A 55,738-nucleotide genomic window follows, 5' to 3' on the forward strand; every position below is an offset into this window, starting at 1 on the left:
GACAGCGGCGAGGAGTTGCCCGCGGTGACGATGCCCTCCCGGCGGAAGACGGTGCGCAGGCCGCCGAGCCTCTCCAGCGTGGTCGTCGGGCGCGGTCCTTCGTCCTCGGTCACCTCACCGTCCGCCACCGGCACCGGGACGATCTCCGCCGTGAAACGGCCCGCCCTCTGCGCGGCCACCGCCCGCCGGTGGCTGCGCAGCGCGAAGGCGTCCGCGTCCAGGCGGCCGATGCCGTCCAGGGCGGCGACCTCCTCCGCGGTCTCGCCCATCGACAAGGTGGTCGTCGCGGGGAAGCGCGGATTGGTGAACCGCCAGCCGAGGGAGCTGTCGTGGACCTCGCCCGGCCGCGCCCAGGGGGTGCCCGGCTTGGCCGTCACCCACGGCGCACGGGTCATCGACTCGACCCCGCCGGCCACGGCCAGTTCCGCCTCACCGGCCCTGATGGCCTGCGCGGCGGACGCGACCGCCGTGAGCCCGGACGCGCACAGCCGGTTGACGGTGTACCCGGGCACGGTGTGCGGAAGGCCGGCCAGCAGTACGGCCATCCGCGCGACGTCACGGTTGTCCTCGCCGGCCTGGTTCGCGGCGCCGAGGATCACCTCGTCCACGCCGTCGGCCGGGATCCCGGCGCGCCGTACCGCCTCGCCGACGACGAGCGCGGCCAGGTCGTCGGGACGCACGGACGCCAGGGCACCGCCGTAACGGCCCTGCGGGGTACGGGCCCCGTCGATCAGATAGACCTCATCGGACATCGGCGTGCTCCTCGGCGGGCGCGTGGCGGCGGGACTGCAGGACGGCGAACCTGCCGGTGACGAACGCCGGATCGGTCAGGGTGGCGTTCGCGGCCGGGTTGGCCGAGCTGCCGTGGAAGTCGCTGAAGGCGGCGGACTGGTTGGCGAACACGTCGCCGGTCAGGTTCTCCGAGAGGTGCACGCCCGCCTCGAGGGCCGTCTGCCGGGCCGCCGCCGGCACGTCCTCGCCGGTCGCGTACACGCAGGCGGTCAGCGCGCCGTGACGTCGCACGGTGTCGTGCAGGACGCGCAGCGAGTGCGTGGTGTCGTCGGTGGCGATGACGAAGGAGACCGGCCCGAACCACTCGCTCGTGTAGGTCTTCTCGTCGGCCTCCGCGTCCAGCCGGGCCACCAGCGGGGTGCGGACCACGGCGTCCGGGTGGTCGGGATGCGCAACGGCCCGCGAGGGACGGGCAGTACGGCCCAGGCCCGCCGCCTCCTCCAGGCGTGCGAGAACCCCGTCGTTCACGATCGCGCCGAGGGTGGCGGCGGCCCGGGCCGGTTCGGCCAGCAGGTCGTCCAGCGCGGAGCCCAGATCGGCGGCGAACTCGTCGGCCGTACGCGGCCCTTGGTCCGTTTCGAACCCGTCGCGCGGCACCAGGATGTTCTGCGGGGTGGTGCACATCTGCCCGCTGTAGAGCGACAGTGAGAACGCCAGGTTGCGCAGCAGCCCGGTGTAGTCGTCCGTGGAGTCCACGACGACGGTGTTGAGACCCGCCTTCTCCGTGTGCACGACGGCCTGGCGGGCGTTGTCCTCCAGCCAGTCGCCGAACTGGCTCGACCCGGTGAAGTCCACGATCCGCACGTCGGGGTGGGTGGCCAGGGCGGGCGCGGTGCGCTCCTCGGGGCGCGAGGCGGCCAGCAGCACCACGTCGGGGTCGAAGCCGGCCTCCGCCAGCACCTCGCGGGCGATCCGCACGGTGATCGCCAGCGGCAGCACGGCCCGCCGGTGCGGCTTGACGATCACCGGGTTGCCGGTGACCAGGCTCGCGAAGAACCCCGGGTAGCCGTTCCAGGTGGGGAAGGTGTTGCAGGCGATGAGTACGGCTACGCCCCGGCCCACCGGCGTGAAGGTCTTGTCCATGACCAGCGGTCCGCCCCGGCGCCGGGGCTTGCTCCAGCGCGCGGTGGCCGGGTGGCGCCGCTGTGCCTCCCAGGCGTACGCCACCGCCTCCAGGCCGCGGTCCTGGGCGTGCGCGCCGCCCGCCTGGAAGGCCATCACGAAGGGCTGGCCGGTGGTGTGCTGGACGGCGTGCGCGATCTCGAAGCTCGCCGCGTTGAGGCGGGCCAGGATCTCGGCCGCCACACCGGCCCGCACGTCGGGGCTCGCCGAACGCCAGGCCCGGGCAGCCGACTTGGCGGTCGCCACGGCGGCCTCGGGCGCCAGGTGCGGGTAGCTGACGCCGAGCGGGAACCCGTACGGCGACACCTCCGTGGCCGGGACGGTGCCGGTGGTGGGGTGTCCGTCGAGCGGGAAGGGACGGTCGAGGAGGGCACGGAAGGCCGCCTCGCCCGCCTCGGGCGCTCCCGCTCCGTACACGGAGGCGCTCGGGGTCTCCGGATACGGCGTCCAGTAGCCGCGGTCGGTGGTGCGGGCCACGGCCTGTTCGAGCAGGTCGGCGTGGCGGGCGTAGAAGGTGGACATGAAGACTCCAGGCCGAACGTTCGGTCGGTTGGTGGGTGCGATGCGCCCAAGTGCGGGAAGGGAAGGCCGGGTTGGTCAGACGTCGGCGAGCAGGATGGCCGGGCGTTCCACGCAGTCGGCCACGAAGCGCAGGAAGCCGCCGGCGGTGCCGCCGTCGCAGACCCGGTGGTCGAAGCAGAACGACAGCTGCGTGACCTTGCGGACGGTCAACTCACCGTCCACCACCCAGGGTTTGTCGACGATACGTCCGACGCCGAGGAGGGCCGCCTCCGGGTGGTTGATGATGGGCGTGGAGCCGTCGACGCCGAACACGCCGTAGTTGTTGAGGGTGAACGTGCCTCCGGTCAGCCGGTCCGGCGGCAGGTTCCCGGTCCGGGCCAGCTCGGTCAACCGGGCCAGTTCCGCGGCCAGTTGGACCGTGGTCAGCCGGTGGGCGTCGCGCACGACGGGGACGACCAGTCCGCGGTCGGTCTGCGCGGCGAAGCCCAGGTGCACCTCCTCGTAGCGCAGGATCTCCCGGCGCTCGGTGTCGACGGCCGAGTTCAGCTCGGGGTAGCGGCGCAGACCGGCGACACAGATCCGGGCCAGCAGGGCCAACAGGCCGACACGGCGGCCGGGTTCGGCGGCCTCCAGCGCCTTCTTGGCCTGGAGCAGTCCGGTCGCGTCCACGTCGACCCAGGTCGTGGCGTCGGGGATCTCGGTCCGGCTGCGGGAGAGCTTGTCGGCGACGGCCTTGCGGACGCCGCGCAGGGGGATGCGGACCGGGCCGTTGGAGGCGGTGTCCGAAGCGGCTTCCGGCATGCTCTCGGCCATGGCTCGTTCGACGTCCCGCCGCAGGACGACCCCGGCGGGACCGGACGGCGCGAGCACGGCGAGGTCGATCCCGTGATCCCGCGCCAGCCTTCGCACGAGCGGGGAGATGACCCGCGGAGCGTGCGCCTCGGCCACCGGCGCCGCGGCGGCCGGCGGCGCGCTGGTCGCCGTAGCCGGGGCACGTCGGCGGCGACGGCGCGGTGCCGGTTCGTGCCCGGTGCCGTAGCCGATCAGCACGTTGCCTGACCCGGCCTGCTCCTCCTCGCGGTAGCGCTCGGCGGCGGCCTCGGGCGCCGGAGCCGCCGCCCCCACCGTGATGAGCGGTTGCCCCACCCCGAGCGCCGTGCCTGCCTCGGTGTGCAGCCGCAATACCGTGCCCGCGTACGGGACCGGCACCTCGACCGCGGCCTTGGCGGTCTCCACCTCGACCACGATCTGGTCGATCGTCACGGTGTCGCCGACGGCGACCTTCCACTCGACGATCTCCGCGTCGGTCAGCCCCTCGCCCAGGTCGGGGAGCCGGAAGAGCTGCTCCTGCGTCGTTGCCGTGGTCACGCGACCGCTCCCTTCAACAGGTGCCGGGTGTCGGGCTCGTCGGCGAACTGCAGGCGGTCGACGGCGTCAAGGACCCGGTCGACGCCGGGCAGATGCGCGTGCTCGAGCTTCGGCGGCGGGTAGGGGATGTCGAAGCCGGCCACCCGCAGCACGGGCGCGGCGAGCGAGTGGAAGCAGCGCTCCTGCACCCGGGCGGCGATCTCCGCGCCGACCCCGGCGAAGCCCTGCGCCTCCTGCACGACCACACACCGCCCGGTCCTGCGCACCGACTCCGTGACCGTCCCGTCGTCGAAGGGCACCAGCGTCCGCAGGTCCACGACCTCCAGCTCGATGCCGTCCGCGGCGGCGGCCTCGGCCGCGGCCAGGGCCACCGGGACCGAGGGCCCGTAGGCGACGAGGGTGGCGTCCCGCCCGGCCCGGCGGATCGCCGCCTTCCCGAACGGCAGCGCGCCGCGCGTGCGCAGGTCGGTGTCCTCGCGCGACCAGTACAGCTTCTTCGGCTCCAGGAACACCACCGGGTCGGGGTCGGCCACCGCGTCCCGCAGCAGCCAGTACGCGTCCTCGGCCGTGGCCGGGGTGACCACCTTCAGGCCGGGTGTGTGCGCGTAGTAGGCCTCGCTGGAGTCGCAGTGGTGCTCGACTCCGCCGATGCCGCCGGCGTACGGGATGCGGATCACCATCGGCAGGCCGATCCGGCCGCGGGTGCGGTTGCGGGTCTTGGCGACGTGCGAGGCGATCTGCTCGAACGCCGGGTAGGCGAAGGCGTCGAACTGCATCTCCACCACGGGCCGGAACCCGCCCATCGCCATGCCGACCGCAAGACCGACGATGCCGGCCTCCGCGAGCGGGGTGTCGAAGCAGCGCTGCTCACCGAAGTCGCGGGTCAGCCCGTCGGTGATGCGGAAGACGCCGCCGAGCGGGCCGACGTCCTCGCCGAAGACGAGGACCTGTTCGTCCTCGCGCAGCGCGTCGCGCAGGGCGGTGTTGAGCGCCTGCGCCATCGTGACCTTGGCCATGGTCGTCAGTCCTCCTGGGCCTGGGTGGTTTCGGCGAGCTCGGCCGCCAACTGGGCACGCTGCTCACGCAGTTGCGGAGTCGGCTCGGCGTAGACGTGGTCGAACAGCTCGAGCGGGTCCGGCACGGAGTCCGCGTTCAGGCCCGCGCGCACCCGCGCCGCCAGCTCCTCGGCCTCCTCCCGCAACCCCGCCACGTCCTCGTCCGTCAGCACACCGCGCGAGCGCAGATACGCCTCCAGCCGGTCGACCGGATCCGCCGCCCGCCACTGCTCGACCTCGTCGTCCTCCCGGTAGCGGGTGGCATCGTCGGCGTTGGTGTGCGCGTCCATGCGGTAGGTGTGCGCCTCGACCAGAACGGGACCGTGTCCGGCGCGGGCGTGCTCGACGGCCGCGGTCAGCACCGCCAGCACCGCGACCAGGTCGTTGCCGTCGACCTGCTCGCAGCGCACGCCGTAGCCGATGCCCTTGTACGCCAGCGCGGGCGCCGCGGTCTGCCGGGCCAGCGGCACGGAGATCGCGTACTGGTTGTTCTGCACGAAGAAGACCACCGGCGCGCGGAACACGGCCGCGAAGTTCAGCGCCTCGTGGAAGTCGCCCTCGCTGGTCGCGCCGTCGCCGATGAGGGCCATCGCGACGCCGTTCTGGCCCGTGCGGCGCAGGGACTCGGCCATGCCCGTCGCGTGCAGCACCTGGGTGGCCAGCGGGGTGCACTGCGGAGCGGTACGGGTGGCGGCGGGGTCGTAGCCGCAGTGCCAGTCGCCGCGCAGCAGGGTCAGCACCTCGACCGGGTCGATGTCCCGGGTCACCAGGGCCACGGAGTCGCGGTAGGTCGGGAACAGCCAGTCGTCCGGGCGCAGTGCGAGCACGGCACCGATCTGGCAGGCCTCCTGGCCGCGGCTGGACGGATACACCGCGAGGCGGCCCTGCTTGGTGAGGGCGGTCGCCTGGGTGTCGAACCGCCGGCCCAGGACCATCCGCCGCCAGGCCTCGCGCAGGGCCTCGACCGGGGGCTCGGGGTACTCGGCCGCCGGCCTGGCGACCGGGGTGCCGTCCTCGGCCACGAACCGCACCGGCGTCAGCGACGGCAGCAGGCCCTGGACCGTCTGGCGGAGGCTCTTCACGGACATGGACGGCGCTCGCTTTCTCTGGACACTTGACAGGAGAATGGTGGCCATCGCGGAATATGTGTTCAATAGCTCGACCGAACCGGCGATGAACTGCCGGATCCAGGGGTCTGGGAGGACAAAGTGTCCGAGGAACTCTCGCCGCCGGGGGCGGTGGCCGGACGAACTGCCGTCCCGCTCGACGACATCGACCGCCAGATCCTCAGCCGGCTCCTGCAGGACGGCCGGATCTCGGTCCGGGCCCTCGCCGAGCAGGTGCACATCTCCCGGGCCAACGCCTACACGCGCATCGGCCGGCTCGTGGCCGAGGACGTCATCACGGGCTTCACGGCGCAGCTCAACGCCCAGCGGGCGGGCCTGGGCACCAGCGCCTACGTGACGATGGGCATCGAACAGAACGCCTGGCGCGACATCTCCCGCGAGCTGCGCGAGATCCCGTACGTGGAGCATGTCGCCCTCGTCACCGGCGACTTCGACGTCCTGGTCCTCGTGCGCGCCCCGGACAACCTCGCCCTGCGCCAGGTCGTGCTGGAGAAGATCCAGGGCATCCCGGGGGTGCGCTCCACCCGCACCTGGCTCGTCTTCGACGAGGTGCGGGGGCGCGGCGCCACCTGGACGGACTGAGCGGTGGTGGGCTCGGCGGCACTGCCGGGCGTCACTCGGCGTCGGCGAACCGGTCGGTGCCCACCACGGTGAGCAGGGCGAGTTTGTCGTGGCTCTCCGTGCCCGGGGTGGCCGTGAAGACGAGGAGCGACTGGCCCTGGTCCGGCTCGAGCAGGAGCTGGCAGTAGAGCTCCAGCTCGCCGACCTCGGGATGGACGAACCGTTTGGTGTCGCTCCACCGCAGGCCCACCTCGTGCCGCTCCCGGTGCGCAGCGGGACGTCCGCCAGGCCCGCCGCGGGGGAGCCGGGCCCGTCCCGGGTGATCGCCGCGCGCAGCAGCGCGACGTTGGTCCGGCTGTTGTCGTCGTGCTCCGCGGGGTGGTAGCGCTCACGGGCGGCCGGATCGGTGAACCACGCCGGGATCCACGGCGTGCACGGCTGTGCGGTCATACGTCGATCAGCGTCGCGGTCGCCTCGGGCCGGGCCGGTGCCGGAACCGGCGCCGGCGGCGGTGCATGCCGCCGGGAGCGGATCACGCTGAAGCGTCCGGTGATGAAGTGGGCGCCCGCGCCCGGCAGTTCGGCCAGTGCCGAGGACGGGTCGGCGGGCAGGTCGTCGAGGTTCTCCACCAGATGCACCCCGGCGTCCAGCGCCGCCGTCTCGGCCGCCGCAAGGACCAGCGGGTCGGTGGAGTGCACCGCCGCGTACAGCGCGCCGTGCCGCGCCACGGTACGGCGTAGGAGAGCGAGGCTGAGCGAGGTCGAGTCGGTGCCCACCAGGAAGGAGACCGGCCCGGGCCACTCGCGGGTGTAGACCCGCTCGTCCTCGGCGTGCAGCCGCACCAGCAGCGGGCTGCGCAGATCGGCGTACGGGTGGTCGGGGTGGGCCACCGGCCCGGAGGCGTGCAGGACCGGCCCGTACCGGGCGGCCTCCGTGAGCGCGCCGCGGACGTCGTCGGCGGTGACCGCGCCCAACACCCGTGCCGCACGGGCGGGATGGGCCAGCAGCCGGTCCACGGCGTCGGCGAGGTCGGCCCCGAGGTCCCGCAGTGTCCTGTGCCCCTCGTCGGTGGGGAAGCCGCGCTCCGGCACCAGGATGTTCTGCGGGGTGGTGCGGACCGTGCCGTTGCACCGGCACGAGGCGAGGGCGAGGCCGCGCACCAGGCCCCGGTAGTTGTCGGTGGAGTCCACCACTACGGTGTTCAGTCCGGTCCGGTTGGTGAACACGGCGGCCTGGCGGGCGTGTTGCTCCAGCCAGTCGGCGAAACGGGCGGCGCCGGTGTAGTCGACGATGCGCACCGCCGGGTCCGTGGCCAGCCGCCGGTGCACATGCCGCTCCGGTTCCGCCACCGCCAGCGTCACCAGGTCGGGGGAGTGACCGGCCTCCGCCAGCACCTGCCGGGCGACCCGCACCGTGATCGCCAGCGGCAGCACCGAGCGCGGGTGCGGGGCCACGACCACGGGGTTGCCGGTCACCAGGCTGGCGAACAGGCCCGGACACCCGTTCCACAGCGGGAAGTCGGGGCAGCCCACCAGCAGCGACACCCCTCGGGGCACCAGGGTGCAGGTGCCCCGCAGCGCACGCGGCTGCCCTCCCCGTTCGCCGCTCTCCCAGTGCAGGTCGGCCGGGACCCGTTCCGACTCGGCGAAGGCCTGGGCCACCGCCTCCAGGGCACGGTCCTGGGCGGGCGGCCCGGCCGCGCGGAAGGCCGCCCGGAGGGGCTGGCCGGTGGTGTGGTGCACCGCGAGGGCCAGTTCATGGCTGCGCGTGTTGAGCCGGCGCAGGATCTCCACGGCCAGCCCGGCGCGCTGGTAGGGCCCGGCGGCCCGCCAGCCCGCCGCCGCCCGCGCGGCCGCCGCGACCAGCTCCGCGGGATCGCAGCGCGGGTAGTCGATGGCCAGCGCGAGGCCGTACGGCGACGACTCCGTGCGCACACGGCCGAGCTCGCCGGGCTGCCCCAGCTCGAACGGCCGCCCCAGCAGCGAGCGGAACACCTTGCCCGCGGTGCGGGTCGACCGCATGCCCGCGTCGGCCGCGTCCTGGCCGGTCGCCTCGGTGAAGGGGCGGTGGCACGCACCGGCGGCGATCGCGCGAACCACGCTGTGCAGCAATTCGCGGTGCCGTTCGTAGGGACCGGGCCGCATGGCCGTCAGCCTCTCCAGCTCGCCGCGAGCGCGAGGAGGGCGTCGTTCTCCTCCGGCAGCCCGACCGTCACCCGGACGCCCTCGCCGGGGAACGGGCGGACCACGACCTTCCCGTCGGCGCAGTGCCCCGCGAAGCCGGCGCTGTCCGCCCCGAGCGGCAGCCAGACGAAGTTGGACCGGGATTCGGGCACTTCATGGCCCAGCGCCCGCAACTGCTTGGTGACACGCTCGCGTTCGCCGACGGTCAGGGTGGCCCGCCGGGCGACCTCCGCACCCTCGCCGAGGGCGACCACGGCGGCCCGCTGGGCCGGCGCGCTGACGCTGAACGGCACCTGCGTGCGGCGCACGTGCGCGGCGATCCCGGGCGGTGCCACGCAGTAGCCCACGCGCAGCCCCGCCAGCCCGTACGCCTTCGAGAAGGTCCGCAGCACCGCCACGTTCGGCCGGTCGCCGAGCAGGGCGAGTCCGTCGGGGACCCGGTCGGGATCGGCGTACTCCCGGTAGGCCTCGTCGACGACGATCAGCACGTCCCGCGGCACCCGGTCCGCGAAGTCGGTCAAAGCCCGCGCGCCGACCGCCGTGGACGTCGGGTTGTTCGGGTTGCACACGAAGACCAGCCGGGTCCGGGCGGTGATCGCCGCGGCCATGGCGTCGAGGTCGAGGGCGTGGTCGCGCAGCGGCACCTTCACCGCCGTACCGCCCGCCACGGCGGTCAGGATCGGGTACGCCTCGAACGACCGCCAGCCGAAGACCACTTCGTCACCGGGCCCGACCACGGTGTGCAGCAACTGCCCGCACACCTCCGAGGAACCGGCACCCACCGCGATCCGGTCCGGCTCCACCCCGTGGTGCGCCGCCAGGGCCTCGACCAGCGAGGCGGCCTGCAGATCGGGATAGCGCGAGACACCGCCGGCAGCCTCCGCGAGGGCCGCGGCCACCCCCGGCAGCAGGCCGTACGGGGACTCGTTGCTGGCCAGCACGACGGCTCCGGGCAGTTTGCGGCCCGGGACGTAGGCGGGCAGCTGGGACAGGGACGCACGGACACGCACCATGCTGGTCTCGCTTCTGCAGCGCTGGGGCCCGAGGCCTGGCCGTCGGGCACTTGACAGGCAAATCGTGAAGAGCGGACGACAGGCGCTCAACCGTTTGGGAAATTCGGCTACGAATCGCCGAAATCGAAGCGCCCGATCGACAAACCGTCTTCCGGCGACCCCTGCGGGACCTTCGGTACGAGACGGACGGCACGCCCTGTGCCGGGCACCGGACCGCCTCCTTGATCACGGGACGGACACAGCGGCCCACCGAGGCCCCCGCCGCGGACGAGGCGCCAGCAGACTGCTCGCCGCCCGAGCCACGCGATCCCGCGGCCCGCCCCGTTCCGATCGAGGGAGACCATGCACAGCACCAAGACCCGCCCGCGCCGCGCAGCCATGACGGCCTGCGCGGCGGCCCTCGCGCTGCTCGCGGCCGGCTGCTCGAAGGCGTCCGCGGGCGCGCAGACCGGCGGCTGCCGCGACGACGGCCACTGGACGGGGCGGCAGCAGGCGGCGTGGCTGCGGACCGCGGTGACCATCCGCGGGACGGTCGACGGCTCGTCGTACACGGACGCGTCGGTCGTCGTCCGCCCACCCCGCACGGGCGATGTCCGGGTGCTGTGCCAACCGCTGGCCGTGCAGGTCGAGTTCTGGACCGTCACGGCCACGACGACGGGGACGGAGATGTCGTCCGTGATGCGCTACCGGCTGTCCTCGGACGGCAGCAGGACGCGAACCGTCGGCTTCCCCGCCGGCCTTCCCGGCGGGCAGGACGGCACCTGCACCCGGGTCCTTGTGGCGGCGTACGCGGGTGCACCCCTGACTGACCGTCAACTACCCCGACTGGCGGGCGATTTGTCCACTGCCGACGACGCGGCCGTGCGGTTCGCGACGGAGCGGATCGGCGTGCACCGACTGCTCCCGGCGCTGGATTCCGCGCAGTGCGACGCGGACCGGCGGACCCCGAGCCCCGCACGCACGGGGTCGACGGACTGGGACATCTACCATCCGTGACCCGGTCACGGCCGGGTGATCGGCCGCAACCATGGTCACGTGCGCGGCGTGTGATCCCGTGGGACGGCTGTCGCCCGTCTCCGCACGCAAGGCGAGGGGGGATTGATGACGCAGGAGCAGACAGAGGACGCGATCGCGCGGACGAGACCGGGCGCGAGGCGGATCAGGACAGTGGCAGGCCGTGTGACGCGCTGGGTGTTCCGCCTCGTCATGGCTGCTCTGATCCTGCTGCTCGCCCTGCGCACCTACGAGGAGACGGGCATCGCGGACGCACGGTCGAACGGGTCGCTGCACACGGCCGAAGCCACCATCACCAAGCTGACGTCCCACACGACGAGAGGGACAGACGGCGGAGGCCAGGACGGCGGCAGCGGGCAGTGGTTCGTCACCACCGTGTACACGATCGAACTGCGTGTCGGCGACGAGACGAAGGCAGCGAACGGTGTCCCGGACGATTCCGCGAACGACTTCCAGGAGGGGCAGCAGGTCCAGGCGGGCCTGTGGCACGGGCGGGTCGTGGAGATCGACGGGCGTGACGTGTGGCTCGGCTGGCACCCCGGGGGGTGGGACATCACGCTGTTCGTGACGTATCCATTGGCCATGGGGTATGTGATCGCCCTCGTCGTGGCCGCCGCCGCACACCTGGCCGGGCGCGGCGGGCGGGTGCGGTTGGAGCGGCAGGAGCGGTCGGTGCCCTGGGCGATCGGGTTCGCCCTCGGGATGTCGGCGATCTTCGTGCTCCTCGGGTGCGTGGCTTTCGGGAACGGCATCGCGTACTGGCCGGTCGTTCCCGTCGGTGCCGGAACCGCGACCGCGCTGGCGGGGCTGAGGAGAGTGCTCCGGCGGGCCCGGGCCGTCGGCGTCGCGGACGCACCCGGCGGGAGTGCACCGGCCCAGGTCTGAGAGCCGGGGACCGTCGCCCAGGGGGCCACTCTGGAATGATCATGCTAACTCGGTGGGGAATGGAGACATGCTGGTGCCGGCAGGGGACGAGACGGCGACGACGCTGGTCGGCAGAGCCGAGGAGCTGAAGCGGCTCGACTCGGTGATCGCCCGTCTCGGGCAGGACGGCGTTCCCGCGGTCGTCGACATCGCCGCGGACGCCGGCATGGGCAAGAGCCGGCTGCTGGGCGAACTCTGCGCGCGGGCGCGGCAGCATGGGCTGACCGTGCTGCGCGGCAGGGCCACGGAGTACGAACGGCACACTCCGTTCCAGACGTTCACGGACGCGTTCGCCGACGTCGACCACACCTTCCTGGACTCGGATGCCGTGCCCGAAGCGGCGGCACCGGTGCTGCGCGGCGCCGACAGCGCGCAGGGCGCCACCTCGGGCATCGCGAACCGCGATCGATTCGGCCTCTATCGGGTCGTGGCGCACGTACTGACCGGGCTCGGTGAGCGGAGCGGGCTGGTGCTGGCGCTGGACGACCTGCACTGGGCCGATCCCGCCTCCCTGGAGCTGCTGGACCACCTGATCCGGCACCCCGTGCGGGGCCGGGTGCTGCTGCTCGTGGCGCGGCGGGCCCGGCAGACACCGCACTCGCTCGCCGCCGCTCTGACCCGCGGCGTCGACAGCGCGGCCGTACTGCCCATGGCGCTGCGGCCGCTGCCCGAGCAGGACGCCATCGAGGCGCTGGCCCCCGACCTGCCGCCCGGCGACGCGCAGGAGATCCATCGGTCCAGCGAGGGCAACCCGCTGTACTTCCACTGCCTGTTGCACGCCTACCGGCATGGCACGTCATCGCGCGGCACCGCCCTTCGGGCCCACGACGACACGGTGTCCGGTGTGCCCAGCGGACTGGGGTCGCTGCTCCTGGACGAACTGGCCGCGCTGAGTGAGGCGCAGCGCCGCACCGTCGAAGCAGTGGCGGTCCTCGGCGACCACGCCACGCCCGCGATGCTGAGCCGGACGACCGGCCCCCTCACCGCGAAGGAACTCGACGCCTGCATCAGTGCGTTGGCGCGGCGCGATCTGCTGCGCAGACGGTCCGACGGCCGCTGGACCCTGCGCCACCCGCTGCTGCGGGCACTTGGTCTACGAGAACACCGCCGCCGCACGCCGTGCCGAGATCCATCATGGCGCGGCACAGGAACTGGCGCGGGCGGGCGCCTCCGCGGCCGAACGGGCCCACCACGTCGAGCGGTCCCTGGCCGGCTGGGATCCGGCGGCCGCGGCGGTGCTGAGCGAGGCGGCCGCCCAGTTCGCCCACACGGCGCCCGCGACCGCCGCCCATCTGCTGGACGTCGTCCTGCGGCTCATGCCGGACACACCCGTATATGCAAGACAGCGCGGGGAGTTGACGCTGGCACGCGCCAGAGCCCTCGGCGTCGGCGGCAGCCTGCGGGAGAGCCGCGATCTGCTGCACACACTCATCAGCAGCTCCGGGCCGGCCGACGCCTCGCTGCGCGGGGACGCGACAGCGCTGTGCGCCATGATGGAACGCCACCTCGGCCACTCCCCGGAGGCGATCGCCCTCCTGCACCGGGAACTGGTGCGTGATCCCGGCCCCGAGCCCCGCCAGGCGGTCTCCCTGGGACTCGCGCTGGGCATGGCCGCCCTGAACACCGTCTCCTATCCCGACGTACGCGACGACATCGAGCGGACGCTCGCGGTGGCCCGCTCCCACGGCGACGTCATGGGAGAGATGGGAGCCCTGGCCCTGGGGTCGCTGGGCGAGGCCTACGAAGGGGAGACCCTGACGGCCCGCCGGTTCGCCGAGGCCGCCGCCGGGCTCGTGGACGGCCTGACCGACCCCGGCCTCACGGAACTGTGCGAGTCGCTGGTCTGGCTGGCCTGGGCGGAAGCCCTGCTGGAGCGCTACACCGACGCGGAACGCCACGCCGAGCGGGGGCTGGACATCGCCCGCCGCAGCGGCCAGGTCCACGTCCTGCCCCACCTGCTGAGCAGCAGGGCCTTCGTGCACCTCAACACCTGCCGGCTGCCGTCCGCCCTGGAATCGGCCGAGGAAGCGGAATCCGTCGCCCGGGCGATCGGCAGCAGCGATCTGCTGGCCTTCACCCTGACCTTCAAGGCACTGATCCTTCTCCTTTGCCGCCCCCTGGGCGACACCAGCGCCCTGACGACCGCCGAGGAGGCCGTGGCCACGGCCGGCCGCAGCGGCCACTGGTGGGCGTCGCTGGCCCGATGCGTGCTCGGCCACACGGCCCTCGTCAACGGTGACCCGCACCGCGCACAGGACTCCATCCTGCAGGCCGGCGGCCCCGAACTGCTGGGCCTACAGCCCTCCATACGCCCCGGCCAGCTGGACACCCTCGTCGGCACCGCCCTCGCCCTCGGCGACGTCGAGCAGGCCGCGCGCTGGGCCGCACGAGCCGCCGAGGAAGCCGACCGGATGGGACTGCACGGCCAGCGCGGGGCGGCACTGCGCGCCGAGGCGGCGCTCGCCCAGCACCGCGGAGACCCCCGCGCGGCAGCAGACCTCTTCGAGCGCGCCGCGCAGGCGTACGCACCCTCCGGCGCCGCGGTCTGGGAGGCGTACTCCCTGCTGCTGGCGAGTGTCCAGGCGCAGGCCGCGGGCGAGGGGCGGCGCGCAACCGCGATGTGGGAACGGGCCCGCCGTATCGCGGACGAGGGCGGCGCACGCCTGCTGTCCGACCTCGCCGCGCTCGTGCGCCCGCAGGCCGAGGAACCCTCACGCGCACCCACGGAGCTCGACCAACTGACCACCCGTGAACGGGAGATCGCCCAACTCGTCGCCGAAGGACTGAGCAACCAGGCCATCGCGACGAAGCTCTACCTCAGCCGCCGCACGGTCGAGACCCACCTGTCGGCCATCTACCGCAAGACCTCCGTGTCGTCCCGCTCGGCACTGGCGGGCCTCATGACGCGCGCCGCCCTCGACCGGAGCATATGAACAGTGGTGCTCAGGTCGTGGCGTCCCGGTAGTCGCCGAGACAGCGGAAGGCGCCCCCGCTCGCCCGGAACAGGTACATCGCGTCCGTGTAGCGGTAGGTGGACGAGTCGTAGCGCAGCCGTTTGGTGATCCCCCGGTAGTCGGTCTCGCGCAACTGCCCCACGATCGCCCCCCGTTGGGCGCCCGAGCCGCCCAGGACCGTCATGGCGCGGGCGACGAACAGCGTCGCGTCGTACGCCTCGGCGGAGTACCAGGGCGGCGCGGCGCCGAAGCGCGCGCGGTAGGCGGCGGCGAAGGACTTCGCGGCCGTCACCCGGCTCGGATCGAGGAAGGAGGCGGCGAACACCCAGCCCTCGGCGGCGTCCCCCGCCGGGCTGAGGAAACGGGGGTCGAGCGCGCGCTGACCGGCCAGCCGCGCACCCGAGAAGCCGGCGGAGCGCAGCGCGCGGGCCAGCCGCGCGGCCCGGGCGTACCCGCCGCCGAAGACCACCGCGTCCGCCCCCGCCTGCGTCACCGACTCCGCGAGGGCACGGAAGTCCTGAGCCGAGCCGTCCCCGGCGGCCAGGGTGCGCCGGATCGTGGTGCGCTGCGCGGTCCGTACGGCGTCGTCGATGCCGGCGCACAGCCGCCAGCTGAAGTCGCCCTCGGCTGCGTCGTCGATCAGCACCGTCTTTCGGGCCTTGGCGGTGCGGACGAGGTAGGCGACGAGCGGCGCCGCCAGGGTCGCGTCATCGGGGCGGGTGGCCGCGTACACGCGGTACGTGGTGGGGGACACCTCGTCGAGTCCGACCGACACGGTGACCATCGGGAGCCGCGCCTGCTGGTAGAGGCCGAGGACGGCCTTGGCGCAGGCGTCGGTGGTCGGCCCGATCACGGCCCGGACCCGGTCGTCGGCCGCCAGCCGCCGGGCGATCTGCCGTGCCCGGGCCGTGCCGCCCGCGTCGTCGTGCACCTGGAGCGCCAGGTCGAAGGCGCGCCCGGTACGGGAGTTGAGATCGTCGACGGCGAGCCGGACGCCGTTCTCCTGGGCGCGGCCCGTCGTACGACCGCTGCCGCTCAGGTCGGCATGCAGGGCAACCACCAGGCGCGGGCGCCGGGTTCGGCCCGCCTGCGACGCGGTGCTGCCGGGGCGGTTCGCCGTCCACCAGGCCGCCGTGCCGCCGGCCGCCAGGACTCCGGCGGCCGAGCCCAGTATCAGCAAGCGGCGGCGCGTGGTGCCTTCCGGGCCGACGGCTGTCGTGTCACCGGGCGCTGCGTCGGCCACCGTTGCCGCGGTGACTTCGGTCGCCTCGACGGCCGGCAGCGCGAGCACCGCGGCCGAACGGCGCGCGATCAGCCGGGTCAGGGGCTCCGGCAACCAGCCCCCGCCCTCGCCCGCACCGTCCAGGGCTTGCCGCACGTCGGACACCGCCGGCCGGGCGCCGGGCTCCTTGGCCAGGCACCCCCGCAACAGCGGCAGCAACGCCTCCGGCACGCCGCCCAGGACCGGCTCGTCATGGACCGTGCGCACCAGCGACTCGGCCGCGGAGCCCCATCCGAAGGGGCGCTCGCCCGTCACCGCGTAGGCCAGCAGACAGCCGAGCGAGAAGACGTCACTCGCCGGACCGATCTCCCGGCCCCTGCCCTGGGCCTGTTCGGGGGAGAGGAAGCCGGGGGAGCCGACCACCATCCCGCTGGCGGTGAGCGCGGTGTCCTCCGGCATCCGCGCGATACCGAAGTCGATCATCCGGGGTCCGTCGACCGCGAGCAGCACATTGCCGGGCTTGACGTCCCGGTGCACCAGACCCGCCCCGTGCACCGCCTCCAGCGCCTCGGCCAGCCGCACGCCCAGGACGCGGACACTGCCGTACGGCAGCGGCCCGCACTCCTCGACCGCCTCCGCGAGCGAGGGCCCCGGCACGAACGCCGTGGCCAGCCAGGGCGACTCGGCGTCCGGGTCCGCGTCGAGCAGCGGCACCACCCAGGGGTTGGCGACCCGGCCCGCCGTCTCCACCTCACGGCGGAACCGGGCCCGGAATCCCGGGTCGTCGGCGTGCGCCGCGCGGATCACCTTCACCGCGGCGAGCGCGCCTCCGGGGGAGCGGGCCAGATACACCACGCCCATGCCGCCCGCCCCCAGCCGGCGCAGCAGCCGATAGCCCGCGATCCTGGCCGGGTCGGCGCCGCGCAACGGCTCCATCAGTGCCCCAACGGGCGGACGCCGGGGGTGAATTGCCCCATCAGGCCGACACCTGGAAGGGCGCCACGCCCTGGTACGCGAACCGGCCGCCGGCCACCTTCCACCAGTAGACCCCGCTGCCGTCGACGACCAGGGCCCCGGTCGTCTTGTCGAACGCCAGGTTCCGGGAGATCCCCTTGTACGTGGCCGCGCGCAGCGCCGTCGTCAGGTTCTGCCGGGTACGACGCGCGGCGGTCAGCGAGCGCAGAGTGCGTACGGCGAGCTGCGCCACGTCGTACGTCTCGACGGCGTACCGCTCCGGCTCCGCGTCGAAACGCTTGCGGTAGGCGGCCCTGAACGCCTTCGCCTCGGGCGCCACCGTGGCGTCCATGACCGGGGCGACGATCACCCAGCCGTCGGCCGCGTCCCCCGCGGCGGACAGGAACCGGGCGTCGAGCACCCCCTGGGCGGCCGTCCTGGCCCCCGGGAAGTCACGGCCGCTCAGTGCCCTGGCCAGCAGCGCGGCCCGGTCGTGGTAGCCGGCGAACACCACCGAGTCCGCGCCGCCGTCGAGCAGGGCATCCAGCGTCGGCCCGAAATCGGTGCGCAATGCGCTGACCACCTTCAGCACGGCAGGCTGCCGTGCCTTGCGCAGGATGTTGGCGAGGGTGCTGCTGATCTCCCAGGCATAGGCGTCCGCCGCCCGGTCGTCGACGATCCCGACCGCGCGCGACTTCGCCGTGCCGCGCAGATACGCGTCGAGATAGAACGGCAGGATCGTGTCCGTCACCCGGGCGTGCAGGAAGGACCGGCTGCCCATCACGCCCAGCACGGTGGCGCCGGGCGACACCGCGATCAGCGGCAGCGAGGCCGCGTCGTACGTCGCCAGCGAGGCCAGCGCGGTGGCGTCCGTGGTGGGACCGATCACGGCCAGCACGGAACGGTCGGCGACGAGCTTCTTGGCCGCCTCGGCCGCCCGGGCCGGATCTCCGCCGTCGTCCACCGTCTTCACGGCGAGCACGAACGGGCTGCCCGCACGGGCGTTGAACTCGTCGACCGCGAGCCGCAGCCCCCGCTCCTGCGCCCGGCCGACCGCCTTCTGATCGCCGCTCAGGTCGGCGTGCAGCCCGAGGGTGTGCACGGGATAACTGGAGTTCGGGGCGGCGTTGTCGCTCTCACCGTCCCCGGCGAGCGCCCCCCATGCGGCAAGGCCGCCCCCGGCCGCGACGACCGCAGCGCCTGTGCTCATGAGCAGGAAACGTCGTCTGCCGACGGCACGGGACGCCGGCTGCGCGGCGTCCGTCTCCGTCGGAGCGCTGCCGGCGGACGCGGGGTCGACCTCGGTGTCGTCGATGGACGGCAGCGCCAGCCCGGCGGCCGACCGCTCCGCGATCAGCAGGACCAACGGCTCCGGCAGCCAGGCCTCTTCGTCGGGGGCCGGCTCCTCCTCGGATTCTGCAGGACGTACGACTCTCAGCGCCTCCCGGGGGTCGGGAGGCGAAGCAGACGAGGCGGCCGTGAGGGTCTCGGACAGCGTCTCGGCCGTGGGCCGCAGCTCCGGATCCTTCTCCAGACAGCTGCTCACGACCTCGGCGAGCTCCGCCGGAACACCCTCCAGATCCGGCGCGTCGTGCACCGTCCGATACAGCAGTGCGTCGAGCGACCCGGTGCCGAACGGAGGGCGGCCGGTCGCCGCGAAGGCCAGTACACAGCCCAACGAGAAGACGTCTCCGGCCGGCCCCGGATCCCCCGCCCCTCGCGCCTGTTCCGGTGGCAGGAACCCCGGCGTGCCGACCACGACACCGGTCGAAGTGAGCGACGTGTCCTCGGGATCGCGGGCCACACCGAAGTCGATCAGCCGTGGTCCGTCGAGCGCCAGCAGCACATTGCCGGGCTTGACGTCCCGGTGCACGAGCCCGGCCGCGTGCAGCTCACCCAGCGCCTGGGCGAGCTGCGTCCCCAGCACCCGCAGGCTCGGCACCGGCAGCGGCCCGTGCGCGGCGAGTGCCTCGGCGAGCGAGGGACCGGGTACGAACGTGGTCGCGAGCCAGGGCTGCGGCGCCTCGGGATCGGCGTCCACCAGCGACGCCACCCACGGGCTGGTCATCCGGCGGGCCGTGTCCGCCTCGCGCCGGAACCGCTCCCGGAAATCGCTGTCCTCGGCGTACTCGGCCTGAATCACCTTCAGCGCGACCAGACTTCCGCCGGCCGAGCGGGCCAGGTACACCACGCCCATGCCGCCGGCGCCCAGCCGTCCGAGCAGCCGGTAGCCCGCCAGCTTGGCGGGATCTGAGGTACGCAGCGGCTCCATCACTTTCCCTTCAGCCGCTGCTCGATGCGCGTCAGCATCTGAGCCAGGGCCTTGCTGCCCAGTTCGTTGAGTGCCTGCTCGGTGTAGCCGGTGCCGGCCGTCACGGAGACGGCCACGACGACCGTGCCCAGCCGGGCGACCATCCACCGGTACGGCTGTGCGGCACCGCCGCTCTCCGCGTAGGTGCCGGCCTCCAGTACGGAGTCGTCGGCGTACTCCTGCTCGCGGGCGCCGAAGGGCGTGCCGAGCGACATCAGACCCGTGATCCGTTCCTCCGACCGGGGCCGCTGCTGCGGGCAGCGCAGCACCTCCTCGAGGGTGGTGCTCAGCTGTTCGTCGGCGCCGAGGGCGGAGGCGTGCACGGTGGCCACGGCCGTCACCGTGACCGCGCCCCTGCCCTGTCCGGCCGGCTGCCGGCTGTAGCGGGACGTGCTCGCCAGCACCCCGCGCGGCAGCTTCTCCCGCTCCCACCGGCAGTCCTCGTCCAGCACGGCCCAGGTGCCCGGGGTGCTCTCGGCCGGAGTCCGGGCGATGTACCCCCGGCCCCAGTCGTCCGGGGCGAGCACGACGGATTCGACCAGCCGGCGCCCGTCCTTCGCAGTCCGGGGGACGAGGGAGGCATCGGGAGCGAAGACGGAAGCGGCGGCGGACGAACCGCTCGACGGAGTCGCCCCGGCCCTCGGCGAAGCACCGACCGAAACGCTCGGCGAAGCACTGGCCGCGGGCGAACCGCCCGCCCGGGAAGCCCCGTTGTCCGCCCCCTGTGCCGAACACCCGGCCAGCAGACTCCCCGCCACCCACAAGGTCACCCAACTGCCCCGGATTCCACGGGAGTTGCTTGTCACTCAGTCCCCTCAACACCGTTCACGCCGTCCGAGGCCTCGAACGTAAACGGCCGGGAGGAAGGGGACCTCAGTGGAACCACGTATCCGGCTACGTATTTCCCGTCAGCGGTCGGAAGACAGCCGCGGCCAGCACCAACGCGCCCGCGGCCCCGCACAGCAACCGCTCGAAGAAGACCACCGGGATATGTCCGTCGGGCAGCAGCGGGGAGGCGACGGCGCCCGCCGTCACGACGGCCACCGACGCCCAGAACAGCGCGGGCCGCGCCACGACCGGCGGAGGCGGTCCGTGCCAGCGCCTGAGCAGACCGCGACGCCCGATGGGGATGCCGGCGTCTGGTCTGCGCCCCGCCCGGGGCCGGCAGACCCAGGGCCGGTGTCGGCGGATGATGGGCGACACGGACGCCGGGAATCGACGGCGTCACCCAGGGGAGACGTACGCCCATGACCGCCCCGAAGCCCCAGGCTTCCCACCCGGCCCGGCCGACCCGCATGCGGCCCTGGCGGTTCGTGGTGTGGTTCGGCACGGTCAGTCTGCTCGCGGACTTCGTGTACGAGGGCGCCCGCTCGATCACCGGACCGCTGCTGGCCTCGCTGGGTGCGTCGGCGCTGGTGGTGGGTGTGGTGACCGGCGCCGGCGAGGCGGCGGCGCTCGGACTGCGGCTGGTCTCGGGTCCGCTGGCGGACCGCACCCGCCGCTTCTGGGGGCTGGCGATAGCCGGGTACGCGCTCACGGTGATCTGCGTACCCCTGCTGGGCGTGGTCGGAGCGCTCTGGGCGGCCTGCGCGCTGGTGATCGCCGAACGTGTCGGCAAGGCGGTGCGCTCACCCGCCAAGGACACCCTGCTGTCGCACGCCACCGCCGCGACCGGCCGCGGGCGCGGCTTCGCCGTGCACGAGGCGATGGACCAGGTCGGCGCACTGCTCGGCCCGCTCGTCGTGGCCGGCATGCTCGCGCTCACCGGCGGCGACTACGGGCCGGCACTCGGGGTGCTGGCCGTCCCGGGCGTCGCGGTGCTGGGCCTGCTGGTGTGGCTGCGGGCGCGGGTGCCCGACCCGGAGGCCTACGAGCGGGAGACGACCCCGCCCGCGAACGCACCCGCGCCGGACGGCCGCCTGCCGCGCGCGTTTTGGACGTACGCAGCGTTCACCGCGGCCACCACGGCCGGCTTCACCACCTTCGGCGTGCTCTCCTACCACCTCGTCGAACGCCACCTGATGACAGCGGCCTGGGTGCCGGTGCTGTACGCCGCCGCCATGGCCGTCGACGCCCTCGCCGCACTGGCGACCGGCTGGCTGTACGACCGCGTCGGGCCGCGGGTGTTGGTCGCCCTGCCGGTGCTCACCGCTGTCGTCCCGATGCTGGCGTTCACGAACACGGTGACGGTGGCGGTGATCGGCTCCCTGGTGTGGGGCGCGGCCATGGGCATCCAGGAGTCCACCCTGCGGGCGACGGTCGCCGACCTGGTGCCACCGGGCCGGCGAGCGACGGCGTACGGCGTCTTCGCGGGGGTGGTCGGCGGGGCGAGCCTGGTGGGCGGTGCGCTGACCGGTGCCCTGTACGGGGTGTCGATTCCGGCCCTGATCGCGGTGGTCGTGGCCGCCCAGGTGCCGGCCCTTGTCCTGTTGGCGGTCAGTGGCACGGCAGATCGTGGACCCGTTGGCGGGGGTCCCTCCCGCGGAGCGACGGGGCCGTAGTGTGCAGGGCTGCGTGGACCTCGGCCCGAGGTCCTGTGTGCGGCGTGGTGCTGGATGACGCCGGAGATGGCCTCACGCGTCGATCACGAGGTCTTCCAGCGGTTTCGAGCAGCAGAGCAGGATCTTGTTCTGGGTGATCTCGCGTGGCCGGATGCCTCCGTTGTGCTGCATGTCGACGGCGCCGGAGAGCAGGCGCGTCTTGCAGGTGCCGTACATGCCCTGTGCGCACGAGGCCGGCAGGCTGAGGCCGGCTCGGGACGCGGCGGCGAGGAGCGAGGTGTCGGCGTCGCACTCGATCGTGCGCCCGCTGCGGGCGAACTCGACCTTGAAACCGGCACCCGTGTCGACCGGTGCGGCAGGCGCGGTCGGCGTCTCGAGGTGAAGCTCTCCTCGTGGCACGGGCCCAGGGGGGCGTAGGCGGTCCTCCTCGGATGGTGGGCGCGGTCGCGGCGATGAGGTCGAGTTCGTGGCGGAAGACGATGTCCGCCGGGGTGCGTGCGCTGTGCACGAACACCAGGGTTGGCCGGCCATGTGGGCGAGCACGGTCCGCTCGTGCATGCCGTGCGGGAGGGCGACGGCGAGCGCGCTGCGGGCCTGGCCGCCGAGCATGTGAGCCGGTTCGAGACCGCGATCCGTTCCCTGCTGTGACGCCTGAGTCGCCTTCACACTGGTCCTGACGGCAGTGGACAGGACAGGAGTGATGACACGTGACCGACGCCGACGCGTTCACGGACCTGTTGAATCCCGAGATGTGCGTGGTCACGGCCGCAACAGGCGATGAGCGCTCGGGCTGCCTGGTGGGATTCTTCTCCCAGTGCTCCATCCGACCCGTGCGGTTCGCGGTGTGGCTCTCCACGGCCAACCACACCTACCGGGTGGCGTGCGCCGCGGACCGTCTCGCCGTCCATCTGCTGACGCGTGACCAGCACGAACTGGCCGTCCTGTTCGGCGGCGAGTGCGGCGACCGGATCGACAAGTTCGAGGGCGTGCGATGGACGCGGGGACACGGCGGCACGGTCGTCCTCCAGGACGCCGCGGCCTGGTTCGTCGGCACCGTGGAGCGGCGCGTCGACGGCGGCGACCACGTCGGGTTCGTCGTCCAACCCGAGCAGTGGGGCCGGCGGACCGAGGGGCACCTGCTGCGGCTCGGCGACGCCGGCGACATCGAGCCCGGGCATCCGGTGGAGTGACCATGTCCGTCCGGTGGGTCAACGGCCTTGCCGGGGAACGACCAGCCCGCTGTCGTACGCCAGGATGACCGCCTGGACCCGGTCGCGGAGGCCGTACTTCTCCAGGATGTGGGCGATGTGTGTCTTGACCGTGGTCTCGCCCACCCCGAGTTCGAGGGCGATCTCCGCGTTCGACAGGCCGCGGGTGAGCGCGCGCAGTACGTCGAGTTCGCGGCCGGTGAGGGCGTCGAGCCGGGCCGGCACGGGTGCGTCCGCGGGTGCGGCCAGGTGTGCGAAGCGGTCGAGGAGCCGGTGGGTGACGCGCGGGGAGAGCACCGCGTCGCCGTCGGCGACCGTGCGGATCGCGCCGACCAGGGAGTCGGCGGGGCCGTCCTTGACGAGGAAGCCGCTGGCTCCGGCGCGCAGGGCGTCGACCACATGGGCGTCGAGGTCGAAGGTCGTCAGGATGACGATCCTGCTGGGCGAGCCCGACCGCACGATGCGGCGTGTGGCCTCGACGCCGTCCATGCCCGGCATGCGGATGTCCATCAGGACGACGTCGGGGGACAGCGCCTCGGTGCGCTCGACGGCCTCGGCGCCGTCCGCCGCCTCGCCCACGACGGTGATGTCCGGCTCTGCTTCGAGGATGAGCCGGAATCCCGTCCGGATCATGGGCTGGTCATCGACCAGCAGGACGCGGATGACCTGCATACGGGGTGTGCCCTTCGTGCCGGGTTTCGGAGGTGGGGAGCGGGATGACGGCGTGCACGCAGTAGCCGCCGCCGGGCCGGGTGCCGGTGTGCAGGGAGCCGCCGACCGCGCCGACCCGCTCGCGCATGCCGACCAGGCCGTGCCCGGTGCCGTGCGCCGCGACCGGCGGCCGTACCGGCTCGCCTTCGGCCGGCGGGCCGTCGTCGCACAGTCGTACGGTGAGCCGCTCGCGCTCCGGTTCCCAGGCGAGGCTGAGCGCGGTCCGGGTGTGGCCGGCGTGCTTGAGGGTGTTGGTGAGGGCCTCCTGCACGACCCGGTACACGGTCAGGTGTGACCCGGCGGGCAGTTCGGCGGGAGTACCGCTGGTGCTGAAGTCGACCTGGAGCCCGGCCGCGCGCACGGAGTCCACCAGTGCGGGCAGGGCCTCGATGGTGGGCTGCGGCGGTTGCCTGCTGGGGTCGTCCTCGGCCTCCTCGTCGGTGCGCAGTACGTCGAGCAGGCGGCGCAGTTCGGTGACGGTGGCCCGTCCGGTCTCCTCGATGGCGCCGTGCAGTTCGTGGGCCTTGTGCGCGTCGCGGTCCTGGACCCGGTCGGCGGCGATGGTCTGCACGACCATCAGGCTGACGTTGTGCGCGACGATGTCGTGCAACTCGCGGGCGATCCGCGCCCGTTCCTCCATGACCGCCGCCCGCGCGTCGGCGGCCTGCTCCCGCTCCAGGGCCGCGGCCCGCTCCAGCGCCTGGTCCCGGATGGCCGCGCGCGCCCGGGTCAGCCGCCCCAGCGCCCACGCGGCGACCAGCAGCACCGCCTCGGTCAGCAGTGCGGCGATCCGGTGCCCGGCCGGGGCGAGCACCGCCTCGGTCACGGCCGCCACGGGGATGAGCACCGACCCGACCAGGGCCGCGATCCTCGGCGTACTGCGGGTGGCGGTCAGGAAGACGGCCGTGGCGACGGCCATGTAGGTCGGCCCGATGGACGTGCCGTCGGGCCCGGACAGCGCGGGAAAGTAGTGCAGCCCCTGGAGCGCGCCCGCGGCCACCGACACCACCAGCAGGGCGGACAGCGGGAACAGCCGGTGCAGCGCCAGCGGAAGCGTGGTCAGCAGGACGAGTACGACCCACAGGGCGTCCGGCGCGCGCAGTTCGGGACCGTCGGGCGGCATTGCCAGGGGCAGGGCCAGGCACCCGGCGGTGAGCACCAGGGCGAGGGCCGTGTCGGTGACGGCCCGGGGCACAGGGCGTCCCGCCAGCGACTCGATCCGGTCCATGCCGTCACGTTAGCCGGATCGCCAACGCTCGTGATCTCACCTGGGGTTGAAACGTCCCGACCGCTCTCCTCCGTGCAGCCTCCTCCGGAAGGAGGAGACGTCGGGCTGCCTCGCCCGCCCGGCCGAGAAGCCGGTTCGACTGCGTGGCCGAGGCCAAGTCCCCGTTCCACCGGTGCACTTGAGACATCACCCACGGACGGTCGCACGAGGAGTCACGGTGCTCGCAAGCCGGTACGCGGTCCAACTCACGGACCTGACGAAGCAGTACGGGGAGGGACCGGACGCGGTCCTGGCCCTCGACAAGGTCAGTGCGGGCATCGAGTCCGGCACCTTCACGGCCGTGATGGGCCCCTCGGGCTCCGGCAAGAGCACCTTCCTGCACTGCGCGGCCGGCCTGGACCGGCCCACGGCGGGCGAGGTGCGCCTCGGCGAGCAGGACCTCTCGAAACTCCGGGAACAACGGCTGACGGAACTGCGCCGCACGCGGATCGGTTTCGTCTTCCAGGCCTTCAACCTGCTGCCGTCGCTGACCGTCGAGCAGAACATCCTGCTGCCCCTGCGACTGGCCGGACGGCAGCCCGAGGAGACCTGGCTGCGCCACATCGTCACCGCCGTCGACCTCGGCGAGCGGCTGACCCGCTACCCCGCACAGCTCTCCGGCGGCCAGCAGCAGCGCGTGGCGATCGCCCGCGCCCTGGTCACCCGGCCCGAGGTCATCTTCGCCGACGAACCCACCGGCGCACTCGACCCGGAGACGGCCCGGGACATCCTGGTCCTGCTGCGCCAGGCCGTCACCGACCTGCACCAGACGGTGGTGATGGTCACCCATGACCCGGTCGCCGCCGCCCACACCGACCAGGTGCTCTTCCTCAGCGGCGGACGCGTCGTCGACGGCATGGTCGGCCCCAGCGCGGACCGGGTCGCCGAGGTCATGTCCGGCCTGCGGAGGTCGGTGTGATGCTCACCCTCGCCCTGCAGACCCTCAAAGCCCGCAAAGGCGGCTTCGCCGGCACCTTCGTCGCCCTGCTGCTGGGCGCCGCCGTGCTCTGCGCCTCCGGCATCCTCCTGGAGTCGGGCATCCGGGCGGGCTCCTCGGCCGAGCGGTACGCGGCGGCCGACGCGATCGTCACCGGCCGACAGGACGTCACACTGACCCTGAAGGACCTGGACGGCTCGACCCTGAAGGAAACCCAGCCACTGCCCGAACGCGCGCCGCTCAACTCATCGACGGCAGACCGGATCCGGCACGTCGACGGCGTCCGCACGGTGATCGAGGACGACGGCGCCACCGTACGCCTGGCGACGGCCGACGGCCGCCCCGTACCCGGCCGCCACGGCACCGCACCCGAGGCCCACAACTGGTCCGGCCTGAGCCTGGGCGACTTCCGGCTGACCACGGGCCATGCACCGCGCACGGCCGAGGAGATCGTCCTGGACTCCGAACTCGCCGGACGGGCGGGAGTGCGCCCCGGCGACGAGCTCCGGCTGATGACCACGACCGTGCCCGGCACCTACACCGTCGCCGGCCTCGCCGCCCTGAAGGACGGCCGGGCACCCCGCCACTCCGTGCTCTTCCTCTCCGACGCGGGCCTGCGCCAACTCACCCCCACCGCCTACGCGTTCGGCGTCCTCGCCGCCCCGGGCACCTCACCCGGACAGCTCGCCGGCGCCATCCGCTCCGCGCTCGACGACGACCGTCTCGCCGTACACACGGGGCAGGGGCGCGGCCGGGCGGAGTTCCTCGACGTCGTCGTCAGCGGATCCAACCTCGTGGTGCTGGCCGCCGCCGTCGGCGGCAACGTCCTGCTCATCGCCGTCTTCGTCCTGTACGCCACCACCTCGCTGTCCGTGCGGCACCGCCGCCGGGAGATCGCCCTGCTGCGGGCGATCGGCACCACGCCGGGCCAGGTGCGGCGCATGCTGGCGGCGGAGGCAGCCGCGACGGGTGGGGTGGCCGGACTGTTGGGCGGTCCGCTCGGACTGGTCCTGGTGTACTGGCTGCGCGGCCGGTTCGCCGGACACGGCATCGTGCCACCCGACTTCCAACTCGCCCTCAGCCCGCTGCCGTTCCTCGGCGCGGTCCTGGCGACCGTGCTGACCGCACTCGCCGCCGTCCTGACCGCGGCCCTGCGCGCGACCCGGATCCGGCCGACCGAGGCGCTCGGCGAGGCGTCCGTGGAGCCCTCCGGTCTGAGCCGCGGACGCAGGATCACCGGTGGTGTGCTGCTGGCGCTCGCGGCCGGCGTCTTCGTCACCGGCCTCGCCCAGCACGCCGACTTCTTCACCCTGGTCGGCCTCGCCAACTCCCTTGTCCTTCTACTGGTGATCGCCACCGCGGTCCTCGGCCCCCTGCTCGCCCGCACGGCCGTACGCCTGCTCGCCCCGCTGCTCGACCGCACCGGCGTCACCGGCTACCTCGCCGCGGCCAACACCCGTGCCAACGTGGGCCGTCTGGCCGGGGCGATCACCCCGCTCGTGCTCGCCGTGTCCTTCGCGTCGACCGTCGTCTTCACCCAGACCACCGCCCTGCGGGAGTCCTCCGACCAGGTGCGCTCGGGCCTCGTCGCCGACCATGTGCTCACCGCACCGAACGGGGTGTCCCCCGATCTGGCCGCGAAAGTGGGGGAGTTGACGCAGGTCGCGGCAGCCACCGGACTGGTGAAGTCCAAGGTCGTCGCCGCGGGCGAGATGATGGGTGCCCAGGAGGCCGTCTCGCTCGGCGCCCAGGGAGTGGACCCCGACGCACTCGGCACCACCCTCGATCTGCACACCGCCAAGGGCGACTTGAAGAAGCTGTCACCCGGCACAGTGGCCCTCAGCACCACCGCGGCCTCCTGGCTCGACCTCGGCGTCGGCGACACCGCACGGCTCCACCTCGGCGACGGAACCCCCTTCCGCGGCAAGGTGATCGCCGTCTACACACGCGGCCTCGGCTTCGCCGACGTCACCCTGGACCACGACCTCCTGCTCGCCCACACCACCCAGAAGGCCGACGCGTCGGTCCTCGTCCGCGCCGCCCCCTCGGCGCACGGCCTCACCCAGGCCCTGACCCGGGTCGCAGCCCGCTACCCGGGCACGGTGGTCCGGGACGGCCTGGCCGTCGACGACCAGCTGGCGGAACAGCGCGCGAACGCCTGGGTCAACTACCTCGTCGTCGGCGTGATCATCGCCTACACCGCGATCACCGTCGTCAACTCCCTCGCCATGACCACTGCGGCCCGCCGCCGGGAGTTCGCCCTGCTACGACTGTCCGGCACCGCACGGCGCCAGGTCGCCGCCATGATGCGCAGGGAGAGCGCCGTCGTCGTCCTGGCCGGGGTGGGGCTGGGCACACTGCTGGCCGTGTTCCCGCTGGTCCTCGTCGCCCTGGCGCTGGGCGGGGCGCCGTGGCCCGCCGTACCCGCTCTCGGCTACGTGGCGATCGCGGGCGCCCTGGCGGCCCTGGCCACCGCGGGCATGATGGTGCCGGCACGGCTGCTGCTGCGGATCCGTCCGGTCGAGGCGATCGGGGTCAGGGAGTGAACTCGGCGGTGTCCGGGCGGCGTCGCCTTCCTACGGGACGACGCCTCCAGCGGCGCGGCCTGCAAGGGCTACAGGGCCCGGGCGGGGGCGTATCGCTTCAACGCCGGGTAGATACGTCAGGGCAACAGGACGATCTTGCCGTGGGTGTGCCGCTGCTCCAGCTGCGCGAAGGCGTCGGCGACCCGGTCGAGCGGATACGTGGCGGCGATCGGGATCTCGACGGCACCCGAGGCGACCAGTTCGACCAGCTCCACCAGGATCTCGCGGGCGGTCGCGTTGTGGCGGCCGTCGGTCCTGGCGCCGATCTCCGCGGCGCGTTCCATGGCGACGGTCGTCTGGATGCGGTCCGGCTTGATGCCGAGGTCGACCGCGAGGTCGAGGTACTCGGGCCCGTAGAGGTCGATGAACGCGTCGATTCCGCCTGCTCCCGCTGCCCGTTCGAGCCGTTCGCGAAGGCCGTCTCCGTACGGCACCGGGATGACGCCGTGCTTCTCCAGCCACTCGTCGTTGTCCGGCGAGGCGATGCCGAGCACGCGTACGCCCTGGTGGGTGAACAGCTGCACGAGGAAGGAACCGACCCCGCCCGCGGCGGCGGACACCGCGACCGTCTCCCCGGGCCGGGCGGCGACGGCGTGGGCGGCCGCGTAGGCCGTGGCGCCGACCATGTGCAGGGAGCCCGCCGCCTCCCAGCTCACCCGGGGCGGCTTGGCCACCAGCCGCTCCGCCGGGACGGCAAGGTGCGTCGCGTGCGCGCCCGCTGCCGGTGTCCAGCCCAACACCTCGTCACCGACGCCGAGTTGGCCGACCTCGGCACCGACGGCCACGACGACTCCCGCGAGGTCGCTGCCCTGGCCGGAGGGGAAGTCCACGGGGAAGAGGTGCCGGATCACCCCGGAGCGGATCGTTGCGTCGAAGGGATTGATCGCGGCGGCCCGCACCTCGACGACGACTTCCCGCGGCCCCGGCTCGGGCGCCGGGATGTCGGTGACGCGCAGTACGTCACGGCCGCCGTACTGGTCGAAACGGACTGCCTGTGTTGTTCGGTTCATGTCTACTCCGCAATGGGCGTCAGCCAGGTCGTTTGATTCAAATTTGAAACGCACCGCTGACGGTAGACTGCGAGTTCCAATTTGAACAACCGAGAGGGTGGTGGCGTGGGCCACACGCGATGGCTGAACGATGAGGAGAAGCGCGCCTGGACGGCCTTCACCACCGCGCACGCGCTGCTGTTCAGGCAGCTGGAGCAGCGACTCAAGCGCGATGTCGGCCTGTCCGGTCTGCAGTACGAGATCCTCGCTCGGCTCAGTGGCGCCCCGAGCCGGGAGATGCGGATGGCCGAACTGGCCGGCGCCCTGGTCAACTCCAAGAGCGGGCTGACGTATCAGATCGGGCAGCTGGAGAAGTCCGGCCTGGTGCGCCGCCGTTCGTGCCCGAGCGATGAGCGCGCGGTCTACGCCGTACTCACCGACGCAGGCATGGCTCTGCTGCAACAGGCGGCGCCCGGCCATGTGGAGACGGTGCGCGAACTCCTCTTCGACGCGCTCACGCCCGACCAGGTACGCGCCCTCGCCGACGGCCTCGGCGAGGCGAGCCGCCGTATGACCGAAGGGGCTGCCGAAGCCGGGTGATCTCCGATGACCACGGAGGTCGCCGCGCACGGAGCGGCGTGAGGGATTTCAGGTCACCGCCGGACGGAGCCAGCCCCACAGCGCAAGGACCGACTGGCGATGCCCAGTGGTCGGCCGCCTGCCATACCGCAGAAGGGAACCGCTACTCCGAATCCGGTGGCCGGCTTCCCGCGGAGCATGAATCCATCTCGGGCGGGAGTGGTCAACCGATCAGGGCAGCCCTGGCCTCAGGAATCTGTCGGGTTTCAGGACCGCATGGCCCTGACCTTCGTCAACAGAAAGGCGCGTCTGGGGAGTTGGCCCAGAAGGAGAGGAAGGACCAGGTCTGGGCTCCGATCAGCCCGTCGACGACGATGCCGGCACATTGCTGGAAGTCCACTGTTGCGGACTTCGTGAGCCGGCCAAAGTCTCCGTCCTCGTCCAGGCCGGCGCCGATGGCCTCGTTCAGGTAGCACTGGGCTTGCTGGACGGCCCGCCCGGAGGATCCCTGGTGAAGGCTTGGGCGGCTCTTGGTGTAGTTGCAGATGTCGTCCGGCCCCTGGGCCACGAGGGTTGTTGGATGCTTCAACTTGTGTGCGGTCTGAGCGCCGGCCACGACGGCGGTTGCAGAAGTGCTGTGGGATGCCGCGACAGCCGGAGCTCCTGCAAGGGCAATTGGAAGGGCCAGGGCCGCTGCGGCGGTGAAAGCACGTCGCATCCTCATCACCTCCAACGAGGGAGCACTGTCCTCATCATGCGCTTCGCGCACCCCGGTTGCATCTCGAGGACGACTGTCTGAGGATGCCGAGCGATCCCTGAAAAGTACCCGTGTGCCGCCGCGGAGTGACGGCGCGGTGGCGGGACGTGAATCTCTGGGCGTGCAGGATGCCGCAGCTTGGTGGGCTGGCTGCCGAAGCTTTATGAAGGCCCGTCAGAAAGCGGTGCGCCGTCGGCGAGCATGCATCGGCGGGCCCCGGTACTCCGGGGCCCGCCGACCACTCATCCGGTCATCCGCGGATCAGCTGCAGGAGGCCCGCCAGCGGTGGGAGCGGAGCTTGACGTCGAGGTTCGCCCAGGTGCCGCCGTGCTGCTCGATGCAGTAGCCGGGATAGCCGTAGTTGGCACCTTCGTAGAGGATGACGTAGTTGTACGAGGACGACGTGCCGCTGTTCTTGGCCGATCCGACGACCTGGTTGTCGGCCCACGAGCACTGGACGGAACCGCTGTACCAGTCCGAGTCGGCGTTGCTCCACGTGCACCGGCTGCCCGTGCCGTTGTCGCCGGTCCAGATGCACAGATTGCCGCTGGGACAGTCCCACGCCGCCTGCGCCGAGGCGCTCGCGGCGTTCGGTGCGATCAGGCCCAGGGCGGCCGTGGCGAAGGTGAGCGACGCGGCGACGAGGGCCCTGCGGCCCCGACGGGGTGTGCGGCTGGACTTCCGGTCGTGCTCCTGCTGGTACGAGGACATCCCGTGCCCTTTCTCGTGGAGGGTGTGCCAACTGGCTTGGGGCTGGCGGGAATTCATGTTTCCGGCCCGGTGATGCCACTGTCATGCTCATGCGAGTGCACTGACACTTCGCAGGTCGACAACGGTGGCCCACGGAGAAACGGATGCTCCGCTTTCATTTCACTCCCGAGGACCTCACCAAGGTCAGAGTGGCGACCGAGCCGCATGCGCTCTGGGAGATCGCGGCCAGTCTGCACCGGCTCCAGACCCGTGAAGGCCGCTGGGCCTACGCGCCCTGGTTGCGTACCGCGCGTGACTCGTTGCGCGAGGCCGGGCTCGAACGGACGGTGAAGACCTTCCTGCTGCCGCTCTTCCCGCGCGCCAGCTACTTCCCCGACTTCCTGACGCCACTGGAGGGCACTCAAGGACTGGACGCCGGTCTGGAGGCCGTTGTGGCGACGCCGTACGGGCGGGTCGTGCGGGAGGTCGACACGCTCACCCGGGCCGTCGGTGCCCCGGCCTGGGCACACCGGCTCACCGAGCGGGACATGCGCGAACAACTCGTGGGCGCCCTGCGCGCCTACTACGGTGCCGTGATCGCCCCTCACGAGGAGCGTATCCAGGAACGTCTGCACGCCGAGCGGGCCCGGCACGCGCACACCCTGTTCCACTCCGGGACGGAGGGCATGCTCACCGGACTGGGTCCCACGGTCCGCTGGCGGCCACCGGTTCTGGAGATCGAGCCGTATCCGGACCACCGCGACGTCCGCCTGGACGGGCGGGGGCTGCTCCTGATCCCGTCCCATTTCTGCTGGCACGTGCCCATCGCCCTGGCCGATTCCGGGCTTCCGCCCGTGCTGCTGTGCCCCCTCCACCATCTGCCGGCGACGACCTCGCACGCCGACGCCCCACCGCTGAACGTGCTGCTCGGCCCGACCCGCGCCGCCATCCTGAGAGCCAGCGCGACCGGTTCCACCACCACCGAGGCCGCCCGCCGGGCCGGTGTGACCCCTACGACGGCGAGCCATCACACCGCCGTACTGCGCGACGCCGGCCTGATCACCAGCCACCGTCACGCCAACACGGTCCTGCACACCCTGACCCCGCTCGGAGCCGCCCTGCTGCGAACGGGGCCGGGTGGCCGCTGAGCCCGGTGCAGCGGCGCAATTCGGTGGCAGCCGGAGCCGTGCCTGGGGCAGGCTCACGCACATGGTCTCAGTGGTGCAGAACGTGGCGATCGACTGTGCGGATGCCTATGAACTGGCCCGGTTCTGGAGCGAGGTGCTCGGTTGTCCGCTGCATCCGGAGGACAGGCCGGGTGCCCCGGAGACCGAGGTGATGCTGCCGGAGGGTCCGCTGCTGCACTTCAACCAGGTGCCGGAACCGAAGACGGTCAAGAACAGGATCCACCTGTGCCTGCGCCCGGAGACCTCGCGCGAGGAGGAGGTCGAGAGGCTGCTCGGCCTCGGCGCCACCCTGGTCACCGATCGCCGCCGAAGCGACGGTGCGGGCTGGGCCGTCCTGGCGGATCCTGAGGGCAACGAATTCTGTGTCCTCCGCAGCGCGGCCGAGCGGGCTGCGATGTCGTCCTGAGCCCTGGGCGTCGTAGGCGCCCCTGCTTCTGTCGCCCTCCGTCAAGAGTCTGTCGCCTGCTGCCCGACCGCCGGCGGTGCCGTCCCCGACGATCGAGCCAGGCACGATCCGAGGGGAAGGCAGATGAGCGCAACAGCGGCGACCGGTACGACCCAGGTGCGGGGTGCGTGTCCGCACGACTGCCCCGACACCTGCGCGATGAGGATCACCGTCACCGACGGCAGGGCCGTGAACCTGACCGGTGACCGCGAACACCCGTACACCCGCGGTGGTTTGTGCGTGAAGGTCGACAACTACCTGGACCGGGTGTACAGCCCGGACCGCGTGCTGTACCCGATGCGGCGCACGGGTCCGAAGGGCAGCGGCCGCTTCGAGCGGATCAGCTGGGACCGGGCGCTGGACGAGATCGCGACCCGGTTCCGGGGGATCGCGGCCGAGTTCGGGCCCGAGGCGATCATGCCGTGCAGCTACCTCGGCACGCAGGGGATCCTCAACGGCCTCAACGTCGGCGACCCCTTCTTCGCCAAACTGGGCGCCACCATCGCGGAGCGCACGTACTGCGACTCCGGCTCGTGCACGGCGTACACCATGACGATCGGCGACTGCGCGGGCGTGGACCCGGAGAGCCTGGTCCACTCGAAGTTCATCCTCATCTGGGCCTGCAATGTGATGAGTACGAACCTGCATCTGTGGCCGTTCATCGCCGAGGCCCGCAAGCGTGGCGCGACCGTCGTCGTGGTGGACCCGGTCAAGACCCGTACCGCCCGGGCGGCCGACTGGCACATTCCGATCCGGCCCGGCACGGATGGCGCTCTCGCGCTGGCGATGATGAACGTGATCATCGGGGAGGGGCTGACCGACGGCGAGTACATCGCCAACTACACCGTCGGATATGAGGAGTTGGCCGAGCGGGTGCGGCCCTGCACGCCCGAGTGGGCCGCCGAGGAGACCGGCGTTCCGGCCGACGACATCCGTCGGCTGGCCCGCGAGTACGCCGCCGCGCAGCCCTCCGTCATCCGGATCGGCGTGGCCGTCGAGCGGCACGCGGGTGGCGGTCAGACCGTGCGGGCGCTGGCCTGTCTGCCCGCGCTGGTGGGTGCCTGGCGCAAGCCCGGCGGCGGGATCCTGCAGCTGCCGCTGTGGGCGTTCCCCGTCAACTGGGGCGCGATGATGCACCCGGAGATGCTCGAACCCGGCAAGCGGGTCGTCAACCAGTACCTGCTGGGGCAGGCGCTGACCGGCGGCCTCGACCTGGACCCGCCCATCAAGGCCCTGATGGTCTACAACTCCAACCCGGTGGTCGTGTGCCCGGACCAGGACAGGCTGATCGAGGGCCTGCGGCGGGAGGACCTGTTCACCGTGGTCAGCGAGCAGTTCATGACCGACACCGCTCAGTTCGGCGACATCGTGCTGCCCGCCACCACCCAGCTGGAACAGGACGACATCATGTTCTCCTGGGGGCACCTCTACGTCACCTACAACCACCGCGCGATCGCACCGCTCGGCGAGGCGGTGCCCAACACCGAGCTGTTCCGGCGGCTGGCTGCCCGCATGGGCTTCAGTGAGCCGGTGTTCCGCCGCACCGACGAGGAGATGATCGCCGAGGCGTTCGACTGGTCGGCGCCCGCCATGCAGGGCCTCACCCTCGACTCGCTGAGGGAGAAGGGCTGGCAGCGGCTCAACGTGCCGCCCGCGGACCAGTACGCCCCGTACGCGTCAGGCAACTTCCCCACACCGTCGGGCAAGGTCGAGTTCAAGTCCTCCATCGCGGAGACCGCCGGCAACTTCGTGGTCCCGCTGTTCCGGCAGGGATCGAACGACCACCAACCCGGCACGCCCGTCGACCCGTTGCCGCACTACATCCCGCCCCGCGAGTCGGCCCGCGCGAACCCCGCCCTGGCCGCACGCCACCCGCTCAACCTGATCACCCCCAAGCCGCACGCCTACCTCAACTCCAGCAGCGCCAACCTGCCCTTCCACCAGCGCGTGCAGGGCGAGCCCACCGTCCTCATCCACCCCGACGACGCCGCCGAACGCTCCATCGCCAACGGCGACGACGTACGGATCTTCAACGACCGCGGCTCCTTCGTGGTCAAGGCGAAGGTGGACAAGTCCGTCCTGGCGGGCGTGGCCGTGTCGGCGTACGGCGGCTGGCGCATGCACACCAAGTCGCTGTCCACGATGGCCTCTTTGAACCCCACCGTCTTCGCCGACCTGGGCAACGCGCCCACGTTCTCCGACACCCTCGTCCAGATCGAAAGGGCCTGACCCATGGCGTACGTCATCACCGACGCCTGCGCCGACATCCTCGACCAGGCCTGCGTCGAGGAGTGTCCGGTGGACTGCATCTACCAGGGGGACCGGATGATGTACATCCACCCCGACGAATGCGTCGACTGCGGCAAGTGCATGACCGCCTGCCCCAGCGAGGCGATCCACTGGGAGCACCGGATCCCCGTGGAACTGGCCCAGTTCACCGCGGCCGCCGTCGAGTTCTTCGAGGAGCACGAGGACGCGGCCGGTGGTGCCTCGGCGCGCGGACCGATCGGCGTCGACCACGCCCTGCTGCGGAACAGGCGTGGCGGCGATGGGAGTTGAGCACGGCTGCGACAGCGACCTGCTGATCGTCGGCGCCGGACCGGTCGGCCTCTACGCCGCCTACTACGCCGGGTTCCGCGGCCTGTCCGTCACGGTCGTCGACGCGCTCGAACACCCCGGCGGCCAGATGGCGGCCTTGTATCCGGAGAAGCAGGTCTACGACGTCGCCGGATTCCCCGCGGTGAAGGCCCAGGACCTCGTCGACGCCCTGGTCGAGCAGGCCTCGCAGGCCAAGCCCCGCTACCTGCTCGGCCACAGTGCGCAGACCCTCGAGGACACGGCGGACGGCGTCACGGTCACCACCCATCGCGGCACCCTGGTGACGGCGAAGGCCGTCCTGGTCACCGGCGGGATCGGCAGCTTCACGCCCCGCCCGCTGCCCGCGGGCTCCGAGTACGAGAACCGCGGCCTGCGCTACTTCGTGCCGAAGCCCGCCGAACTGACCGGCGCCGACGTGGTGGTGGTCGGCGGCGGGGACTCCGCGGTGGACTGGGCGCTGGCGCTCGAACCGCTCGCCCGCTCGGTCGCGCTGGTCCACCGCCGGCCGCAGTTCCGGGCCCACGAGCACAGCGTCCGGATGCTGCGCACGTCGTCGGTGCGGCTGTACACCCCGCACGAGATACGGCACATCCATGGCGAACTCCAAGTCGAGCACGTCGAGTTGAGCAACCTCGACACCGGTGCGAGCGAGCGGCTGCGGGCGGACGCGGTGGTGGCCGCGCTCGGCTTCGTGGCCACCCTCGGCCCGCTCACCAAGTGGGGGCTCGAGATGCGGGGCCGGCACATCGCCGTCGACCGGACCATGCGCACCAGCCGCCCGCGGGTGTACGCCGCGGGCGACATCGCCGACTACGACGGCAAGGTCGCGCTGATCTCGGTCGGCCTGGGCGAGGCCGCACTCGCGGTCAACCACCTCGCCCCCGTGGTCGATCCGACGCTGGCCACCGTGCCGGGCCACTCCAGCGACGGCGTGTGACGGGCGCCCCTACGCCCGGGCCCGGGCCCGGTAGGCGGTCGGCGAGGCGCCGTAGACCTCCCGGAACGCCCGGCTGAACACGGCGAGATCGGTGAACCCCCAGCGGACACAGATCTCGGTGAGAGTCGCCTCGCCGCCGCGGCGGGTCAGCAGGTCGCGTCGGCAGCGCTCCAGCCGCTGCCGGCGGATCACCTGGGACACCGTCTGTCCCCGGCCGGCGAACATCCGCTGGAGCTGGCGCGTGGACACGAAGTGCGCCTGCGCGACGCGTTCCGGGGACAGGTCCGGATCACCGAGGTTGTCGGCGATGTAGGTGTCGATCTGCCGCAGCAGATCGGCGTGCCGGTCGGTGCCGGCGCCGGAGCCGTGCACCTCCGTCGCGATGGTCGCCACCAGGTCGCCGATCTCGTCGGCGATCCGGATCGCGCCCCCGTCGCTGACGGTCGGCTTCTCGACGAGCAGGTCGGCCAGCATCCTGCTCAGCACTCCGGTGATGCCGCTGCCGCCCTCCAGCGTGCGGCAGGTCAGCAGGGCCGACTCGCTGTCGCTGAGCCGGATCGTGTCGCGGGGCCAGGTGAAGACGGCGAGCTCCCAGTAGGGGGTGTCGGCGGCCGAGCGCAGCCACCACTGAAACGGCCGCTCCGTCTCGTACACCACGAAGTCGCCGGGGCGGAGCAGCGCCTCGTGCCCGTCCTGCGCGGCACGCGCCGCACCGCGGCGGACCAGGCAGACCTGGAGGTAGCGGTCGCCGTCGCGGCGCAGCAGTTCCTGCGTACGCAGGATGTCCTGGTCCACCGAGCGCACCCCCGACACCCGGAGATGGCCGAGGAAGTCGCTGCGCACGGCACCGTCGAAGATGCCGCCGTCCCGTTCGACGTCCACGTCCAGGCTGACGAAATGGTCCCGGAGCAGGTCACGCCAGGCCTCTCGCCGGTCGGTGTTCGCCTCGCTCGGCCTCGTCGTCATGGCCCACCTCGCTCGTATGCCGTGCCCACTCGGTCCGGCGCTGTACGAGTACTCGTCGTTGCGCGAGTACGGGTTGGTGCATGAGTACTCGTCCTCCCGAGTGTTGGCCATCTCTGGAGGCGGATCGTTTTTACCGTGTAAACGGCCGGAAAACCCGGATGCCGGGGGGTACTCCCTCGTCGCCGCTGGTCAAATGCCTGCCGCGGGAAATGCCGGATCCAGCTGCCGGCCGTCTCCGGCTTGACGCATGCCGATATGGGCATACGATGGCGGCCATGGCACGAGCAGCGACGACGTCGGACGTCTTCAACGCGATCGCCGAGCCGCAGCGCCGGGAGATCCTGGTACTGCTGCGGGCGGGCGAGCGGCCGGTCACCGACCTGGCCCAGGAGCTGGGGATGAGCCAGCCGCAGGCGTCCAAACACCTGCGGGTGCTCCGGGAGGTCGGGCTGGTGCGGGACCGCAAGGCGGGCAAGCAGCGCCTCTACGGCCTCGACGCCCGCGGGCTGCGGCCGGTCCACGAGTGGACCGGCGGATTCGAGCGGTTCTGGAACGAGAGCTTCGACCGGCTCGACGCCTACGTGCAGGACCTGAAGCAGGCAAGGCAGGAGGAGTAGCTGATGAGCGCGACGGGACGAGGAGCGCCGGCGCAGTCCGCGACGGCCGACCGCGAGATCGTCATCTCCCGGGTCATCGACGCCCCACGAGAGCTGGTGTTCGAGGCGTTCACCGAGGTCCGCCACCTGTCGCGGTGGTGGGGACCGGAGGGGTTCACCACGACCACGCAGTCGTTCGAGTTCCACGTCGGCGGGGAGTGGGTCTTCGTGATGCACGGACCGGACGGGACGGACTACCAGGAGTGGATCTCCTGGACCGAGATCGCCCCGCCGCAGCGGATCGCACTGCTGCACGGCGAGTCCCGCGGCGACCCGAACGCCTTCGAGTCGGTCCTGACGTTCGAGACCGACGGTGCCGCGACCCGCATCGAGCTGCGCACGGTGTTCCCCACCAGGGAACTGCGCGACGAGGCGGTCGAGAAGTACCACGCGATCGAGGGCGGCCGGCAGACCCTGGGCAACCTGGCTGCCTACGTCACCGAGTTGGTTCGGAAGGGAGCGGAGGGCTGATGGCCGGGAAGGTGTTCTTCAGCGTGTCGATGTCGCTGGACGGCTTCGTCGCGCCCGAGTCCGTGCCCGTCGAAGACGAGCTCTTCGCGCCCGACAAGCAGGACGACCCGGATGTGCAGCGCTGGATGGCGCAGTGGATGGAGCTGCATCAGTGGATCTTCCCGCAGCGGTTCTTCCGGGAGAACCTGAAGTTCGGCGAGGGCGGCGAGGAGGGGCGCGACAACGACGTCGCGCGGGAGACGTTCGAGCGCACGGGCGCGAGCGTGATGGGCAAGCGCATGTTCGACCTCGGCGAGCAGTCCTGGCCGCAGGAGGCGCCGTTCCACACGCCGGTCTTCGTCGTGACGCACGAGAAGCGTGACCCCTGGGAGCGGCCGGGCGGGACCACCTTCCACTTCGTCAACGACGGCATCGAGACCGCGCTCGACCAGGCCCGCGAGGCCGCCGGCGACCGCGACGTCCGCATCGCGGGCGGCGGCACGACCATCCTGGAGTACGTGAACGCCGGCCTGATCGACGAGTTCACGATCGCGCTCGCACCCGTGCTGTTCGGCTCCGGAATCCGCCTGTTCGAAGGCGTGGACGCGAGCCGCGTGGCCCTGGAGCCGGTCCGCGCGGAGCCGACGCAGCGGGTGACCCACCTGACCTACGCAGTCCGGGAGCGGTGACCGTCTCGACCTCGCGGCGTCGTCGTGGAACCTCCACAGACGCGCCGGCGGGTGCTCCTTGTTCCAGTTCACCGCCGCCTGGATCCGGCCGAAGTCCCGCGGTCGGGTGCAGGTGTCCGCGTTGCCGGCCAGCGTCATCGTTGTCCGGCTGCCGTACGACGAGAGGACTGCTGGTGCCCGAGCTGGAGACGGGAGTTCGCCCGTGATCCGGGAAGGCGGCGTTCGTGAGGATCGGGTCCGTGAAGCGGCCTGAACGGGTTGCCGTCATCGGAGTGGGCGTCCTGGGAGCCAGCGTGGGCTGGAACCTGTCCCGGCACGGCGCCGAGGTGGTCTTCATCGACGCGGGCCGGCCGGGCGAAGGCGTCAGCAACTGGTCCTTCTCATGGGTCAACGCCAGCAACAAGACCGTGCGCAAGTCCTACTTCGACCTGAACGTCGCGGGCATGGCGGCGCACCGTGAGCTTGCCGGGATTATCGGGCCGGACTCGTGGTGGTACCCCAGCGGCCACCTGCGCTGGGCAGACGATCCCGCAGCGCAGGCGAAGAACCTGGAAACAGCCGGACTGCTGGCCGACTGGGGCTACCGGGTCGAGGAGTACACGGGCGCCGAGGTGCGCCGCCGCCTCGAACCTGCTCTCACGATGCCTGGTGAGCTTCCCGTCCTGTTCTACCCCGACGAAGCCTGGGTGCACGGACACCATCTCGTCGGCCGCCTGGTCGGCCAGGCCGTTGCATCCGGCGCCGAGCTCCGGTCCGGCACCGCGGTCCGTGACATCGGCACCGGTGCCGACGAGAGCATCCGCACCGTTGCCCTGTCCGACGGGAGCTCTCTCGACGTCGACATCGTCGTCAACGCGGCAGGCCCCAGCGCCGCCCACATCGCCGGGCTCGTCGCACGCCCATTGCCGATGCGCCGGGAACCCGGCGTCGTCACCCGGATCGACTGTGATCAGGTCCCGATTCACCGGGCCATGCACGCACCCCACATCGAGATCCGTCCCGACGGAGACGCTTCGGTCGTCCTCCACAGCCGCGAGATCGACGCACTCATCGACACAGGCGAAGAACCGGCGCACCTCGCACGGCTGCTGCACGCATCGGTGCAGCACGTCGTTCCCGCACTCGCCGACTCCCGCATCGCACAGACACGGGTGGCCAACCGGCCCATCCCGGCCGACGGATTCCCCTCGGTGGGAGCGGTGCCGACGGTGCCGGGCTACTACGAGGCCGTCTCCCACAGCGGCATCACGCTCGGGCCGGTCATCGGCCGGCTGCTCGCCTCGGAGATCGTCAGCGGGAAGCAAGACGAGATGCTCGCGGACTTCCGCCCGGAGCGCTTCCTCCCGTGACAGCGCGATCTTGAGAACTTCACGGCGTCGAATCGTCAGCGGCAATGGGCGCGTGGCTACTCGCCCAGGGCGCCGACGCGGTCCCCGTACGCGCGGCGGGCCTTGGACGCGCGTCACCGCCGTCCGCGCCCAGGCCCGCGAGCAGGCGCAGCCCGTCCTCGGTGGGGCTGCCGGGGGCCGCGGACAGCACCAGCAGCTCCATGCCTGATTCACCCGGCAGCGCGAAGTTCTCCTGGTGCAGTTCCAGCAGCCCGACCAGCGGGTGCCGGTACGGCTTGCGCCCATGGGTGCGGGCGCGCACGTCCGCGCGGGCCCAGAGGCGGCGGAAGCGCTCGCTGCCCATCGCCAACTCGCCGATGAGCGAGGCCAGTCGGGGGTCCTCGGGGTATTTGCCCGCGGCCAGGCGCAGGTGCCCGACCACGTCGAGGGTGCACTTCTCCCAGTCCGCGTACAGGCCGCGCTCGGCCTCCTCGAGGAAGATGTGCCGGGCGGGGTTCAGACCCGGTATCGGACGGCCGTAGAGGAGCCCGGCGAGGCGGTTCCCGGCGAGCACGTCCATGCGGTGGTTCATGATCAGCGCGGGCGCGTCGGCGACCAGGTCGAGGACGCGCAGCAGCTCCGGCCGGACCCGCCCGCCCGTCACCTTCGCGCGGCGGCGGCGCTGCCGGGCGAGCCGGTAGAGGTGCCCGCGTTCGGTGTCGTCGAGGCCCAGGACGCGGGCGAGCGCGTCGAGGACCTGCTCGGAGGGCTGGGTCGCGCGGCCCTGCTCCAGACGTACGTAGTAGTCGACGCTGACTCCGGACAGGTGGGCGACCTCCTCGCGACGCAGCCCTGCGACCCGGCGGCGGCTGTCGGTGGGGATGCCGGCGGCCACCGGGTCGACCCGGGAACGCCGGGTCCGCAGGAAACCCGCAAGATCGTCCATGCCCTCCAGTATGGCCTCGGTGGTGCCCATGAAGGTGGCCCTGCCGTTACCAGGAAGTCCCGTCCGACGGAAAAGGAGCCCCTGAACGCCGGGCGCCGCAGCGCCCAGGATCGAAGGCACCCGACGACGACGACGATCCGAAGGAGTTCCCTTGACTTCTCCCCTTCCTGAAGGAGGGGGATTCTCGCGGCTCGCGCTGTGAGGGTTTCTGCTTCGTCGCCGACCGCCCGCCCGGAGTGTTCCGTTGAGGTCTTACACCAGCTCCACAGACTGTCACCGCCAGTCCGGCGGCCAGAAGATTGCGTGCGGCATTCACGTCCCGGTCGTGGGTCGTGCCGCAGTCGCATGTCCAGGTGCGGACCTGCAGCGGCATCCTCTCCTGCACGGTGCCGCAGGCGGAGCACAGCCTGGAGGAGGGGAAGAAGCGGTCCACCACGACCACTTCCCGCCCGTACCAGCAGACTTTGTATTCCAGCATGCTCCGGAAGTGCGACCAGGCGGCATCGCTGATGGCGCGGGCCAGACTCCGGTTTTTGACCATGTTCCGTACGGTCAGGTCCTCGATCACGAGCGTTTGGTTGTCACGCACGAGTCGAGTGGTCAGCTGGTGCAGGTGGTCACGGCGGCGATCAGCGATCCGGGCGTGGATCCTGGCGACCTTCCGCCGTGCCTTTTGACGGTTGGCTCCATCCCCCTTCGCCTTCTTCGCCAGGCGGCGCTGGGCCAGGGCGAGCCGGGAGCGGTCCGTGCGTTCGTGCCTCGGGTTGGCGATCTTCTCGCCGGTCGACAGGGTCAGCAGATGCTCCAGGCCCAGGTCGATACCCACCGCCGCGTCCGTGGGCACAAGCGGCCGGATGCCCGCATCGTCGCACAGCAGCGAGACGAACCAGCGTCCGGCCGCGTCCTGGGACACGGTTACCGTGGACGGCATCGCCCCCTCGGGAAGGGGCCGGGACCACACGATGTCCAGCGGCTTGGTCATCTTCGCCAGGATCAGCTTCCCGTCGCGGAAGCGGAAACCGCTGGTGGTGTACTCGGCGGACCTCCTCGACTTCTTCCGGGACTTGAAGCGCGGATACTTCGCCCGCCGGCCGAAGAAGTGGGTGAACGCCGTCTGGAGGTGGCGCAGGCACTGCTGCAAGGGCACCGACGACACGTCGTTGAGGAACGCCAGCTCCTCGGTCTTCTTCCAGGCCGTCAGCATCGCCGAGGTGGCTTGGTAGTTGACGCGCTCCTGCCGCGCCCACGCCTGCGTACGGGCCGCGAGGGCCAGGTTGTAGACCTTGCGGACGCAGCCGAACGTGCGGGACAGCTCGGCTGCCTGCACCTCGGTCGGATAGAAGCGGTACTTGAACGCCCGCTTCACGCACGTCCCGGTCACGCTCACAACCTAGCGGGTCTGCGACTTGGTGCTCACATCTGTGGGTCAGAGCACGGTCTTTCGCCCCGGCGGCGAAACCCCGCTTGCTGCCCTGCTCCGCAGGGGTTTCGTTTCCTCCCCCGGCTGAAGCCGGGGGTATTCACGAAAGGACTCAGATGAAGACGCTGATCGTCTACGCCCACCCGGAGCCGAAGTCGCTCAACAGCTCGCTGAAGGACCTCGCGGTGTCCACCTTGGAGACCGCCGGGCACGAGGTACGGGTGAGCGATCTGTACGGGATGAACTGGAAGGCGGTCGTGGACGCCGCGGACTACGGCCCGAACGCCTCGAGTCCGCTGAAGGTCGCCCTGGACTCGGGCCGGGCCTTCGACGCCGGGACGCTCACCCCGGACGTCCGCGCCGAGCAGGAGAAGCTGCTGTGGGCCGACACGATCATCTTCCAGTTCCCGCTGTGGTGGTACACGATGCCCGCGATCCTCAAGGGCTGGGTGGACCGGGTGTTCACCTACCACTTCGCGTACGGCGTCGGCGAGCACAGCGCCACCAGCTACGGCGAGCGCTTCGGCGAAGGCACCCTCGAGGGCAGGAAGGCCCTGCTGTCGGTGACCGCCGGCGGCCCGGAGTCGCATTACGCCGCCCGCGGGATCAACGGCCCCATCGACGATCTGCTGTTCCCGATCCACCACGGCATCCTCTACTACCCGGGCATCGAGGTGCTCCCACCGTTCGTGCTGTACGGCGCCGACCGGATGACCGGCGCGGACTACCCGGACATCGCCAAGGCCTGGGAGCAGCGCCTGCTCACCCTGGAGTCGACCGAGCCGATCGCGTTCCGGCGGCAGAATTTCGGCGACTACGAGATCCCCTCGCTGCACCTCAGGGAGGGGCTGGAGCCCGCGGGCCGCACGGGTTTCGGGCTGCACGTGCGCGGCTGACCGCCCGCGATGGCGCGAGGGACAGGGGATGGCGCCGGGATGCCCTGAGTGCGCCGTAGGGCCACGCCCTGGTCGAGCGCGGCCCACCCGCCGGTTCAGGCGTGCAGGGTGGGCCGGTAGATGAGCTCCTGGATGTGCCCGTCGAGGGTCCGGTGCTCGATCAGTTCGAGGTCGAAGTCGGCCGCGCCCTGGAAGATCGGGTCCAGCCCGGTCCGACCGGTGATCACAGGGAAGAGCGTCACCTGGACGCGGTCGACGAGCCCTGCGGCCATCAGCGCCCGGTTCATCGACAGGCTGCCGTGCGAACGCAACGGCACCTCGGACTCCTCCTTGAGCCGGGCGACGACGTCGACGGCGTCGCCGCTCGCGACGGTCGCGTCCGGCCAGTCGAGAGGTCCTTCCAGCGTGGTCGACACCACCGTGGCCGGCAGGTTCCTCATCCGGGTGACCCATGGGTCACGCACGTCGGAGTCCGCGGTGCTCGCGGCCAGCATCTGGGCGAACGCCCGATAGGTGTTGGCCCCGAAGACCATCCGCTGCTCCTCGCGGTACAGGGCGAGGCGGTGGTTCAGAAGCTCGGGGCCCTGCTTGCCCCAGTAGCCGGTCCAGTCGCCGCCGGCGGCCCCGAAGCCGTCGAGGCTGGAAAAGACGTCGAAGGTGTAGGTGGCGGTCATGATGCTCTCCTCGCGTGCGGTTGATCGCGTGTCGGGGGTACTGACCGGCAGCCACGGCGAGACTCATCGGTCCCGGCTGTGAGGTCTGCGATGGCTCGTTGATATCCCGTGGTGGGTCATGGTGGAACGCTCATAGGCTTCGCAGGTGTCCGAAGCCCTGACCACGGAACGCGTCGGTGAGTTGTTCGACGAGCTGCTGCCCGGGCACGGCCCGGTGCGTGGCGTCTCGCGGTTCGCCGAGGGCTCGGTCACCGGCGCGTACCGCATCGAGTTCGCCCGCGCCGACTCGGGACCGGCCGTTCTGAAGATCTACGGGGCCGACGGCCTGCCGTACGCGGCCAAGGAAGCGCGGGCCCTGCGATTCCTGACCGACCACGGCATCGACGTCTCGCCGCGCGTACTGGCGTTCAGCAGGTCCGCCCCGGCGCTCGACGGCCGCCCGTGCGTCGTCTCCTCGCTGCGCCCGGGCCGCACACTCACGGCACTCGGCGAGGAGCTCACCCCTGCGCAGCGCCACGAGGTCTACCGGCAGCTGGGCCAGGTGCTCGGGCGCCTGCACGCCGTGCCCGCCCACGGTTGTGGCTACGTCAACGGCGAGATCCGCGACCCACTGCCGGACAACCGCGCGCACATGGCCCGCACCTTCGAACGCGAGCTGCGCCGGTTCCGTCACCACGGCGGCGACCCGGCCCTGGCCGACCGGCTCGCCGCGCATGTCGCCGAGCTCGCCTCGGCGTTCGCCGCATGCCCCCGGCCCGCCTACTGCCACGGCGACGTGCACGAGCCCAACCTCCTGGTACAGCTCGCCCACGACGGCACCTGCTCGCTGACCGGCCTGCTCGACCCGGCCAACCTGCACGCGGCAGACCCGCTGATGGACTTCGTGCGCCTGGACGCGTTCTCCATGCACGGGGACGCGACGAAAATCGCCGGGCTGTTGTCCGGGTACGGCGTGTCCGCAGCCGGACTACAGCCCGGCCAGTGGCCAAAGGCCTGGCGCTCACGCCTGCCGCTCTACCGCATCGCGCTCGCCCTCGAGCTGTACAACTGGTTCACGATCACCGGTCGGACACCCCACCTGCCCGCCCTCGACCGTGACTTGCGCCGCCTCCTGGGCGAGCCTGACCCATGACCGACGAGCCCGCCGGGCACCCTTGGTTCACGACCGGTGAGGGGAGAGAGCGACGTGGCCGACTACGCACTGACCCTCAACGACTCGGAAGTCGAGCGCTACCGGATCATGGCGGATGCCGCGGAGCGGCGGGAGCGTGAGCTGTGGGCCGCCGCCGGGGCGGTCCCCGGTGCGCGGATCGCCGACGTGGGCTGCGGGCCCGGTGCGATCGCGGTTCGGCCGGCGGGCATCGCCGCTCCGGACGGCGCCGTATGGGCCGTCGACCGGGACGGCGACGCGCTGGCCGTGGCCTCGGCGCTCGCCGCACGCTCCGGCGTACCGGTGCACACCTGCGTCGGTCCGGCCGACGCCACCGGGCTGGACCCCGGCACCTTCGACCTGGTGATGCTCCGGCACGTCCTGGCCCACAACGGCGGCCGTGAACAGGCGATCGTCGACCACCTCGGCGCCCTGGCCAGGCCTGACGGCGGCGCGGTGTACCTCGTCGACATCGACGCGAGCTCCTCCCGGCTGCGTGGCGCCGGTCCCGTGTTCGACGAGATGGACGAGCGCTACCGCGAACTGCACCGCCGCCGCGGCAACGACCTGACCGTCGGCACCCGGCTCGACGAACTGCTCACGGCGGCCGGCCTGGAGATCGTCGCCTTCGAGGGCCACATCACCGTCCTCACACCGCCGCCGGGCATGCGCGGCCCCGTCTGGGCCGCCCGCGACGCGCTGATCGCCGAGGGCCTCGCGACCCCCGACGACATCGCCCGCTGGGACGGCGCCTTCCAGCGCGCCGAGCACGCCCGCAGCGGAGTCCGCTTCTTCGCCGCCAACTTCGTCGCCGTCGGCCGACGCACCTGACACCGGTACTGCCCGGCGTGAACTTCTGCGCCCTGGTGCTGCGGTTCATGTCGCAGCCGCCGCTCGCGGAGTCGTTGGCGTGGTAGACCATCCAGTTCTCGGTCCAGTCGGGCGACGTGAAGAAGCCGTTGTGGCCGGGCCGTACACGCCGTTGGCGTCGGACTGCTGGGAGACCGGGTTCGGCGACTTCACCCAGGACGAGGAGCTGAGCGGGTCACCGCCGTTGTAGGTGAGCATCCCCAACCTGTAGTCGGGCGTGGAGCAGTGGCCGGCGGAGTAGACGATGAACGTCCTGCCGCCGTGCTGGAGCACCTCGGGGCCCTCGTTCCCTGTGCCGCCCACCGTCTCCCAGCCGTACGTCGCACTGGGCCGCGTTCTCCTCCCGGCGGTGCGACCGGGCCTGATCACGGTGGGGCTGTTCGCGTTCCTCGCGGCCTGGAACGACTTCATCGCGCCGCTGATCCTCATCTCGGACAGTGAGAAGGCGCCCCTGCCGCTGGCCGTCGCCAACCTGCCGCAACTCATTTGCCCGCCGCACCGGCTGACCCGCGCGACGCCGCCCGGCCGTACCAACCGGTCGACCGAGCCGAGGCTCCCGCCGTCGAAAGCACGGGGATCGCCCTGATCCCGTACCACTCATGGGCGAACCGCGGGCCCTCGACGATGGCGCGTATGGCTGCCGACCACCTGACGTGGGCGGGCCTCATACGCCGACGGGTGAGAGGAGCGCCGTGACCAAGGCAGCGGCATCCGCGCCCTGGTGCAGGAGGGTGTCGGCGGCGATGACCCGCAGACCCTGCTTCGCCACGGCAGGCAGCCGCTCCACGTCCGCCCGGTCGAGGACGAAGGACGAGGCCACGTCCGCATAGAAGGCCGCGACGCCGACGGGGTTCGGGGCGAACCCGGCGGCGGCCAGCAGGCGGGCGCGGCTGCGCGCCCGGGTGCTCTCGCCGGAGTCCGTGATCGGTACCGACTCGACGATCGGGGTGACCACGACCGTCCTGTCGCGAGCGGCCGTCAGCGCCTCACGCACCCCGGTGAGGTGAAGGATCGGCCCCAGGCTCGCGACCGGGTTGCTCGGACCGATGACGACGAGATCGGCCGCGGCGAGGTGTGCGAGGAGTCCGGTGGTCGGTTGGGCGAGGGCCGGGCCCTGGAGGTACGGGCGCGCGACCCGGGGAACTGCCTGCTCGCGTACGAGGAATTCCTGGTAGTGCAGGTCCCTTCCGTCGGCCGTCACCACGCGGGTCGTGATCTCGGCGTCGGTCGCCGGAAGGATCCGGCAGCCGATCCCGAAGCCGCGCGCGAGGTCCGTGGTGATCTCGCTGAGGAGGTGGCCCTCGCGGAGCCGCCCGGTGCGGTGCAGGTGCACGGCCAGGTCGCGGTCGCCGAGGTTGAACCACTGGGGGCCTGCGATGCCGCCCAGCGTTTCCATGCAGCGCCAGGTCTCGTCCCGTACGCCCCAGCCGCGTTCGGCGTCCTGCCGTCCGGACAGGGCGTAGAGCACGGTGTCGAGGTCGGGGCAGACCCGCAGGCCATGGAGCCATAGGTCCTCGCCGGTGTTCACGGCGAGGGTCAGGTCGAGGTCGCCGCCCAGGGCGAGAAGCGCCTTCCAGAGCCTGGAGGCACCGATGCCGCCGCCCAGGCCGACGACCTTCAGGGGGCTCATGCCGGCACGTCCAGGCTGTAGCCCACGCCGCGGATCGTACGGATCATGCGTGGTCCGCCCGCGGCTTCCAACTTGCCGCGCACCCGGTGGACGTGCTCGGTGACGGTCGCTTCGCCCAGCCATTCGGCCGACTTCCAGATGTGGTGCAGCAGTTGGTGCCGGGTGAACACCTGGCGCGGGTGTGTCGCGAAGAACGCGAGCAGGTCGAACTCCTTGGCCGTGAGCTCGACCCCGGCGCCTCCCACCCGTACCTCGTGCGTGGCGGGCTCGATCCGTAGCGGCCCGACGACGATGAGGCCGACGGGGTCCGGCGCCGTCCGGCGCAGCACGGAGCGGACCCGTGCGGCCAGTTCGGCCGGGGAGAACGGTTTGACGAGGTAGTCGTCGGCGCCCAGATCGAGGCCGATGATCCGGTCGGTCTCGCCGTTGCGGCCCGACAGGATGATGACGGGCAGGTCCTCGGCGGCCCCCGCCCGTCCGGTGCGCACCGCCCGCAGCACGTCCAGACCTCCCACCTCGGGCAACGACAGATCGAGGACGACGAGCGCCGGCGCCTCGCCCGCTATCCGCTCCAACGCGGCACGCCCGTCGGTCACCTCGACCACCTCGTACCCGGCGTCGTTCAACTGCCGGCGCACCAGGGACCGTATGCGCGGATCGTCATCGACGACGAGGATGCGGGTCACGGGAAACAGCTAGCACAGGGCGCTACCCGGGGCAATATCCCTGAATTGCAAAAGCGTGCGGAGCGGCGGCCATTGAGGAAGCGTTGAGAAAGGGTTGAACCCGCCGTGATGTACGGGTCGCAGCATTGCATCCGTGGTATTCATCGCTCCGGCCCGTGGCGCCGACACCGTCTCCGGTGTCCTCTCCTCCCAGGCGTCCATCCGTGGGGACGCTCCCTTTCTCGTCTTCGAACGCGAACCCGGGCTCGTCGACACGACGAGTTGGGCCGAACAGGACGCGCGCGCCCGGCAGACCGCCACCGCCTTGGCGGAGCTGGGAATTTCGGCCGGCACCCGATTTGGCGTGCACCTCGGCAACTGCCCGGAGTTCTACGACATCTGGTTCGCCGCCGCCTACCTCGGCGCGGTGATCGTGCCGACCAACCCGCTCTCCACGGCGGCGGAACTGCGTTACCTGCTGCGCCATTCCGGCTGCCGGACCGTGCTGACCCAACCGGGCCTCGTGGCCACCGTGCGGGAGGCGGGCGCAGCGCAGGTCGTCGACGTCACCACCGACTGGACCAGCGGTGTGCGCCGCTTTTCGGGCCCGCCGAACCCCGCTCCTGGCGATGTGCTCGGCGTGCTCTACACGTCGGGCACCACCAGCCGGCCCAAGGGCGTGCAGATCACCCACGCCGCCTACCTCGCCGTCGGTGACGCGGTCGCGGGTCACGTACGGCTGCGCCCCGACGACCGCTTCCTCGTGGTGCTGCCGCTCTTCCACGGGAATGCGCAGTACTACTGCTCGATGTCGGTGCTCGTCACGGGCGCGTCCATCGCGCTCACCCCTCGATTCAGCGCCGGCCGGTGGTCGGAACAGGCCGCGCAGCTCGAGGCGACACTCGCCAGCCTCTTCGCCGCGCCGATCCGGATGATCCTGGCAAAGGCGGGAAATTCCGGGGGAGATGCTCCTGGGCCCGGCGCCGGTCATTCCCTGCGGGCGACATTGTTCGCGCAGAATGTGTCACCGGACCAGGCCGCCGAATTCGAGCGCCGTTACCGGACGCCGCTCGTGCAGCTCTACGGAATGACGGAAACCGTGATTCCGCCGACCGTCAACCCGCTGTACGGGCCGCGGAATCCGCTCAGCATCGGCCGGCCTCTTCCCGGTGCGCGACTGCGGATCGTGGATTCCGACGGAGCCGACGTCACCCCCGGGCAGCCCGGCCGGCTCCTGGTCGGCGGGGTGCCCGGGCTGACGCTGATGAGTGGCTACCTCGACGATCCGGAGGCGACCGCCGCCGCGCTCGTCGACGGCTGGCTGGACACCGGTGATGTCGTGCGCGCCGATGCCGACGGGTTCCTCTACTTCGTCGACCGGGCCAAGGACATGATCAAGCGCTCCGGCGAGAACGTCGCCTGCGGTGAGATCGAGCGCGTCGTCGACCGGTTCGAGGGCGTGCTGGAGTCGGCCGCGGTCGGGGTTCCCGACGCGATGCTCGACGAGGCCATCCATGTCTACGTCGTTCCTCGGCCGGACGCGCACGTCGACCCCGCCGAGGTGATCGCCCACTGCCGGGGCGAGTTGGCGAAGTTCAAGGTCCCCGATGCCGTGCACATCGTCTCGGAGCTCCCCCGCACCTCCGTGGGGAAGATCCAGAAGCACCTCCTGCGCCGCCCCGCGTCGCAGGCCCGATGAGATGGAGGCACCATGACAGCAGTGCAGCCCGAAAAGGCGGCGGGGTTGCCGTCGTCCCTGGGCCTGACGTTCAAGGAGGCCGTCGGCCGGCGCCGCTCGATCCGCTACTACAAGCCCTGGCAGCCGGTCGAACGCGAGAAGATCCAGAAGATCCTGGAGGCGGCCCGGCTCCAGTCCTGCCACGGCAACGCGGGCCAGATCCGCAAGGCGGTCGTCGTGCACCGCGACGAGACCGACGAGGACGTCTTCGCCGGACTCGTCGACGCGCTCTACAACCAGCCCCAGGCCTCGCAGGCACCGGTCCACATCTACTGGACGATCGACATGACCGGCTGGGAGCACCTGCGCGACAACCTGATGGGCCTGATCGACGCCGGTGCGCTGACGTCGAGTTACGGCTGGAGCGAGCAGTTCATCGACGAAATCGTCCTGAAGACACCGGACTTCAACGTCATGGCCGGCGAACGGCGCTTCGCCGAGTGGCTGTCCGCCATCGAGACGGGCATGGCCATCGGGGCCGCCCTGCTCGCCGCCCAGGACGAGGGCCTGGGCACCCAGCTGCTGACCGGGAAGCGGCAGCAGATGGCCGAACTGCTCGGCATCCCCGACACGGCCACGGTCGCCCAGATCCAGATACTCGGCTACGCGGCCGAGGGCACCGAGGCGGGCGGGCAGCGGCCCCGACCCGACTTCGAGGAGCTCTACTTCGACGGCCGCTGGGGCAACTCCCTGCAGCGCGACCCGGAAGTCGTCGCCGAGCTGATCGAGGACGGAATGATCCAGGAGCAGGCCCCCCTCCCGTACCGGCGCAGGGAAGTCCGGGCGCTCGCGGCGATGTTCGGTCTCCCGGACTGATCGAAGGGGTCGCATGGTGCCCAGTCCCGACTTCGTCGCGCACCGATCGGTCCGGCGGTACGCCGCCACACTCGCCGACCTCACCCCCCGGGAGCGCGACGAACGGCTGGACCTGCTGCAGTCGTTCGCCGCGTACGTGGACCGTGACCCGGACACGATGATCGAGGAGATCTTCGACGAGGAGACCCGCAAGTACCGCAAACGCGGCTTCTACACCGACGAGGCCAAGGCCTTCGCCGCGAGCTTCGGCGATTCCCCCAACGCCCGGTTGCGGCGCAGCAATGTCATCCGGGCGTTCTTCATCGCCAACGGGCGCCGTCTGCTGACCGAGCGACCGGCCTGGATGAGCTGATCACGACACGAGGGAGCGGGAAGGACACCATGGACGACCTCGCGCAACGCGATACGGCCGAACTCGTGGCCGCGGCAGGGCGCCTGCGCGACGACGCCTTCGGCAGCCGTATCACGTACTCGCCCAAGGTGTTCGTCCCGCTGACCCGGCTCTGCCGCGACCGCTGCGGCTACTGCACCTACGCGACCGCACCACGAGCCCTGACCACCGCCTACCTGTCGCCGCAGGAGGTGCTGCAGATCGCGTCCCGGGGAGCCGAAGCCGGCTGCCACGAGGCGCTGTTCACGCTCGGGGAGAACCCGGAGGCTCGCTACCCGCAGGCGCGGGAGTGGCTGGCGGAGCACGGCTACGCCTCGACCGTGGACTACCTCGCGGCGATGTGCGAGCTGGTCCTCACACACACGGGGCTGCTGCCGCACACCAATGCCGGAGCGCTTGCGGCAGCCGAACTCGCGGCTCTGCGACGGGTGTCGGTCTCCCAGGGGATGATGATCGAGTCGTTGCGTTCCGACCTGCCGGCCCATCGCGGCGCACCGGACAAGGCGCCGGCCCGCCGGCTGGAGACCCTCGAAGAAGCCGGCCGGCAGCGCATCCCGTTCACGACCGGCATCCTCGTCGGCATCGGGGAGAGCGAGCCGGACCGGATCGCCGCACTGCGCGCCATCGCCGCCGCGCACGCCCGGCACGGCCATGTGCAGGAGGTCATCGTCCAGAACTTCCTGCCCAAGCCGCACACCGCGATGCGCGACGCCCCGGCCTGCCCGCACGAAGATCACGTCCGGGCGATCGCGCTGGCGCGGCTCGTCCTCCCGGCGGACGTCCACGTCCAGGCACCGCCGAACCTTTCCGACCCCGAGCGGCTCGGCGCGCTGATCGCCGCGGGCATCGACGACTGGGGCGGGGTGTCGCCGGTGACGGCCGACCACGTGAATCCGGAACGCCCCTGGCCGGCGCTGCGAATACTCCGGGCGGCCACGGAGCTGACGGGCCACGTCCTGGCCCCGCGGCTGCCGGTCCATCCCGAGTTCGCCCGCACCGCCGACCGCTGGCTCGACGAACGGCTGCGCTTCCCGGTGCTCGACCGCTGCGATGCCGAATCACTGGGCCGCGACGATCCCGGCGCGCACTGGCCCGAACGGTACGAGGCCGCCGGGAACGTCGGCACCGGTGCGGAGGTCGTCCAGATCGGCCGCCGCTCCACGGCCTGGTACTCCGGCGCGGGCGCCGACCCGGTGGTCCTGCTGCCGGGGCGGGCAGCCGCCTCGGGAGCGGTCCGTGAGGTGCTGGACGGGGTGTCGGCGGGCCAGGAGACCGGATACGACGAGCTGTTGACGTTGTTCGCGGCTCGCGGCCCGGAGGTCGCCGCGGTGGCGGAGGCCGCCGACCGGATCCGCCGCGAACAGGTCGGCGAGGACGTCACCTTCGTGGCCAACCGCAACATCAACTACACGAACGTGTGCACCTTCAGGTGCAGCTTCTGCGGCTTCTCCAAGGGCCCGCTGTCGCTGAACCTGCGCGGCACGCCGTACCTCCTGACGATCGACGAGGTGGTCGCCCGAGCGGGGGAGGCCTGGGAGCTCGGCGCCACCGAGGTGTGCCTGCAGGGCGGGATCCATCCGAAGTTCGACGGCGACTTCTACGTCACTGTCGCCGGGGCGATCCACGAAGCGCTGCCGGACCTGCACATCCATGGGTTCACCGCGCTCGAGGTGCGGGAGGGCGCCCGGCGGCTGGGCGAGTCTCTGGAGGACTATCTGCGCAGGCTCCGGGCGGTCGGGCTGAGGTCCCTGCCGGGAACCGCCGCGGAGATCCTCGACGACGACATCCGTGCCGTGCTGTGCCCCGACAAGCTGACCACCGAGGAGTGGCTGGAGGTGCATCGCACCGCGCACCGGACCGGCCTGCGCAGCAACGTCACCATCATGTTCGGGTCGGTCGAGCGCCCCGAGCACTGGGTACGCCACCTGCTGCGCACGCGCGCGTTGCAGCGCGAGACCGACGGGTTCACCGAGTTCGTGGCACTGCCGTTCGTGCACATGGCCGCACCCGTCTATCTCAAGCGGGCGGCACGCAGGGGCCCCACCTGGCGCGAGGCGTTGCTGATGCACGCCGTTGCCCGCATCGCCTACCGCGACGACATTCCCAACATCCAGGCGTCCTGGGTGAAGTTGGGGCCGGTCGGCGTCCGCCAGTTGCTCGCCGCCGGTGTCAACGACCTCGGCGGGACCCTGATGGACGAGAACATCAGCCGTGCGGCGGGCGCCACCCACGGCCAGGGGCTCAGGCCCGCCGACTTCGCGGCCATCGCCGCGGCCGTCGGCCGACCGGTGCGGCAGCGCACCACCTTGTACGGCCAGGTGTCGCGGACACAGGTGTCGGCGCTCGGAGAGGCCCGGTGACGGGCATCCGTACTACGGATGCTGACCGACGAACTCGATCCCGAATGCGCTCATCCGCCGATACAGCGTGGCGCGGCTGATCCCGAGCGCGGCAGCGGCCCTGACCCGGTTGCCCTTGGTCTCCCACAGGGTTTTGACGATCAGGTCGCGTTCGGCGGCCTCCAGCCGGGACAGCCGTCGCCTGCTGGTGCCCGACACGAAGCTCATCGGCAGGTCCCCGGCGTCGATGTCGCCGACCGGGCGCCGTCTGAGCGCGGCGCGCAGCACGGACCGGAGTTCGGTGACGTTGCCGGGCCAGTGCCCGCCGGCGAGCAGCCGGGCCGTCTCGGTCGAGCAGCGCACACGGCGGCCCGGTGCGAGCGTGCGCAGCAAGGCCTCGGCCAGCGTGCCCAGGTCTCCGGGGCGGTGGCGCAGCGGCGGCACGGTGATCGACGCGTCGAACACGTCGAGTACGTCGTACACGGGAGCGGAGTCCTCCACCGTCGTGGCGGTGACCATGCCGACGAGCCAGAGGTCCGCGGAGGCCTCCGCAAGCCCGGCCCGGATCGCGGCCACGGTGGCCGGGTCGGCGCATTCCAGGTGACGCAGGACGACCGTGCCGCCCGAGTCGGACAGCGCCGTCCGAAGCGCTTCCCGCGAGGTCGCCGGATCCTCCGCGCAGTCCAGCAGCATGAACCGCCGCAGCGGGCGCTGCTCGAGATGGGCGGCGCGCACGACGGCGTACTTGCCGACCCCGGGCTCGCCCAGGACCAGCGTGGACGTCCCCTGGGCTGCTGCCCGGCGCAACGTGCCGCAGACGCCGAGCCAGATCGGGTCGGTGCCGGCCAGGCCGGCGAAGGGGCGCTCCGTGGCGACCGCCGTGCCCTCGCCCTTCCGCGCCGGCCGGGGGAAGCTCACCTCCAGCACCACGCCGAGCGCTCGTCTTCCGGCCCGTACGGGAACGGAGTTGAGCCTGGTCTCGCCGATGCTGAGCAGCAGTCGTCCCTCGCCGCGCGCGCCGCGGGCGAGGTCCGCGGCGATGTGCTCGATGTGCTCCCGGTCCGCGGCGGGCAGCCGGATCGCCGCGGAGTTCGCCATCACGAACTCGCCGGAGACGGCCAGCACCGGGTTGGCCGAGCGTGCGCAGGTGGCCTGGAACTCCGCCAGGAGAGCCCTGGGGCCGGCACACACCCGCTCGAGGAGCAGCCGCTCGACGTCGTGGGCGGCCTGCCCCGCCAGCACCCGCATGAGCTCGGTGGCGTCCGCGGCACGGCAGGTGATGTCGATGATCCCCTCGAGCCTGCCCGTCAGCGGGTGGTGGATCGGAGCGCCCGCGCAGGCGAACGGCCGCAGGGGATCGGTGAAGTGCTCGGCGCCGACCACGAGGGTGGCCGAACGGCTCTCCAGCGTCGTCCCGACCCCGTTGGTCCCCGCGTGCTGCTCGGCGTAACTGAAGCCCGGCGCGAACGAGATCCGGTCGAGCCGGCACCGCAGATCGCTCTCCCCGACCCTGCGGTCCAGCAGCCGGCCGTGCGCGTCGGTGAGCACGACGCCCACCGCCATCCCCGACAGCTGCTCCTGCAGCCGTTCCAGCACGGGCG

The 55,738-nt window shown here is 71.8% G+C and carries 52 protein-coding genes and 1 pseudogene (2 of these 53 running past the window's edge); 27 read left to right on the forward strand and 26 right to left on the reverse strand.

Going from position 1 to position 55,738, the window contains the following annotated elements; all coding sequences use genetic code 11:
- The 5 genes from ABZ880_RS29455 to pdhA all read right to left on the reverse strand — a co-directional run.
- On the reverse strand, window positions 1-752 hold the 5' portion of the coding sequence (locus tag ABZ880_RS29455; protein WP_361268556.1) for a thiolase family protein. It extends 430 nt beyond the left edge of the window; the window shows 752 of its 1,182 coding nt (coding positions 1-752); its start codon is at window positions 750-752; its stop codon lies beyond the left edge, outside the window.
- The gene (gene paaN, locus ABZ880_RS29460; protein ID WP_361268559.1) at window positions 742-2,436 is read right to left on the reverse strand and encodes a phenylacetic acid degradation protein PaaN; all 1,695 of its coding nucleotides are present in this window, start codon (window positions 2,434-2,436) and stop codon (window positions 742-744) included. The genes ABZ880_RS29455 and paaN overlap by 11 nt, the downstream gene beginning before the upstream one ends.
- A gap of 75 nt (window positions 2,437-2,511) precedes the next feature.
- Window positions 2,512-3,804 (reverse strand): dihydrolipoamide acetyltransferase family protein, encoded by a 1,293-nt coding sequence (locus ABZ880_RS29465; RefSeq protein WP_361268562.1) that lies wholly within the window; start codon window positions 3,802-3,804, stop codon window positions 2,512-2,514.
- Entirely contained in the window at window positions 3,801-4,820 is a 1,020-nt protein-coding gene (locus ABZ880_RS29470) for an alpha-ketoacid dehydrogenase subunit beta (protein ID WP_361268564.1), read from the reverse strand. Before ABZ880_RS29470 ends, ABZ880_RS29465 begins: the two co-directional genes overlap by 4 nt.
- A gap of 5 nt (window positions 4,821-4,825) precedes the next feature.
- A complete protein-coding gene (pdhA, locus tag ABZ880_RS29475) occupies window positions 4,826-5,947 on the reverse strand; it encodes a pyruvate dehydrogenase (acetyl-transferring) E1 component subunit alpha (protein WP_361268567.1) in 1,122 nt (373 codons plus the stop codon).
- 120 nt (window positions 5,948-6,067) lie between these two features.
- Here pdhA and ABZ880_RS29480 point away from each other — a divergent pair, with 120 nt between their 5' ends.
- Window positions 6,068-6,568 carry an Lrp/AsnC family transcriptional regulator gene (locus tag ABZ880_RS29480; RefSeq protein WP_361268570.1) on the forward strand — a complete coding sequence of 167 codons (501 nt, stop codon included), beginning with the start codon at window positions 6,068-6,070 and terminating at the stop codon, window positions 6,566-6,568.
- Window positions 6,569-6,599: 31 nt separating this feature from the next.
- Here the strand turns inward: ABZ880_RS29480 and ABZ880_RS29485 are convergent, their stop codons facing one another.
- The 3 genes from ABZ880_RS29485 to hisC all read right to left on the reverse strand — a co-directional run bounded on the left by ABZ880_RS29485 (window position 6,600) and on the right by hisC (window position 9,743).
- Complete coding sequence (locus ABZ880_RS29485) at window positions 6,600-6,797, reverse strand: hypothetical protein (protein WP_361268571.1); 198 nt, start codon at window positions 6,795-6,797, stop codon at window positions 6,600-6,602.
- A gap of 196 nt (window positions 6,798-6,993) precedes the next feature.
- The gene (locus tag ABZ880_RS29490; RefSeq protein WP_361268573.1) at window positions 6,994-8,691 is read right to left on the reverse strand and encodes an aldehyde dehydrogenase family protein; all 1,698 of its coding nucleotides are present in this window, start codon (window positions 8,689-8,691) and stop codon (window positions 6,994-6,996) included.
- Window positions 8,692-8,696: 5 nt separating this feature from the next.
- Complete coding sequence (gene hisC / locus ABZ880_RS29495; protein WP_361268576.1) at window positions 8,697-9,743, reverse strand: histidinol-phosphate transaminase; 1,047 nt, start codon at window positions 9,741-9,743, stop codon at window positions 8,697-8,699.
- 342 nt (window positions 9,744-10,085) lie between these two features.
- Here hisC and ABZ880_RS29500 point away from each other — a divergent pair, with 342 nt between their 5' ends.
- The 4 genes from ABZ880_RS29500 (at window position 10,086) to ABZ880_RS29515 (ending at window position 14,614) form a co-directional block, all read left to right on the forward strand.
- Window positions 10,086-10,739, forward strand: coding sequence for a hypothetical protein (locus tag ABZ880_RS29500; protein WP_361268579.1), 654 nt, complete (start codon window positions 10,086-10,088; stop codon window positions 10,737-10,739).
- A gap of 210 nt (window positions 10,740-10,949) precedes the next feature.
- Window positions 10,950-11,642, forward strand: coding sequence for a hypothetical protein (locus ABZ880_RS29505; protein WP_361268581.1), 693 nt, complete (start codon window positions 10,950-10,952; stop codon window positions 11,640-11,642).
- Between the two features lie 67 nt (window positions 11,643-11,709).
- Entirely contained in the window at window positions 11,710-13,239 is a 1,530-nt protein-coding gene (locus ABZ880_RS29510) for an AAA family ATPase (RefSeq protein ID WP_361268583.1), read from the forward strand.
- A 1,060-nt stretch (window positions 13,240-14,299) separates the two neighbouring features.
- Window positions 14,300-14,614 (forward strand): response regulator transcription factor, encoded by a 315-nt coding sequence (locus ABZ880_RS29515; protein ID WP_361268974.1) that lies wholly within the window; start codon window positions 14,300-14,302, stop codon window positions 14,612-14,614.
- Window positions 14,615-14,624: 10 nt separating this feature from the next.
- Here ABZ880_RS29515 and ABZ880_RS29520 read toward each other — a convergent pair whose 3' ends face one another.
- From ABZ880_RS29520 to ABZ880_RS29535, 4 genes are all read right to left on the reverse strand, one after another.
- Window positions 14,625-16,793, reverse strand: a complete 2,169-nt coding sequence (locus ABZ880_RS29520; protein ID WP_361268586.1) for a bifunctional serine/threonine-protein kinase/ABC transporter substrate-binding protein — start codon at window positions 16,791-16,793, stop codon at window positions 14,625-14,627.
- A gap of 40 nt (window positions 16,794-16,833) precedes the next feature.
- Window positions 16,834-19,083: a bifunctional serine/threonine-protein kinase/ABC transporter substrate-binding protein gene (locus ABZ880_RS29525; protein ID WP_361268589.1), complete on the reverse strand. Its 2,250-nt coding sequence runs from the start codon at window positions 19,081-19,083 to the stop codon at window positions 16,834-16,836.
- Complete coding sequence (locus tag ABZ880_RS29530) at window positions 19,083-19,649, reverse strand: hypothetical protein (RefSeq protein ID WP_361268592.1); 567 nt, start codon at window positions 19,647-19,649, stop codon at window positions 19,083-19,085. The genes ABZ880_RS29525 and ABZ880_RS29530 overlap by 1 nt, the downstream gene beginning before the upstream one ends.
- A gap of 367 nt (window positions 19,650-20,016) precedes the next feature.
- Complete coding sequence (locus tag ABZ880_RS29535; protein WP_361268595.1) at window positions 20,017-20,196, reverse strand: hypothetical protein; 180 nt, start codon at window positions 20,194-20,196, stop codon at window positions 20,017-20,019.
- Window positions 20,197-20,369: 173 nt separating this feature from the next.
- Between ABZ880_RS29535 and ABZ880_RS29540 the strand changes: the two genes are divergently transcribed.
- On the forward strand, window positions 20,370-21,623 hold the full coding sequence (locus tag ABZ880_RS29540; protein WP_361268597.1) for an MFS transporter: 1,254 nt from the start codon (window positions 20,370-20,372) through the stop codon (window positions 21,621-21,623).
- A 72-nt stretch (window positions 21,624-21,695) separates the two neighbouring features.
- Here ABZ880_RS29540 and ABZ880_RS29545 read toward each other — a convergent pair whose 3' ends face one another.
- The gene (locus tag ABZ880_RS29545; protein WP_361268600.1) at window positions 21,696-22,022 is read right to left on the reverse strand and encodes a 2Fe-2S iron-sulfur cluster-binding protein; all 327 of its coding nucleotides are present in this window, start codon (window positions 22,020-22,022) and stop codon (window positions 21,696-21,698) included.
- Window positions 22,023-22,330: 308 nt separating this feature from the next.
- On the opposite strand from ABZ880_RS29545, the gene ABZ880_RS29550 reads away from it, so the two are divergent.
- Window positions 22,331-22,813, forward strand: coding sequence for a flavin reductase family protein (locus ABZ880_RS29550; RefSeq protein ID WP_361268603.1), 483 nt, complete (start codon window positions 22,331-22,333; stop codon window positions 22,811-22,813).
- An 18-nt stretch (window positions 22,814-22,831) separates the two neighbouring features.
- On the opposite strand, the gene ABZ880_RS29555 is transcribed toward ABZ880_RS29550, so the two are convergent.
- Both ABZ880_RS29555 and ABZ880_RS29560 read right to left on the reverse strand, forming a co-directional pair.
- The gene (locus ABZ880_RS29555) at window positions 22,832-23,503 is read right to left on the reverse strand and encodes a response regulator transcription factor (protein ID WP_361268606.1); all 672 of its coding nucleotides are present in this window, start codon (window positions 23,501-23,503) and stop codon (window positions 22,832-22,834) included.
- Entirely contained in the window at window positions 23,472-24,770 is a 1,299-nt protein-coding gene (locus ABZ880_RS29560; protein WP_361268608.1) for a sensor histidine kinase, read from the reverse strand. Before ABZ880_RS29560 ends, ABZ880_RS29555 begins: the two co-directional genes overlap by 32 nt.
- 217 nt (window positions 24,771-24,987) lie before the next feature.
- On the opposite strand from ABZ880_RS29560, the gene ABZ880_RS29565 reads away from it, so the two are divergent.
- Window positions 24,988-25,728, forward strand: coding sequence for an ABC transporter ATP-binding protein (locus ABZ880_RS29565; RefSeq protein WP_361268611.1), 741 nt, complete (start codon window positions 24,988-24,990; stop codon window positions 25,726-25,728).
- Complete coding sequence (locus tag ABZ880_RS29570; protein ID WP_361268613.1) at window positions 25,728-28,292, forward strand: FtsX-like permease family protein; 2,565 nt, start codon at window positions 25,728-25,730, stop codon at window positions 28,290-28,292. Before ABZ880_RS29565 ends, ABZ880_RS29570 begins: the two co-directional genes overlap by 1 nt.
- A gap of 116 nt (window positions 28,293-28,408) precedes the next feature.
- Here ABZ880_RS29570 and ABZ880_RS29575 read toward each other — a convergent pair whose 3' ends face one another.
- Window positions 28,409-29,341: an NADP-dependent oxidoreductase gene (locus ABZ880_RS29575; RefSeq protein WP_361268615.1), complete on the reverse strand. Its 933-nt coding sequence runs from the start codon at window positions 29,339-29,341 to the stop codon at window positions 28,409-28,411.
- 105 nt (window positions 29,342-29,446) lie between these two features.
- Here ABZ880_RS29575 and ABZ880_RS29580 point away from each other — a divergent pair, with 105 nt between their 5' ends.
- Window positions 29,447-29,920: a MarR family transcriptional regulator gene (locus ABZ880_RS29580; RefSeq protein WP_361268618.1), complete on the forward strand. Its 474-nt coding sequence runs from the start codon at window positions 29,447-29,449 to the stop codon at window positions 29,918-29,920.
- A gap of 271 nt (window positions 29,921-30,191) precedes the next feature.
- Here the strand turns inward: ABZ880_RS29580 and ABZ880_RS29585 are convergent, their stop codons facing one another.
- On the reverse strand, window positions 30,192-30,617 hold the full coding sequence (locus ABZ880_RS29585) for a peptidoglycan-binding domain-containing protein (RefSeq protein WP_361268621.1): 426 nt from the start codon (window positions 30,615-30,617) through the stop codon (window positions 30,192-30,194).
- A gap of 300 nt (window positions 30,618-30,917) precedes the next feature.
- Window positions 30,918-31,367, reverse strand: coding sequence for a peptidase inhibitor family I36 protein (locus ABZ880_RS29590; protein WP_361268624.1), 450 nt, complete (start codon window positions 31,365-31,367; stop codon window positions 30,918-30,920).
- A gap of 143 nt (window positions 31,368-31,510) precedes the next feature.
- Here ABZ880_RS29590 and ABZ880_RS29595 point away from each other — a divergent pair, with 143 nt between their 5' ends.
- The 5 genes from ABZ880_RS29595 (at window position 31,511) to ABZ880_RS29615 (ending at window position 36,513) form a co-directional block, all read left to right on the forward strand.
- Window positions 31,511-32,494, forward strand: a complete 984-nt coding sequence (locus tag ABZ880_RS29595) for a winged helix-turn-helix domain-containing protein (RefSeq protein ID WP_361268626.1) — start codon at window positions 31,511-31,513, stop codon at window positions 32,492-32,494.
- Window positions 32,495-32,555: 61 nt separating this feature from the next.
- Window positions 32,556-32,939: a VOC family protein gene (locus ABZ880_RS29600; protein ID WP_361268629.1), complete on the forward strand. Its 384-nt coding sequence runs from the start codon at window positions 32,556-32,558 to the stop codon at window positions 32,937-32,939.
- A gap of 123 nt (window positions 32,940-33,062) precedes the next feature.
- Entirely contained in the window at window positions 33,063-35,207 is a 2,145-nt protein-coding gene (locus ABZ880_RS29605; RefSeq protein WP_361268632.1) for a molybdopterin-dependent oxidoreductase, read from the forward strand.
- Between the two features lie 3 nt (window positions 35,208-35,210).
- Window positions 35,211-35,537, forward strand: coding sequence for a ferredoxin (gene fdxA, locus ABZ880_RS29610; protein ID WP_361268635.1), 327 nt, complete (start codon window positions 35,211-35,213; stop codon window positions 35,535-35,537).
- Window positions 35,527-36,513: an NAD(P)/FAD-dependent oxidoreductase gene (locus ABZ880_RS29615; RefSeq protein WP_361268637.1), complete on the forward strand. Its 987-nt coding sequence runs from the start codon at window positions 35,527-35,529 to the stop codon at window positions 36,511-36,513. The genes fdxA and ABZ880_RS29615 overlap by 11 nt, the downstream gene beginning before the upstream one ends.
- 9 nt (window positions 36,514-36,522) lie before the next feature.
- Here the strand turns inward: ABZ880_RS29615 and ABZ880_RS29620 are convergent, their stop codons facing one another.
- Window positions 36,523-37,479, reverse strand: coding sequence for a helix-turn-helix domain-containing protein (locus ABZ880_RS29620; RefSeq protein WP_361268640.1), 957 nt, complete (start codon window positions 37,477-37,479; stop codon window positions 36,523-36,525).
- A gap of 275 nt (window positions 37,480-37,754) precedes the next feature.
- Here ABZ880_RS29620 and ABZ880_RS29625 point away from each other — a divergent pair, with 275 nt between their 5' ends.
- The 4 genes from ABZ880_RS29625 to ABZ880_RS29640 all read left to right on the forward strand — a co-directional run bounded on the left by ABZ880_RS29625 (window position 37,755) and on the right by ABZ880_RS29640 (window position 40,623).
- Window positions 37,755-38,096, forward strand: coding sequence for a metalloregulator ArsR/SmtB family transcription factor (locus ABZ880_RS29625; RefSeq protein WP_361268642.1), 342 nt, complete (start codon window positions 37,755-37,757; stop codon window positions 38,094-38,096).
- A 3-nt stretch (window positions 38,097-38,099) separates the two neighbouring features.
- Window positions 38,100-38,606 (forward strand): SRPBCC family protein, encoded by a 507-nt coding sequence (locus ABZ880_RS29630; RefSeq protein ID WP_361268644.1) that lies wholly within the window; start codon window positions 38,100-38,102, stop codon window positions 38,604-38,606.
- Window positions 38,606-39,274, forward strand: coding sequence for a dihydrofolate reductase family protein (locus ABZ880_RS29635; RefSeq protein WP_361268646.1), 669 nt, complete (start codon window positions 38,606-38,608; stop codon window positions 39,272-39,274). Before ABZ880_RS29630 ends, ABZ880_RS29635 begins: the two co-directional genes overlap by 1 nt.
- Window positions 39,275-39,513: 239 nt before the next feature.
- Window positions 39,514-40,623 carry an FAD-dependent oxidoreductase gene (locus tag ABZ880_RS29640; RefSeq protein WP_361268649.1) on the forward strand — a complete coding sequence of 370 codons (1,110 nt, stop codon included), beginning with the start codon at window positions 39,514-39,516 and terminating at the stop codon, window positions 40,621-40,623.
- A 19-nt stretch (window positions 40,624-40,642) separates the two neighbouring features.
- On the opposite strand, the gene ABZ880_RS29645 is transcribed toward ABZ880_RS29640, so the two are convergent.
- Both ABZ880_RS29645 and ABZ880_RS29650 read right to left on the reverse strand, forming a co-directional pair.
- Window positions 40,643-41,548 carry a helix-turn-helix transcriptional regulator gene (locus tag ABZ880_RS29645; RefSeq protein WP_361268977.1) on the reverse strand — a complete coding sequence of 302 codons (906 nt, stop codon included), beginning with the start codon at window positions 41,546-41,548 and terminating at the stop codon, window positions 40,643-40,645.
- A 46-nt stretch (window positions 41,549-41,594) separates the two neighbouring features.
- Window positions 41,595-42,929 carry an RNA-guided endonuclease TnpB family protein gene (locus tag ABZ880_RS29650; protein ID WP_361268651.1) on the reverse strand — a complete coding sequence of 445 codons (1,335 nt, stop codon included), beginning with the start codon at window positions 42,927-42,929 and terminating at the stop codon, window positions 41,595-41,597.
- Between the two features lie 155 nt (window positions 42,930-43,084).
- On the opposite strand from ABZ880_RS29650, the gene ABZ880_RS29655 reads away from it, so the two are divergent.
- Window positions 43,085-43,864 carry an NAD(P)H-dependent oxidoreductase gene (locus ABZ880_RS29655; protein ID WP_361268654.1) on the forward strand — a complete coding sequence of 260 codons (780 nt, stop codon included), beginning with the start codon at window positions 43,085-43,087 and terminating at the stop codon, window positions 43,862-43,864.
- Between the two features lie 95 nt (window positions 43,865-43,959).
- On the opposite strand, the gene ABZ880_RS29660 is transcribed toward ABZ880_RS29655, so the two are convergent.
- Window positions 43,960-44,538, reverse strand: a complete 579-nt coding sequence (locus ABZ880_RS29660; RefSeq protein ID WP_361268656.1) for a dihydrofolate reductase family protein — start codon at window positions 44,536-44,538, stop codon at window positions 43,960-43,962.
- Window positions 44,539-44,683: 145 nt separating this feature from the next.
- Between ABZ880_RS29660 and ABZ880_RS29665 the strand changes: the two genes are divergently transcribed.
- Together ABZ880_RS29665 and ABZ880_RS29670 are read left to right on the forward strand one after the other, a co-directional pair.
- A complete protein-coding gene (locus ABZ880_RS29665) occupies window positions 44,684-45,670 on the forward strand; it encodes an aminoglycoside phosphotransferase family protein (protein WP_361268659.1) in 987 nt (328 codons plus the stop codon).
- A gap of 54 nt (window positions 45,671-45,724) precedes the next feature.
- A complete protein-coding gene (locus ABZ880_RS29670; RefSeq protein ID WP_361268661.1) occupies window positions 45,725-46,519 on the forward strand; it encodes a methyltransferase domain-containing protein in 795 nt (264 codons plus the stop codon).
- A gap of 16 nt (window positions 46,520-46,535) precedes the next feature.
- Here the strand turns inward: ABZ880_RS29670 and ABZ880_RS29675 are convergent.
- Window positions 46,536-46,885, reverse strand: a pseudogene (locus tag ABZ880_RS29675) (family 43 glycosylhydrolase); the annotation flags it as partial.
- Here ABZ880_RS29675 and ABZ880_RS29680 point away from each other — a divergent pair.
- A complete protein-coding gene (locus ABZ880_RS29680; protein ID WP_361268987.1) occupies window positions 46,803-47,144 on the forward strand; it encodes a hypothetical protein in 342 nt (113 codons plus the stop codon). The pseudogene ABZ880_RS29675 and the gene ABZ880_RS29680 overlap by 83 nt on opposite strands.
- Window positions 47,145-47,222: 78 nt before the next feature.
- Here the strand turns inward: ABZ880_RS29680 and ABZ880_RS29685 are convergent, their stop codons facing one another.
- Both ABZ880_RS29685 and ABZ880_RS29690 read right to left on the reverse strand, forming a co-directional pair.
- Window positions 47,223-48,188 carry a 2-phospho-L-lactate transferase CofD family protein gene (locus ABZ880_RS29685; protein ID WP_361268664.1) on the reverse strand — a complete coding sequence of 322 codons (966 nt, stop codon included), beginning with the start codon at window positions 48,186-48,188 and terminating at the stop codon, window positions 47,223-47,225.
- Window positions 48,185-48,874 carry a response regulator transcription factor gene (locus tag ABZ880_RS29690; protein WP_361268667.1) on the reverse strand — a complete coding sequence of 230 codons (690 nt, stop codon included), beginning with the start codon at window positions 48,872-48,874 and terminating at the stop codon, window positions 48,185-48,187. Before ABZ880_RS29690 ends, ABZ880_RS29685 begins: the two co-directional genes overlap by 4 nt.
- Before the next feature lie 133 nt (window positions 48,875-49,007).
- Here ABZ880_RS29690 and ABZ880_RS29695 point away from each other — a divergent pair, with 133 nt between their 5' ends.
- From ABZ880_RS29695 to ABZ880_RS29710, 4 genes are read left to right on the forward strand one after another with little or no spacing between them, the layout of a single operon-like run.
- On the forward strand, window positions 49,008-50,552 hold the full coding sequence (locus ABZ880_RS29695; RefSeq protein ID WP_361268670.1) for an AMP-binding protein: 1,545 nt from the start codon (window positions 49,008-49,010) through the stop codon (window positions 50,550-50,552).
- Window positions 50,553-50,564: 12 nt separating this feature from the next.
- Complete coding sequence (locus tag ABZ880_RS29700; protein WP_361268673.1) at window positions 50,565-51,407, forward strand: nitroreductase family protein; 843 nt, start codon at window positions 50,565-50,567, stop codon at window positions 51,405-51,407.
- Window positions 51,408-51,420: 13 nt separating this feature from the next.
- Window positions 51,421-51,759 carry a hypothetical protein gene (locus tag ABZ880_RS29705; protein WP_361268675.1) on the forward strand — a complete coding sequence of 113 codons (339 nt, stop codon included), beginning with the start codon at window positions 51,421-51,423 and terminating at the stop codon, window positions 51,757-51,759.
- Window positions 51,760-51,788: 29 nt separating this feature from the next.
- Entirely contained in the window at window positions 51,789-54,158 is a 2,370-nt protein-coding gene (locus ABZ880_RS29710) for a bifunctional FO biosynthesis protein CofGH (RefSeq protein ID WP_361268678.1), read from the forward strand.
- Between the two features lie 12 nt (window positions 54,159-54,170).
- On the opposite strand, the gene ABZ880_RS29715 is transcribed toward ABZ880_RS29710, so the two are convergent.
- A protein-coding gene (locus ABZ880_RS29715) for a helix-turn-helix domain-containing protein (protein WP_361268681.1) crosses the window boundary here: on the reverse strand, window positions 54,171-55,738 show its 3' portion. The gene runs 187 nt beyond the window's last position; 1,568 of the gene's 1,755 nt are visible here — the last part of the coding sequence; its start codon lies off the right edge, out of view; it ends in the stop codon at window positions 54,171-54,173.

Origin of the sequence: Streptomyces sp. NPDC047043, from assembly GCF_040644055.1 — a bacterium.
GTDB lineage: Bacteria > Actinomycetota > Actinomycetes > Streptomycetales > Streptomycetaceae > Streptomyces.

Bases quoted from the DNA above. Each gene is read 5' to 3' on its own strand.
- ABZ880_RS29655 (WP_361268654.1), top strand. From the start codon at position 43,085: ATGAAGACGCTGATCGTCTACGCCCACCCGGAGCCGAAGTCGCTCAAC.
- ABZ880_RS29660 (WP_361268656.1), bottom strand. From the start codon at position 44,538: ATGACCGCCACCTACACCTTCGACGTCTTTTCCAGCCTCGACGGCTTC.
- ABZ880_RS29685 (WP_361268664.1), bottom strand. From the start codon at position 48,188: ATGAGCCCCCTGAAGGTCGTCGGCCTGGGCGGCGGCATCGGTGCCTCC.
- paaN (WP_361268559.1), bottom strand. From the start codon at position 2,436: ATGTCCACCTTCTACGCCCGCCACGCCGACCTGCTCGAACAGGCCGTG.
- ABZ880_RS29490 (WP_361268573.1), bottom strand. From the start codon at position 8,691: ATGCGGCCCGGTCCCTACGAACGGCACCGCGAATTGCTGCACAGCGTG.
- ABZ880_RS29600 (WP_361268629.1), top strand. From the start codon at position 32,556: ATGGTCTCAGTGGTGCAGAACGTGGCGATCGACTGTGCGGATGCCTAT.
- ABZ880_RS29605 (WP_361268632.1), top strand. From the start codon at position 33,063: ATGAGCGCAACAGCGGCGACCGGTACGACCCAGGTGCGGGGTGCGTGT.
- ABZ880_RS29500 (WP_361268579.1), top strand. From the start codon at position 10,086: ATGCACAGCACCAAGACCCGCCCGCGCCGCGCAGCCATGACGGCCTGC.
- hisC (WP_361268576.1), bottom strand. From the start codon at position 9,743: ATGGTGCGTGTCCGTGCGTCCCTGTCCCAGCTGCCCGCCTACGTCCCG.
- ABZ880_RS29470 (WP_361268564.1), bottom strand. From the start codon at position 4,820: ATGGCCAAGGTCACGATGGCGCAGGCGCTCAACACCGCCCTGCGCGAC.
- ABZ880_RS29700 (WP_361268673.1), top strand. From the start codon at position 50,565: ATGACAGCAGTGCAGCCCGAAAAGGCGGCGGGGTTGCCGTCGTCCCTG.
- ABZ880_RS29555 (WP_361268606.1), bottom strand. From the start codon at position 23,503: ATGCAGGTCATCCGCGTCCTGCTGGTCGATGACCAGCCCATGATCCGG.
- ABZ880_RS29710 (WP_361268678.1), top strand. From the start codon at position 51,789: ATGGACGACCTCGCGCAACGCGATACGGCCGAACTCGTGGCCGCGGCA.
- ABZ880_RS29590 (WP_361268624.1), bottom strand. From the start codon at position 31,367: ATGTCCTCGTACCAGCAGGAGCACGACCGGAAGTCCAGCCGCACACCC.
- ABZ880_RS29570 (WP_361268613.1), top strand. From the start codon at position 25,728: ATGCTCACCCTCGCCCTGCAGACCCTCAAAGCCCGCAAAGGCGGCTTC.
- ABZ880_RS29635 (WP_361268646.1), top strand. From the start codon at position 38,606: ATGGCCGGGAAGGTGTTCTTCAGCGTGTCGATGTCGCTGGACGGCTTC.
- ABZ880_RS29645 (WP_361268977.1), bottom strand. From the start codon at position 41,548: ATGGACGATCTTGCGGGTTTCCTGCGGACCCGGCGTTCCCGGGTCGAC.
- ABZ880_RS29585 (WP_361268621.1), bottom strand. From the start codon at position 30,617: ATGCGACGTGCTTTCACCGCCGCAGCGGCCCTGGCCCTTCCAATTGCC.
- ABZ880_RS29680 (WP_361268987.1), top strand. From the start codon at position 46,803: ATGAACGTCCTGCCGCCGTGCTGGAGCACCTCGGGGCCCTCGTTCCCT.
- ABZ880_RS29575 (WP_361268615.1), bottom strand. From the start codon at position 29,341: ATGAACCGAACAACACAGGCAGTCCGTTTCGACCAGTACGGCGGCCGT.
- ABZ880_RS29595 (WP_361268626.1), top strand. From the start codon at position 31,511: ATGCTCCGCTTTCATTTCACTCCCGAGGACCTCACCAAGGTCAGAGTG.
- pdhA (WP_361268567.1), bottom strand. From the start codon at position 5,947: ATGTCCGTGAAGAGCCTCCGCCAGACGGTCCAGGGCCTGCTGCCGTCG.
- fdxA (WP_361268635.1), top strand. From the start codon at position 35,211: ATGGCGTACGTCATCACCGACGCCTGCGCCGACATCCTCGACCAGGCC.
- ABZ880_RS29510 (WP_361268583.1), top strand. From the start codon at position 11,710: ATGCTGGTGCCGGCAGGGGACGAGACGGCGACGACGCTGGTCGGCAGA.
- ABZ880_RS29625 (WP_361268642.1), top strand. From the start codon at position 37,755: ATGGCACGAGCAGCGACGACGTCGGACGTCTTCAACGCGATCGCCGAG.
- ABZ880_RS29520 (WP_361268586.1), bottom strand. From the start codon at position 16,793: ATGGAGCCGTTGCGCGGCGCCGACCCGGCCAGGATCGCGGGCTATCGG.
- ABZ880_RS29630 (WP_361268644.1), top strand. From the start codon at position 38,100: ATGAGCGCGACGGGACGAGGAGCGCCGGCGCAGTCCGCGACGGCCGAC.
- ABZ880_RS29705 (WP_361268675.1), top strand. From the start codon at position 51,421: ATGGTGCCCAGTCCCGACTTCGTCGCGCACCGATCGGTCCGGCGGTAC.
- ABZ880_RS29540 (WP_361268597.1), top strand. From the start codon at position 20,370: ATGACCGCCCCGAAGCCCCAGGCTTCCCACCCGGCCCGGCCGACCCGC.
- ABZ880_RS29615 (WP_361268637.1), top strand. From the start codon at position 35,527: ATGGGAGTTGAGCACGGCTGCGACAGCGACCTGCTGATCGTCGGCGCC.
- ABZ880_RS29505 (WP_361268581.1), top strand. From the start codon at position 10,950: ATGGCTGCTCTGATCCTGCTGCTCGCCCTGCGCACCTACGAGGAGACG.
- ABZ880_RS29620 (WP_361268640.1), bottom strand. From the start codon at position 37,479: ATGACGACGAGGCCGAGCGAGGCGAACACCGACCGGCGAGAGGCCTGG.
- ABZ880_RS29525 (WP_361268589.1), bottom strand. From the start codon at position 19,083: ATGGAGCCGCTGCGTACCTCAGATCCCGCCAAGCTGGCGGGCTACCGG.
- ABZ880_RS29515 (WP_361268974.1), top strand. From the start codon at position 14,300: ATGTGGGAACGGGCCCGCCGTATCGCGGACGAGGGCGGCGCACGCCTG.
- ABZ880_RS29560 (WP_361268608.1), bottom strand. From the start codon at position 24,770: ATGGACCGGATCGAGTCGCTGGCGGGACGCCCTGTGCCCCGGGCCGTC.